General features: G+C 33.6%; 53 protein-coding genes and 1 tRNA gene (1 of these 54 running past the window's edge). 29 read left to right on the top strand and 25 right to left on the bottom strand.

Going from position 1 to position 57,671, the window contains the following annotated elements; translation table 11 throughout:
* The 4 genes in view from lptC to D9R05_RS09190 are tightly spaced (at most 20 nt apart) and all read right to left on the bottom strand, a layout consistent with a single transcriptional unit that may run on beyond the window.
* Window positions 1–483, bottom strand: partial view of an LPS export ABC transporter periplasmic protein LptC gene (gene lptC, locus D9R05_RS09205; protein WP_121666937.1) — the 5' portion only. The gene continues 84 nt to the left of window position 1, outside the view; 483 of the gene's 567 nt are visible here — the first part of the coding sequence; its start codon is at window positions 481–483; its stop codon lies beyond the left edge, outside the window.
* A gap of 3 nt (window positions 484–486) precedes the next feature.
* Window positions 487–1,878 (bottom strand): tetratricopeptide repeat protein, encoded by a 1,392-nt coding sequence (locus D9R05_RS09200; RefSeq protein ID WP_121666936.1) that lies wholly within the window; start codon window positions 1,876–1,878, stop codon window positions 487–489.
* 20 nt (window positions 1,879–1,898) lie between these two features.
* The gene (locus D9R05_RS09195; RefSeq protein WP_121666935.1) at window positions 1,899–3,140 is read right to left on the bottom strand and encodes a hypothetical protein; all 1,242 of its coding nucleotides are present in this window, start codon (window positions 3,138–3,140) and stop codon (window positions 1,899–1,901) included.
* A complete protein-coding gene (locus tag D9R05_RS09190; RefSeq protein ID WP_121666934.1) occupies window positions 3,140–3,871 on the bottom strand; it encodes a type III pantothenate kinase in 732 nt (243 codons plus the stop codon). Before D9R05_RS09190 ends, D9R05_RS09195 begins: the two co-directional genes overlap by 1 nt.
* 101 nt (window positions 3,872–3,972) lie before the next feature.
* Between D9R05_RS09190 and D9R05_RS09185 the strand changes: the two genes are divergently transcribed.
* Window positions 3,973–4,045: transfer RNA gene (locus D9R05_RS09185), tRNA-Phe, on the top strand.
* A 142-nt stretch (window positions 4,046–4,187) separates the two neighbouring features.
* Here D9R05_RS09185 and D9R05_RS09180 read toward each other — a convergent pair.
* Window positions 4,188–7,514 (bottom strand): LamG-like jellyroll fold domain-containing protein, encoded by a 3,327-nt coding sequence (locus D9R05_RS09180; RefSeq protein WP_121666933.1) that lies wholly within the window; start codon window positions 7,512–7,514, stop codon window positions 4,188–4,190.
* A gap of 302 nt (window positions 7,515–7,816) precedes the next feature.
* Window positions 7,817–9,814 carry a cytochrome-c peroxidase gene (locus D9R05_RS09175; RefSeq protein WP_121666932.1) on the bottom strand — a complete coding sequence of 666 codons (1,998 nt, stop codon included), beginning with the start codon at window positions 9,812–9,814 and terminating at the stop codon, window positions 7,817–7,819.
* Between the two features lie 114 nt (window positions 9,815–9,928).
* On the opposite strand from D9R05_RS09175, the gene D9R05_RS09170 reads away from it, so the two are divergent.
* The 4 genes from D9R05_RS09170 (at window position 9,929) to hemN (ending at window position 14,639) form a co-directional block, all read left to right on the top strand.
* Window positions 9,929–11,161, top strand: coding sequence for a PAS domain-containing sensor histidine kinase (locus tag D9R05_RS09170; protein WP_121666931.1), 1,233 nt, complete (start codon window positions 9,929–9,931; stop codon window positions 11,159–11,161).
* Window positions 11,162–11,164: 3 nt separating this feature from the next.
* Entirely contained in the window at window positions 11,165–12,217 is a 1,053-nt protein-coding gene (locus D9R05_RS09165) for a response regulator (RefSeq protein WP_121666930.1), read from the top strand.
* A 231-nt stretch (window positions 12,218–12,448) separates the two neighbouring features.
* On the top strand, window positions 12,449–13,270 hold the full coding sequence (locus D9R05_RS09160) for a universal stress protein (RefSeq protein ID WP_121666929.1): 822 nt from the start codon (window positions 12,449–12,451) through the stop codon (window positions 13,268–13,270).
* A 7-nt stretch (window positions 13,271–13,277) separates the two neighbouring features.
* A complete protein-coding gene (gene hemN, locus D9R05_RS09155) occupies window positions 13,278–14,639 on the top strand; it encodes an oxygen-independent coproporphyrinogen III oxidase (protein ID WP_121666928.1) in 1,362 nt (453 codons plus the stop codon).
* A 65-nt stretch (window positions 14,640–14,704) separates the two neighbouring features.
* Here the strand turns inward: hemN and D9R05_RS09150 are convergent, their stop codons facing one another.
* On the bottom strand, window positions 14,705–15,088 hold the full coding sequence (locus D9R05_RS09150) for a group III truncated hemoglobin (RefSeq protein ID WP_121666927.1): 384 nt from the start codon (window positions 15,086–15,088) through the stop codon (window positions 14,705–14,707).
* Between the two features lie 7 nt (window positions 15,089–15,095).
* The gene (locus D9R05_RS09145) at window positions 15,096–15,386 is read right to left on the bottom strand and encodes a hypothetical protein (protein WP_121666926.1); all 291 of its coding nucleotides are present in this window, start codon (window positions 15,384–15,386) and stop codon (window positions 15,096–15,098) included.
* Window positions 15,387–15,611: 225 nt separating this feature from the next.
* Between D9R05_RS09145 and D9R05_RS09140 the strand changes: the two genes are divergently transcribed.
* The gene (locus D9R05_RS09140; protein WP_121666925.1) at window positions 15,612–16,337 is read left to right on the top strand and encodes a Bax inhibitor-1/YccA family protein; all 726 of its coding nucleotides are present in this window, start codon (window positions 15,612–15,614) and stop codon (window positions 16,335–16,337) included.
* 193 nt (window positions 16,338–16,530) lie between these two features.
* Here the strand turns inward: D9R05_RS09140 and D9R05_RS09135 are convergent, their stop codons facing one another.
* The 9 genes from D9R05_RS09135 to D9R05_RS09095 form a co-directional block, all read right to left on the bottom strand.
* Window positions 16,531–17,799, bottom strand: coding sequence for an acetyl-CoA hydrolase/transferase family protein (locus D9R05_RS09135; RefSeq protein ID WP_121666924.1), 1,269 nt, complete (start codon window positions 17,797–17,799; stop codon window positions 16,531–16,533).
* A gap of 197 nt (window positions 17,800–17,996) precedes the next feature.
* Complete coding sequence (locus D9R05_RS09130; protein WP_121666923.1) at window positions 17,997–18,719, bottom strand: sulfite exporter TauE/SafE family protein; 723 nt, start codon at window positions 18,717–18,719, stop codon at window positions 17,997–17,999.
* A gap of 2 nt (window positions 18,720–18,721) precedes the next feature.
* Window positions 18,722–19,165: a FixH family protein gene (locus D9R05_RS09125; RefSeq protein ID WP_121666922.1), complete on the bottom strand. Its 444-nt coding sequence runs from the start codon at window positions 19,163–19,165 to the stop codon at window positions 18,722–18,724.
* A 125-nt stretch (window positions 19,166–19,290) separates the two neighbouring features.
* Complete coding sequence (ccoG, locus tag D9R05_RS09120; protein WP_121666921.1) at window positions 19,291–20,712, bottom strand: cytochrome c oxidase accessory protein CcoG; 1,422 nt, start codon at window positions 20,710–20,712, stop codon at window positions 19,291–19,293.
* A 203-nt stretch (window positions 20,713–20,915) separates the two neighbouring features.
* Window positions 20,916–21,875 (bottom strand): cbb3-type cytochrome c oxidase N-terminal domain-containing protein, encoded by a 960-nt coding sequence (locus D9R05_RS09115; RefSeq protein WP_121666920.1) that lies wholly within the window; start codon window positions 21,873–21,875, stop codon window positions 20,916–20,918.
* Entirely contained in the window at window positions 21,872–22,057 is a 186-nt protein-coding gene (locus tag D9R05_RS09110; RefSeq protein ID WP_121666919.1) for a CcoQ/FixQ family Cbb3-type cytochrome c oxidase assembly chaperone, read from the bottom strand. Before D9R05_RS09110 ends, D9R05_RS09115 begins: the two co-directional genes overlap by 4 nt.
* Window positions 22,058–22,065: 8 nt before the next feature.
* Entirely contained in the window at window positions 22,066–24,264 is a 2,199-nt protein-coding gene (ccoN, locus tag D9R05_RS09105) for a cytochrome-c oxidase, cbb3-type subunit I (protein WP_121666918.1), read from the bottom strand.
* A 2-nt stretch (window positions 24,265–24,266) separates the two neighbouring features.
* Window positions 24,267–24,470 carry a cbb3-type cytochrome oxidase assembly protein CcoS gene (gene ccoS / locus D9R05_RS09100; protein ID WP_121666917.1) on the bottom strand — a complete coding sequence of 68 codons (204 nt, stop codon included), beginning with the start codon at window positions 24,468–24,470 and terminating at the stop codon, window positions 24,267–24,269.
* 102 nt (window positions 24,471–24,572) lie between these two features.
* On the bottom strand, window positions 24,573–26,978 hold the full coding sequence (locus D9R05_RS09095; RefSeq protein WP_121666916.1) for a heavy metal translocating P-type ATPase: 2,406 nt from the start codon (window positions 26,976–26,978) through the stop codon (window positions 24,573–24,575).
* A gap of 80 nt (window positions 26,979–27,058) precedes the next feature.
* Between D9R05_RS09095 and D9R05_RS09090 the strand changes: the two genes are divergently transcribed.
* Window positions 27,059–27,688: a DUF6134 family protein gene (locus tag D9R05_RS09090; RefSeq protein WP_121666915.1), complete on the top strand. Its 630-nt coding sequence runs from the start codon at window positions 27,059–27,061 to the stop codon at window positions 27,686–27,688.
* Window positions 27,689–27,703: 15 nt separating this feature from the next.
* Here D9R05_RS09090 and trxA read toward each other — a convergent pair whose 3' ends face one another.
* A complete protein-coding gene (trxA, locus tag D9R05_RS09085) occupies window positions 27,704–28,003 on the bottom strand; it encodes a thioredoxin (RefSeq protein WP_121666914.1) in 300 nt (99 codons plus the stop codon).
* 328 nt (window positions 28,004–28,331) lie between these two features.
* Here trxA and D9R05_RS09080 point away from each other — a divergent pair, with 328 nt between their 5' ends.
* A complete protein-coding gene (locus tag D9R05_RS09080) occupies window positions 28,332–29,747 on the top strand; it encodes an MBL fold metallo-hydrolase (RefSeq protein WP_121666913.1) in 1,416 nt (471 codons plus the stop codon).
* A gap of 110 nt (window positions 29,748–29,857) precedes the next feature.
* Window positions 29,858–30,703 carry a universal stress protein gene (locus tag D9R05_RS09075; protein WP_121666912.1) on the top strand — a complete coding sequence of 282 codons (846 nt, stop codon included), beginning with the start codon at window positions 29,858–29,860 and terminating at the stop codon, window positions 30,701–30,703.
* A 53-nt stretch (window positions 30,704–30,756) separates the two neighbouring features.
* Here D9R05_RS09075 and D9R05_RS09070 read toward each other — a convergent pair whose 3' ends face one another.
* The gene (locus D9R05_RS09070; protein WP_121666911.1) at window positions 30,757–31,107 is read right to left on the bottom strand and encodes a toxin-antitoxin system YwqK family antitoxin; all 351 of its coding nucleotides are present in this window, start codon (window positions 31,105–31,107) and stop codon (window positions 30,757–30,759) included.
* Between the two features lie 215 nt (window positions 31,108–31,322).
* On the opposite strand from D9R05_RS09070, the gene aspS reads away from it, so the two are divergent.
* The 9 genes from aspS to D9R05_RS09025 all read left to right on the top strand — a co-directional run bounded on the left by aspS (window position 31,323) and on the right by D9R05_RS09025 (window position 41,013).
* Window positions 31,323–33,071, top strand: a complete 1,749-nt coding sequence (gene aspS / locus D9R05_RS09065; protein ID WP_121666910.1) for an aspartate--tRNA ligase — start codon at window positions 31,323–31,325, stop codon at window positions 33,069–33,071.
* Between the two features lie 43 nt (window positions 33,072–33,114).
* On the top strand, window positions 33,115–34,887 hold the full coding sequence (locus D9R05_RS09060) for a chloride channel protein (RefSeq protein ID WP_121666909.1): 1,773 nt from the start codon (window positions 33,115–33,117) through the stop codon (window positions 34,885–34,887).
* Between the two features lie 4 nt (window positions 34,888–34,891).
* Window positions 34,892–35,146 (top strand): hypothetical protein, encoded by a 255-nt coding sequence (locus D9R05_RS09055; RefSeq protein ID WP_121666908.1) that lies wholly within the window; start codon window positions 34,892–34,894, stop codon window positions 35,144–35,146.
* Window positions 35,147–35,251: 105 nt separating this feature from the next.
* The gene (locus D9R05_RS09050) at window positions 35,252–35,446 is read left to right on the top strand and encodes a cold-shock protein (protein WP_121666907.1); all 195 of its coding nucleotides are present in this window, start codon (window positions 35,252–35,254) and stop codon (window positions 35,444–35,446) included.
* 108 nt (window positions 35,447–35,554) lie between these two features.
* The gene (locus tag D9R05_RS09045; RefSeq protein ID WP_121666906.1) at window positions 35,555–35,905 is read left to right on the top strand and encodes a hypothetical protein; all 351 of its coding nucleotides are present in this window, start codon (window positions 35,555–35,557) and stop codon (window positions 35,903–35,905) included.
* 10 nt (window positions 35,906–35,915) lie between these two features.
* Window positions 35,916–38,243, top strand: a complete 2,328-nt coding sequence (locus D9R05_RS09040) for a M20/M25/M40 family metallo-hydrolase (protein ID WP_121666905.1) — start codon at window positions 35,916–35,918, stop codon at window positions 38,241–38,243.
* A complete protein-coding gene (locus D9R05_RS09035; RefSeq protein WP_121666904.1) occupies window positions 38,240–39,046 on the top strand; it encodes an NAD(P)H-binding protein in 807 nt (268 codons plus the stop codon). Before D9R05_RS09040 ends, D9R05_RS09035 begins: the two co-directional genes overlap by 4 nt.
* A gap of 193 nt (window positions 39,047–39,239) precedes the next feature.
* Window positions 39,240–40,121 carry a T9SS type A sorting domain-containing protein gene (locus D9R05_RS09030; protein ID WP_121666903.1) on the top strand — a complete coding sequence of 294 codons (882 nt, stop codon included), beginning with the start codon at window positions 39,240–39,242 and terminating at the stop codon, window positions 40,119–40,121.
* A gap of 10 nt (window positions 40,122–40,131) precedes the next feature.
* A complete protein-coding gene (locus tag D9R05_RS09025) occupies window positions 40,132–41,013 on the top strand; it encodes a T9SS type A sorting domain-containing protein (protein ID WP_121666902.1) in 882 nt (293 codons plus the stop codon).
* Window positions 41,014–41,124: 111 nt separating this feature from the next.
* Here the strand turns inward: D9R05_RS09025 and D9R05_RS09020 are convergent, their stop codons facing one another.
* The 3 genes from D9R05_RS09020 to D9R05_RS09010 are packed head-to-tail and all read right to left on the bottom strand — an operon-like array spanning window position 41,125 to window position 44,353.
* Window positions 41,125–43,191, bottom strand: coding sequence for a M13 family metallopeptidase (locus tag D9R05_RS09020; protein WP_121666901.1), 2,067 nt, complete (start codon window positions 43,189–43,191; stop codon window positions 41,125–41,127).
* Window positions 43,192–43,248: 57 nt separating this feature from the next.
* Entirely contained in the window at window positions 43,249–43,740 is a 492-nt protein-coding gene (locus D9R05_RS09015; protein ID WP_121666900.1) for a nuclear transport factor 2 family protein, read from the bottom strand.
* A gap of 1 nt (window position 43,741) precedes the next feature.
* Entirely contained in the window at window positions 43,742–44,353 is a 612-nt protein-coding gene (locus tag D9R05_RS09010; protein WP_121666899.1) for a hypothetical protein, read from the bottom strand.
* Window positions 44,354–44,455: 102 nt separating this feature from the next.
* Here D9R05_RS09010 and D9R05_RS09005 point away from each other — a divergent pair, with 102 nt between their 5' ends.
* Entirely contained in the window at window positions 44,456–45,403 is a 948-nt protein-coding gene (locus tag D9R05_RS09005) for an NAD-dependent epimerase/dehydratase family protein (RefSeq protein WP_121666898.1), read from the top strand.
* A 4-nt stretch (window positions 45,404–45,407) separates the two neighbouring features.
* Here D9R05_RS09005 and D9R05_RS09000 read toward each other — a convergent pair whose 3' ends face one another.
* Both D9R05_RS09000 and D9R05_RS08995 read right to left on the bottom strand, forming a co-directional pair.
* The gene (locus D9R05_RS09000; protein WP_121666897.1) at window positions 45,408–45,776 is read right to left on the bottom strand and encodes a response regulator; all 369 of its coding nucleotides are present in this window, start codon (window positions 45,774–45,776) and stop codon (window positions 45,408–45,410) included.
* A gap of 6 nt (window positions 45,777–45,782) precedes the next feature.
* The gene (locus D9R05_RS08995; RefSeq protein ID WP_121666896.1) at window positions 45,783–48,095 is read right to left on the bottom strand and encodes a PAS domain S-box protein; all 2,313 of its coding nucleotides are present in this window, start codon (window positions 48,093–48,095) and stop codon (window positions 45,783–45,785) included.
* Between the two features lie 123 nt (window positions 48,096–48,218).
* Here D9R05_RS08995 and D9R05_RS08990 point away from each other — a divergent pair, with 123 nt between their 5' ends.
* The 6 genes from D9R05_RS08990 to arsM all read left to right on the top strand — a co-directional run bounded on the left by D9R05_RS08990 (window position 48,219) and on the right by arsM (window position 52,625).
* Window positions 48,219–48,554 carry an arsenosugar biosynthesis-associated peroxidase-like protein gene (locus tag D9R05_RS08990; RefSeq protein ID WP_121666895.1) on the top strand — a complete coding sequence of 112 codons (336 nt, stop codon included), beginning with the start codon at window positions 48,219–48,221 and terminating at the stop codon, window positions 48,552–48,554.
* An 89-nt stretch (window positions 48,555–48,643) separates the two neighbouring features.
* Window positions 48,644–49,699: an arsenosugar biosynthesis radical SAM (seleno)protein ArsS gene (gene arsS / locus D9R05_RS08985; RefSeq protein WP_121667041.1), complete on the top strand. Its 1,056-nt coding sequence runs from the start codon at window positions 48,644–48,646 to the stop codon at window positions 49,697–49,699.
* Between the two features lie 17 nt (window positions 49,700–49,716).
* Window positions 49,717–50,196, top strand: coding sequence for a rhodanese-like domain-containing protein (locus D9R05_RS08980; RefSeq protein ID WP_240463011.1), 480 nt, complete (start codon window positions 49,717–49,719; stop codon window positions 50,194–50,196).
* 23 nt (window positions 50,197–50,219) lie between these two features.
* The gene (locus tag D9R05_RS08975; protein WP_121666893.1) at window positions 50,220–50,837 is read left to right on the top strand and encodes a TIGR04282 family arsenosugar biosynthesis glycosyltransferase; all 618 of its coding nucleotides are present in this window, start codon (window positions 50,220–50,222) and stop codon (window positions 50,835–50,837) included.
* Window positions 50,838–50,841: 4 nt separating this feature from the next.
* Window positions 50,842–51,660, top strand: a complete 819-nt coding sequence (locus D9R05_RS08970; RefSeq protein ID WP_121666892.1) for a purine-nucleoside phosphorylase — start codon at window positions 50,842–50,844, stop codon at window positions 51,658–51,660.
* Window positions 51,657–52,625, top strand: coding sequence for an arsenosugar biosynthesis arsenite methyltransferase ArsM (arsM, locus tag D9R05_RS08965; protein WP_121666891.1), 969 nt, complete (start codon window positions 51,657–51,659; stop codon window positions 52,623–52,625). The genes D9R05_RS08970 and arsM overlap by 4 nt, the downstream gene beginning before the upstream one ends.
* Before the next feature lie 224 nt (window positions 52,626–52,849).
* Here arsM and greA read toward each other — a convergent pair whose 3' ends face one another.
* Window positions 52,850–53,326 (bottom strand): transcription elongation factor GreA, encoded by a 477-nt coding sequence (gene greA, locus D9R05_RS08960; RefSeq protein ID WP_121667040.1) that lies wholly within the window; start codon window positions 53,324–53,326, stop codon window positions 52,850–52,852.
* A 117-nt stretch (window positions 53,327–53,443) separates the two neighbouring features.
* Here greA and D9R05_RS15495 point away from each other — a divergent pair, with 117 nt between their 5' ends.
* The 4 genes from D9R05_RS15495 (at window position 53,444) to D9R05_RS08940 (ending at window position 57,531) form a co-directional block, all read left to right on the top strand.
* A complete protein-coding gene (locus tag D9R05_RS15495) occupies window positions 53,444–53,878 on the top strand; it encodes a hypothetical protein (RefSeq protein ID WP_162984934.1) in 435 nt (144 codons plus the stop codon).
* A 473-nt stretch (window positions 53,879–54,351) separates the two neighbouring features.
* Window positions 54,352–55,542 carry a site-specific tyrosine recombinase/integron integrase gene (gene xerA / locus D9R05_RS08950; RefSeq protein WP_121666890.1) on the top strand — a complete coding sequence of 397 codons (1,191 nt, stop codon included), beginning with the start codon at window positions 54,352–54,354 and terminating at the stop codon, window positions 55,540–55,542.
* 611 nt (window positions 55,543–56,153) lie between these two features.
* Window positions 56,154–56,657: a hypothetical protein gene (locus tag D9R05_RS08945; RefSeq protein WP_121666889.1), complete on the top strand. Its 504-nt coding sequence runs from the start codon at window positions 56,154–56,156 to the stop codon at window positions 56,655–56,657.
* Window positions 56,658–56,823: 166 nt separating this feature from the next.
* Window positions 56,824–57,531: a hypothetical protein gene (locus tag D9R05_RS08940; RefSeq protein ID WP_121666888.1), complete on the top strand. Its 708-nt coding sequence runs from the start codon at window positions 56,824–56,826 to the stop codon at window positions 57,529–57,531.
* Window positions 57,532–57,671: the final 140 nt, after the last annotated feature.

The following is a 57,671-nucleotide window of genomic DNA, read 5'->3' as shown; positions in this document are numbered from 1 at the left end:
CTCGCCTTTATTTATAGCGCCATTATTCAAGTTAATCGTATAATTAATATCAGAAAATACCCAATTTCGTTCTTGATCCCAGTAAAGCTGATCGGCTTTAAGCACTGTACTATCGCTAGTAGTAATTTTAACATTTCCACGCAAATCGACTAAACCGGTTGAATTATAAATAATTCCATAATCGGCTATAATGGTACTCTTTTCTTGTTGCTGATTAAAAAAATCAACTTCTAAGCCGTTAGGAAATTCTCTATAGGGAAACCTTTTTTGAGTATAATCTAAGAGTTTAGGACTTCTTAAGTTTGCTTTTACCGCGCCACTATCTGTATAAAAAAGATTAATTCCTTTTCCGCTAGTTTGCGGTTTATTAAAGTCTTGCTCCCATTTTCTAACAGTATTTAAGCGGTCTTGGCATGAAAAAAGCATTGTTGCGAAAATTATCGCAACAATGCTTTTAAAAATATGTTGATATGTTTTATTCATAAATTACAGCGAAGGTACGCGAAGACTTTCACCTATCCAACAACCAATGTTAATTGTTGAACCTTCGTCTATATCTGGCTCCTGAAAAATATCTGGTTTCTGCGGCGCTCTTCCCATATAACTACTTACTGCTGCATCTGCAGAAGATTTTATAGAAGGATCTACCCTACCGGCTCTTCTTGCATAATCTGCAGCTAACCAATATACTGCTCTTTTGTAGAAAATATTATTTCCACAATCATTAGCACTCTTTGCATACATATCTGCAATTTGCAAATAAGCACTTCCTAAAGATGGCTGCTGATTTAAAGCTTTTTTGTAGAAAGAACGTGCCGTAGAATAACTACCCTTACGCTTATAGTTGTTTGCAATTTTATTGTAAACACGTGCTTTATCAATTGGGTTCTCTTCTAACTCTGCAGACTGATTATAATATTCTAAAGCTTTAGAATATTTTCCATCTTTTTCTGCTAACTGACCTAAATACAAAGCAGACTTTGCTGAAGGTTCTTTTTGGTGTAACGCTTCTACTAACTTAAAGAAAAGCGGATCTTTTGTACATTCCTTAGCAGACAATCTTCCAGCAGCGTTTCTTAACCATGTAACATTTTCTTTATTCTGCTCAAAGTCTTTACTGTATAATGGAATTAAATTATCACAATCTGCTAAATCACCTAAAAGCGTATTAATTGAAGATTTAATAGCACTATAATTTCTTAAATATATTTCAGAATTTTTTAGTGTACGCTCTTCACCAGAACTCAGCTTTTCTCCAGCTTCTTGCTTTTTGATTAATGGTTCTGCTTCTTCTGCTCTGTGAATTTCTTCTTGCTCAACTTTTTTAATTAATTCATCATATTTAGAAAAAACCTCTTGTAAATCCTTTTCGCCTTTCCCCTGAAGATCAATTAATACATTAAAATAAGAATATAATGCTTTAGGACTATTGAAAGATTCTTTATCCATCTTCCAAGCCTTTTCAAACGCATCATATTGCGAAGCTTTTGAGCCTAGGTTATTATCAAATTTCACCTGTGCAATATCTGCATACGTTTCTCCTTTTGCAGTTTTATCAGGAAAGTTAGCTAAACGCAATTTATAATTTTCGATAAGCGCCTCGGCATACTTTTTTTGATCTGCCGTGTTTTTATTTTTTTCAGCTTCTTTAATAAAAGCCTTAAACATACGCTCTCCGTATTGGTAAGTAGCCAAGCGAAAATCCACACAACCTTCTATAAGCTCGTTATAATAAGGCTCTGCCGATTTGTAGTCTTTTATTTTAGCACTCTGAGAAAATAATGAAAGTGTTCTAGCACATTCAGCATCTTGGGCGCTTGAAAATTTAGGACTAAACAAGGCCGTGACAAGTACGATTAATAAAAAATTAGTTTTCATAGTTGATTTATATAAAATAATTAGTTAAACTTTCTTTCTTGAAACCATTTATCGTTAAACGACAAACTCATAAAAATACTTAGGAAATTTTCTTCTACAAGTGATGAAGATTTAGTACCTCTACTACCGTACTCTACACCAATATTTACATTACTAAACAAATTTCCTACAGGTAATCCAGCTCCAAAAGATATGCCAAACTCATTTATCTCTTCATTATTCAGTGTAATTCCTGTTTCCTGATAACGGAATCCGGCCCTAAAAACAATACGATTAAAATAACTGGTAATATCATTATAATCAGGAATGTAAAACCCGCCTAAACGATAAGTTGCTGCGTCTTCAAAATTAACATTATCAATGGCAAAAGATCGGTTAGAATATTCACTAGATTTAAGTTGTTGATATTCTATACCGGCAAACCAATGGCGTTTTTCTCCGATTCCAGCCCCAACTCTTAATTGAGCCGGTAACTTTAAATCTGTATCGCCTACATTGACATCTTGAACAACAACATCGATTACATTATTATTATTTCCTGATATAACAGAAGAAAGTGTTCTGTTATTTTCGGAAACAATTGTTGAAGACGGTCTATAACCAACAGAACCGGTTAATTGAAGTTTTTCTGAAATTTCTTGCTCGTATTGCGCTCCAAACTTAACGGTAAATCCACTTAAATCTGAACGGTTTTCTTCTTTAGTCCCATACTGAATTCCGGATTGAAACAAGATGTTTTCATTTTGGATATTTCCGAAGTTATAACTTCCTTCAACCCCAACTCTAAAGTTTTCAGTAATGCGATAACCGGCCGCCAAATAAAGTTTATTTAATCCACCTTGACCGGAATATTGACTATTAGACTCTGCGGTATCTTCCATTAAATCATATCCAACCGAAGTATAAGGGACAATTCCCAAACCAAAACCTAATTTACCCGCAGGAATACCAATTGCTAAATAATCTAAGGAAGTTGTGTTAATTTTATCACTTGCTTGATCGGTTTCAACAGTTTTACGATTATGTGTAACTCCTAAGGAATAGGTTGTTAATTTTAAAGCCCCGTAACCTGCAGGGTTTTGAAGGTTTACGTGAATACTATCTGATAAGATACTTAATCCCCCCATCATTCTATTTTCTGCCGTACCTTTAAATTTTGGCAAACCAATGCCAAAGTAAGAATACGGAGAGGAAATTATTTCTTGTGCGTTCCCAATTACTGAACATAAAAGAACAGCTATTACTATTAGTTTTTTAATCATCAATGTTTATTAAATTCTAAAATGCTATTCAATCCTCTTAACAGAAAATTTTCGGGGGCAAATATGCCATTTTTTAAACTCCTAGACAACAATTCACTATCTCCACCAGACAAAATTACTGTTAAATCTTTATATTGACTTTTATAAGTATCAATAAAACCGTCTATTTCTAACTGAATTCCTTTTAAAACTCCAATAATCATATTTTCTTCAGTTGTTTTTCCTGTTAGTTTTAAAGGTATATTTTTTACTTGTGTAATTAACGGAAGTTTAGCGGTAAAATTATGCATTGCTTTAAATCGCATTTGCATACCTGGAGAAATTGCTCCACCCTCATAATTATTCCCTTGTAAAAAATCGTATGTAATGCAACTTCCCGCATCGATAACCAACACATTTTTGTTAGGAAATAACACCTTTGCTCCTGCTACCAAGGCTAAACGATCTTTACCAAGTGTTTTTGGACTGGCATAATTATTCTTAAAAGGTAGCAACGTATCATCTGACAAAACTACTAATTTGCCTTTTACTTGTAATAATTTAAACCAATTTTCAGGAATTTCAACAACGCTAGAAAGTATAATATGATCTATTTCAGGATACTTTTCAATTTTTTTTAAAATTTCTTTCGAAAAAAATTCAATTAAAAATCGTTCAAGCTCAACAATTTTATCCTGCTGAAAAACAGCAAGTTTAACCAGAGTATTACCTACATCAATAACTAAATTCATTCCCGTAATTTTAAAAATACGACTACAAAGAACGCATTTTTTTTGTTTTTGTTTGTGCAATTGTAAAAATGAATATATATTTGCAACCGCTTTATAGCACTGGTGCCTTAGCTCAGTTGGTAGAGCAAAGGACTGAAAATCCTTGTGTCCCTGGTTCGATTCCTGGAGGCACCACCGCAAAACCTCGATCTCACGATCGGGGTTTTTTGTTTTGTATTAATGACTTTATATTTTTTCAATTGTTGCAGTTTTATAAAAGAAGTATAAAAAAAAGCAGGAAAAAATTTCCTGCTTTTTTTATGCATAGAGTTTTGTCTTAGTTTGAACGAATTACTTTAAATATTTTCACTCGGTCGTTTTGTTTTACTTTTAGAATTAACAAGCTGTTATTAGCTAACGCACCGGATAAATCTAGCATTACCTGCTTATTATTTGCCATAATAGTTTGCACATTATATTTTCTACCTAATAAATCATATACTTCTAAAGAAATATTTTTTGATGCATCAAGTCCTTGAATTGTAACCCTTCCTGCTGTTGGATTAGGGAAAAGTTTTACAGAATTCAAGCTTTTTATGTTTGTAGAAAGAGAAGCATCTCCCCAAGCCAAGTAATAAAATGCTTCTTCAATATCCATATCATCAAAAGTAATTTCATTACCATTTAAGACAGCTTGCGCAGCAATTTCAAATTCGCCACTTAAACTATCTTTTTTAATTAGGTAAAAATCTTGATAATTAGCAAGTATCGCCGCATGATTACTTAATGCATCTTCTAAATTTATCTTGAATGATGCGTAAGGTAAGTTAAGTGGACTTATTTGCCAACCGCCTTTTAAATAATTAAAATCGGTATAATTGCCAGGAACAGCTTCTACATTTGGATCGTTATTTTTTCCGATAACCAGGTTGTTTATATAACTTGAAATAACATCGATTGATTCAAGTCCATGACTTTCAATTGTATTATTTCTACTCCATTGCCCAACCGCTTTATCTTTAAAATTATCTTCCAGCTCACAAACCGGTGAAGTTGCTGCAATTAAGCTTCCGCCATCTAATGTAATATCGTAGGTTTCGGTTCCTTTACTAAATAACATGGACGTATCTACGGTTGAAATTTCAAAATCATAATAAAGTGACAAGTCTGCTTCTGTTCCTGAAAGTGGGTAATGCATGCTTTCTACTATTTCTGTAGGAGTTAATGCTCGTTTCCAAATTCGTAATTCATCTATTTCGCCATTTACATCACTTCCATAAGCAGGACTATCTCCAATTCCTAATCCCCAAGAATTAGGCACATATTGCTCGAACGAATTTTCTGCCACAAATTCTCCGTTTAAATAATATTTTATGAATCCATTTTTAGTTGCGGTTACCGTAACGTGATTCCATTCCCCTATATTCCATGAATCCCCTTGATTAGATATGGCGTTCCATCCGGAACCATTTGTTCCGGCCACAATGTTTAATTGATTACTATCCGGAAACTCAAAAGATAAACCGGTAGTGTTGTTATTAATTCGACCATTACTTGCTAAAATTTTATAATTATTTCCCGGATCTGCATTTAATTTTGCCCAAAACTGAATACTAAAATCTTCATTTAAAATTGGGTTTAACATCGTTCCTTCGATAGCCATATTTTGACTTCCCGGTATTTTTAAAACTTCTCCTCTTGAAGAAACAATCTCAGCTTCTTGTAAAATTTCTTCATCAGAAATTAATCGCGCATATAAATTTACTTCATCCAAAAGTCCGTCAAGGTTCTCACCAATTTTTATAGCACCTAAAGATTCTTCTGAAGAAGCTATATCATTCCAACTTTCAATTAAAAACCCGTTATAATAAAGAGATAAAACACGTTTTACATTATCATATTTCCAAACGATAAAAGACCATTTATTTGGTGAAAATTGAAATTCACTTACTTTAAATTCTTGCGTACTATGGTTTAAGTAATAAAAATAACCTAAGTCAGAAACTCCTAATGATAATCCTTTATTATTTTCTTCATTAGAGAAAAAAGTAATATTTTGATTAAGACTTTCCGGTTTTACCCAATAGGTTAACGAAAAAGATTTATCATGTAATTTTAAACGCTGAGCTGAAGGAATTTCTAAATTTGTATTGCTAGAAAAACGAATAGCTGAATTTGCCTCTCCGTTTCGATCTTCATCTAATGTATAATTACTGGCGTTTACCGTATGGTTATAAGAAGACGTGTCCTCAACAGAATTATCTATCGGTAAAGCCAAGTTATGAGCATCAGAATTTTGACTGGTTAACATATCTTGATGGATAATTTCTTCAAAATAAGGGTTTCCGTCTAAGCCAACATATTCAACTTTCATTCTGCGGTCGTCTGCATCTCCATAAACATTTACACGAAGATAGGTTTGTTTTACACCGGTAAGAATATGGCTTGTTCCGTAATTAATATTATAATTTCCATTACCGACATCTGAATTTAAATTTCCGGAAAGCACATCGATTAACGGGTAATTCACATCACCGTCTCTTACCATAAATTTTTGTTCGTGAATATCTGCACTAAAAGAAATCACGCCATTAATATTATTCTGCTTAATGTAGTCTATCAATTCGTCACCTTGCGCTGTATTACAGAAATTTCTTCCGCCACAATTATTTTCAAAAGAAGGGGTTCCGTTAATTAGAACTTTAAAGCTTGCCGTAGAATTTGACAACTCAGTTTTTAACCACGCTAATTGATCTGGACCTAAATGTTGCTGTGTTCCGTCTCTATAACTACGGTTATCTAATAAGAAAAACTCTACATCCTTATATTCATAAGAAGAATATAAACCTTGACCTTCTGGCGTACTTTTATATTCAGGATTTGGCCACCAATCCATAAAAATATCACGCATCTCATCAATGGTAGGCATATTTTTATCAAATTCATTCGGACCTAAATCGTGATTATCCGTAATTGCTAATTGAGGCATAGCTACTGTAAGACTATCATGAAAATCTCTCTGAAATCTATAACGATCAAATGCATTATCTTTATTTGCCCAATCGTCTTCTCCGTTTGGACATTGCCCCATTGCGTGTTGAAGACCTAATAAATAAGTAGCATCTCCTAACCAAATCATCATATCGCTTCCCTCTTCTGCCATTTTATTAAACATGGTTGGGCTTCCGTTAAAATGAAACGTAGATTCCGGTTGATCTATACATCTGCTCAAATCGTAAATTCTTCCGCAGCCACCCGATAAAAATTCAAAATCATCTAGTGTGTTTTGTGCGTTTTTTATAGAAGTTACGCGATCAGTTACAGCCACATTATCAGCAAGTAATTTTGCAGTATAGGTATCGCCTTGGGTTAAACCGGTAAATTCATACGATCTTAGATTATACCCTAAACGTGTATCGCTGTTGTACACCGTACCGCTAATTTCTGTTGACGAAGAGTTGTCGTTTGTAAAAGAAAGTTCTAGCGAGTTGTTGGTATTTGTATTGCTTTTTGTAAGTACCCAAACGCGTACAGAATTATTGTAAACGGGGCTAAACATCGGCCCGTAGACTATAGAATCTCCGGGAATGGTGGTTTGTGAGTACAATGACAGACTTCCGCAAAGCGAAATCATTATACCTAAGAAAAATAACTTTGTTTTCATACGTGCAATTATTAGTGGTTTTTGAAATATTTTTTGCAAAAATAATTGCGATATACGGTAGAATAGAATTTAGCTATTTAAGCTTTAATTACGAAAAGGTTACATAGTTTACCCTATGCTTAAATTAATGTTAGCTCTTATTTTGAAGCGATTTTTTAGAATAACAAAAAACTATTTAAAGCTTATTTTCCCTGAAAATATTGACGATAAATTTCAAAAAATAAACAAAAATAAAGCGAATTAAATATTTTGATGAGAATTATGCAATTAACAATTCACTAACAATCAAAAAATAGAAAAGGTTATTTTTTTCTCATATTATCGGTAAGTGAATTCATAAACGCGATTAGCGCTTCTTTTTCTGCTTCGGTTAAATTTAAAGCTGAAGGCGATAATGTTTGCTGCGGAAGCTCGTAAGAAAGACCAATTCCTGCAGCGCCGCCTTTATCATAAAAATCGATGACCTGTTCTAAATTTTCATATGCACCATTATGAAAATATGGAGCCGTTAACGCTACATTTCTAACACTTGGTGTTTTAAAAGATCGCTTATAAATTTCTTGCGCTTCTGGATAAATTCCGTTATTGAATCTTCCTAAATCATCGTCAATTTTATAAGTGTTTGGCTTTTCTAGAACACCTAAAACTTCGCTTTCATTTTCTTGATAAAGTGGCGGGACTAATCCGCTAAATGTGGGCGGAAAATGACAAGTTGCGCAATTGGCTTTTCCCATAAAAAGATTGAAACCTTTTTTTACTTCAGTATCTATTTCGGTAATTTCATCCCGCATATATTTATCGAAATCGCTATTAAAAGAGCGTAAGGATAAAACATAAGAAGATAAAGCTTTTGCAAAGGAATATCGGGTGATTTTTTCTTGTTGAAAAGCATTTTTAAAAGCGTTTTCATATTCTTTTTTATTATTTAATTTTTCGATTATTTCAGAAAAACTGGTATCGAATTCCAAGTGACTTTCAATTACATGTTCTGCTTGTTCTTCTAAATCTCGTGCTCGTAAATCATAAAAATAACGGTCGGCAAAAACTGCATTAATCAAACTGGGAGAGTTTCTTAGCACGGTTTTTCCTTTTACGCTGGCTAAAGATTTTGCTTTTGCGTCGGAAAAAGCTAATTCCGGTTGATGGCAACTAGCGCAACTTATTTTACCAGAACTACTTAAAATTTTATCGAAAAATAGTTTTTCACCAAGGTTTTGTAAATCTTCCGAATTTTCGTTTTTTTTTAACAAACTATAATAATAGGGATTCAAAAGATTTTCAGAAAAGATGGAAATACTAGAAGAATTCCACGAGGGTTTTTTACCATAAACTTCAGCGGTAGAACGCAAATTTAATTCGGTTTGAATTGACCGAAATTCTTGATATAGTGGATCGATATAGTTTTTAATAAACGTTAATCTGTCGAATGTAGAAAATTCATAATTATGCTCTAAAAACTGAATGCTTTTTTCTAATTTCTCACGAATACTTTCTGATTTTTTTGAGGATAATTTTTCTAAAAAAGGATGTAGATAAAATTGAATTCCGTTAAGCGCAAATTTGCTTTCTTTAACTCCGGATAATGAACCCGGCGTGTCAAAACCGGTAATTCCCATAGTCGAAATTCTTATTAATTCTAAGCGTAAAGCTTCAAAAATTTCGAAATCATAAAAATAAGTTCTATCTGAAATTGCCTTTTTTATCGGTTGAAAATATTCTTGCAAATTTTGAGCTAACTCCAAAATTTCTTCTTCATTGGAAGTCACTTCATCAGAAAAAACAAGTTCATCTAACATCTGAAGTCCCTTAGGATGTATAACTTTTGGCTTGCCTTTATAATGCTCTGTATCTAATAAATCTAGCGGAAGACTTTTTTTATAATCGGTGGCGTTCATCACATAATAGCCTTTTTCTTTATATTTTTCATCTATCGGAAAAGGATCCAGATGCTTTAAAGGAGCACCGTTTAAGTAAGCCTTTACGTGTTCGGGATAATAAAATGTAAGAATAGCTTCTATTTTTTTATAGGCTATTCTGGTTTTATGAAGTTGATTTTTTAGAGCCTGCAGCGAAGCGGAAGCGTCCTTATATTTTTCTGAAATTAAAACGAGTTCATCAATTTCTGTAGAAAATGTATCAACTTTTTTTTCAATTAAGGCCTTAAAGGACTCATTTTCTTCAACTGAAATTACTTTATAAGAATCCGCTTCTTCTTTAGTTTCCCGAAAAGCAAGAAAAATGATTATAACACCGAATAAAATAATTACAAAAGAAAATCTACTTACAAATTTGGCCGCCATATATAAAATTAAGCGGCAAAATTAGTTTGCAAACCTTAAGTGAATATAAGCTGAAGTTTAAGAAATGATGAAATAAAAAAATTCTTATAAAATAATATCTCTTATTTTTGAACTATGGAAAAATTTGAGGAAATTAACAATCATTCTTTTGGATTATTATTTGAATCTGTTTCAGAAGGAATTATCGTGGTAAACAAGCAACAAATTGTGGTAGCCAGCAATTCTTCTGCAAATAAAATGTTTGGTTATGATGAAGGCGAGTTAAAAGGTCAACATTTAGACACCCTAATTCCTCAGAAATATCATCATCAACATCAACACCACGTGGAGCAATTTATGCAAAGCTCTGAGCAGCGACAAATGGGACACGGACGTGATTTATATGGTTTACACAAAGATGGCTCACAATTTCCGGTAGAAGCAGGTCTAAATCCTTTTGAGCAAGAAGGCCATCATTACGTGATGGCAATGGTTATAGATATTACCATTCGAAAAAAACATGAACAACAAATTCTTGAACTCAATAATCAATTAGAACATAAAATTGAAAAAAGAACTAAACAATTACGAAAAACGGTTCTGGAACTAGAAGATGAAATTGTAAAACGAAAAGAAGCCGAGAATAAAATAAAAGAATCACTTAGAAAAGAACGCGAACTCAACGAGCTTAAAACCAAATTTCTCTCCTTAGTTTCGCACGAATTTAAAACACCGCTGAGCGGAATTTTAACATCCACAACGCTTATTGGTAAATACACCCAAAGAGAGCAACAAGAGAAAAGAGAAAAGCATTTAAAAACCATAAAAAGTAAAGTAAAATACCTCAATAATATTTTAGATGATTTTCTTTCTGTAGAGCGTTTGGAAACCGGAAAAGTCAGTTATAAATTCAGTAATTTTCCGTTAAGCAAAGTTATTAACGAAGTGATTTACGACGCTAATATGCTTTTAAAAGACGGGCAAAAAATAAAGTATCCTGAAAATATAGACGATATTAATTTACATTTTGATGAAAAAATTCTAGAACTAATTTTTACCAACCTAATTAATAACGCTATAAAATATTCCCCCGAAAATTCCCTTATCGATATTCAAGCATTTTCAGAAAAAGATTGGCTAAAAATTCAAATTAAAGATGAAGGAATCGGGATTCCGGAAAAGGAACAAAAATATATTTTTAAACGTTATTTTAGAGCAGAAAACGCTCTCTTAAATCAAGGAACGGGAATCGGTCTAAATATCATAAAAAGTCACTTGGAAAACCTTGGTGGAAATATTAATTTTATCAGTAAAGAAAATGAAGGAAGCACATTCACTGTGAAGCTTCCACTAACCCAAAATGCTTAATTTATGAATACTATTCTTCTTATTGAAGATGACGCGGTTTTACGAGAAAATACTGCAGAAATTTTAGAACTTTCAAATTACGATGTACTCACTGCACCGAACGGAAGAATAGGAATAAACAAAGCCTTAAAAGAAAATCCAAACATTATTGTCTGCGATATTATGATGCCCGAAGTTGACGGCTACGGAGTTTTAGAAGCCTTAGCAAAGAATAAAAAAACACAACATATTCCATTTGTATTTCTTTCTGCCAAAACCGAGCATAAAGAAATTAGAAAAGGAATGAATATGGGCGCAGACGATTACTTGACCAAGCCTTTTGACGAAGAAGAATTAATTAGTGCCGTAGAAAGTCGGCTGGCAAAAGCTAAAATTTTAAGCGAAAATATTCAGGATTCTTTTCCTAAAAAAATAGAGAAAAATGATGATGTTAGAAATCTAAATGAACTTAAAAACCTTTTTGATGATGAAGGCGAAATAAGCACGTACAAAAAAGGAGAAACTATTTATAAAGAAGGAGATCACTCTAATTACATCTATTTAATTTTAAAAGGCGTAGTGAAAACTCACCAAATGGATGAAAATGGAAAAGAATTAATCACTACACTTTTTAAAGCAGACGATTTTTTAGGCTTCACTTCTTTTGATGAAAACATTCCGTATCAAGAATCGGCAACCGCGGTAGAAACCACAGAACTTGCCGGTATTTCTAAACAAACTTTAAAAGGAATTCTAGAAGAAAATAAAAAAGTTTCCTTGGAATTAATGAATGTGCTCACCGATAATTTATCAGAAATAAAACAACAACTTTTGCAAATGGCGTACAGTTCTGTTAAACGAAAAACCGCGCAAACCATTCTTCAGTTTGTAAAAGTATTAGATAAAAAACCTTCAGAAAATATTAAAATTTCACGTACTGATTTAGCAAGCGTTGCCGGTATCGCCACAGAAAGTCTTATCAGAACTTTATCGAGTTTTAAAAAAGAAGGTTTGTTAGAAATTGAAGGTAGAAATATTAAAATTCTAGATATTGAAGGTTTAGAACTAATGGAGTAAACCAGTGTCTGAAAGAAAACCTTCGTCAACCTGAACTTGATTATCTCCGTTGAATCTTCGATTTCAGATTCTCCTATCTATATGTTAATTAAAATGATGAGATTCTGAAATAAATTCAGAATGACGTTTTTTTCAATTTTTATATAACTTCATAAAAAAAATAGAAAGCTGATTTTTATCATTTTTCAGTACTAACTCATCTTCTACTTTTGCTTTATAATATTGAAGAAGATGAATATTTTATTGCCTACCGATTTCTCACAAAACTCCTGGAATGCTATAGCTTACGCGGTTGATTTTTTTAAAAATATCCACGCCAATTTTTATATCATTCATATAAATGATCAAGAACCGGAAGAGGTTATTTCTGATGGAAGTGTAATCGAAAAGAAAAAATCGAATACTGTAATTCAATCTTTTCAACTTTTATTACAAAAATTACAGCAACAGAAAACCAATACCAAACATCATTTTTATACTTCAATAGAAGATGGCAATTTTATAGAATCAATTCGTTTGCACGTTGCTGAAAAACACATCAATTTTATTGTGATGGGAACGCAAGGAAACAGCAATTTTAAAGAAGCAACGGTTGGTAGCCATACCACCGATGTAATTACAAAAGTAAAATGTCCCATTCTTGTAATTCCTGAAAATGCCCGTTTTAGATCAGTTTCAGAAATTGCTTTTCCAACTGATTTTAATACACGCTATAAAACTAAAATTCTTAGCACCTTAAAAAGAGTTTCTCATTTCAACAATTCAGCTTTAAGCGTTTTATATGTTTCAAAAAAAAGTGAAGAATTAAGTGAAATTCAGCAAAACAATAAACTTTTTTTACAAGGGCAATTGCAAGATATTCCGCATAGTTTTCATTATAAAGTAGATTCAACTTTAGAAGAAGCAGTACAATCTTTTGTAGTTCAACACGAAGTCCGAATGATTGCTATGATGGCGAAAAACCTCAATTTTTTTCAACATATTTTATTTCATCCTATTGCAAAAAAAATCAGTTACCATAAAGAAATACCATTTTTAGTTTTACACGAATAAAATAATTATGTGCCAATCGCTTATTCAAAAATATAATATTCCAGGACCTCGATATACAAGTTATCCAACCGTTCCGTATTGGGATAATTCAACTTTCTCATTAAAAAACTGGAAACAATCGGTCATTAAATCTTTCAAAGAAAGTAATACTCCTGAGGGAATTAGTCTCTACATTCATTTGCCTTTTTGCGAAAGTATGTGTACGTTTTGCGGGTGTAACAAACGCATTACCCAACGTCACGATGTTGAATTACCATATCTTAAAGCGCTTTTAAAAGAATGGCAATTATATTTAGCTATTTTTCCAGAAAAACCTCGCGTAAAAGAAATTCATCTTGGTGGTGGAACGCCAACTTTCTTTTCACCGGAAAACCTGAAATTTTTAATGAAAGAACTTTTAAGAAAAGTTGAAGTAGTTAAAAATCATCAGTTTAGTTTTGAAGGGCATCCTAACAACACCACAAAAGCGCATTTAGAAGCACTGTATGAAGTTGGCTTTACGAGAGTAAGTTATGGTGTTCAAGATTATGATAAAGAAGTGCAAAAAGCCATTCATAGAATTCAGCCTTTTGAAAAAGTAAAAACTGCTACTGAAGAAACTCGAGCAATTGGCTTTACATCTGTTGGACATGATATTATTTTCGGATTGCCTTTTCAAACCATAGAAGCGGTTGAAAAAACTATTTTGAAAACAAAAGAGTTGTTACCAGACCGAATTGCCTTTTATAGTTACGCACATGTTCCGTGGATAAAAGGAAACGGACAACGCGGTTATAACGAAAATGATTTGCCTTCAGCGGAAGAAAAACGAAAACAATATGAATTAGGTAAAAAGTTGTTAGAAGAAATTGGTTACCTAGAAATCGGGATGGATCATTTTGCATTACCAACAGATGAATTAGCAAAATCGGTAAAAGAAAATAAACTACACCGAAATTTTATGGGGTATAACGCTTCTAAAACACAACTTATGGTTGGGCTCGGTGTTTCTTCAATTAGTGATAGTTGGTATGGTTTCTCCCAAAATGTAAAAGGTGTAGAAGAATATCAGCATTTGGTAAATGAAAATATTTTACCGGTTTTTAAGGGTCATATATTAACTAAAGAAGACTTAACTATTCGGCAGCATATTTTAAATTTAATGTGTCATTTAAAAACACAATGGATTGATAACAAGGAATTAATGGGGCTACCGGGAATTTTAGAACGTTTAACTGAAATGGAGAACGACGGACTTCTAAAAAGAAAAGAAAATACACTGGAAATCACAGAAAAGGGGAGACCTTTTGTTCGAAATATATGTATGGCATTTGATTTGCGGTTACAAGAAAACAAACCTGAAACGCGTCTTTTTTCTATGACAGTTTAGTTTTTTTAGGTTAAGTTAATTAGTTTTGAGTAAGGAAACACGTCATTTTTTTTGACGTGTTTTTTTTACTTTGGTCGAGCCATAAAGATTTTCATCTGAAAATTAGTAGCCATTTTTCTAGCATTAAATTTTGCTCTTTCCGCTAATTCACCTTCAAAATATTCATCTAGGGTATTCACCCAGAGATTGAGCCAAACTCCAAAATGTTTTGCTTCTATTTGGTGGTTAAAGTTATAATCTACCATAATATGTGTTCTTCCCGGGCGACCTCTATATTTTCCGGCAAAAAACAAGTTGCTTTCCCAAAAGTCGGTTAACTTTTCTAAATGGTGGTCCCAATTGCTTATGGTTTCATTAAAAAAAGAGCCAATCTCAGGATTGGCTCTCACTTTATCATAAAACCGATGTACTAATAATTGTACATCTTCTCTATTTTCTATCTCTTTCATAAAATTATTATAACAGCGATAAACCGTGAAACAAAATAAACAATAAATTTACAGATATGCTTGCTATTAACGAATTAAAAACTTGTTTTGCAGGTAGATTAGAAAGAACTGCTGTATTGAAACCCATACAAATCATTACTACAGCAAATAACTGAGCCATTTGCCAAAATCCGTGACCGGTCATTAAAATAAACATGGCTGCAACGGCTCCTAGACAACTAGAAGCAATGATGCCTATTGCGGCATTCCCGAAATACATTTCTTTAAACTCTCCGTAATACTTTTGATAAACTGACATCTTCTTATGTTTTTAAATTATAGTATAAAAGTATTGGTAAAGAGAGGTTTAAAAAATGACATTGGTCATACTTACAGAAAAATAGTGCAACCCATAGCGAAAGTATTTTACAATTGCTTCTGAAAAAATCACTCTAGTAGAATTAGACTCAAAACTGATTGAAATTGTAAAAAAAATTTATTCCATTTTAAATAAAACTCATATTTTTACCCAAAACCGTAAAATATGAATTCTAACTTATCTGAAGCTTCTAATTATGAAGCTCACTCGCTAACTCAAGATGAAATTAAAAAAGCGCAGGCCGGCTTTTTTACAAAAGTGTATAGTTGGATGACATTAGCACTTTTGATTACCGGATTGGTAGCGATTATAACCGCTTCAACACCTTCGCTTCTTAATGCCGTTTTAGGAAATAAAATTATTTTCTTCGGTCTCATTATTGGGGAGTTTGCCTTGGTAGCTTACTTAAGCTCAGCCATTAAAAATATGTCGGCAAGTACCGCAATTGCTTTATTTATTGCTTATGCTTCATTTAACGGATTAACCTTATCATTCATCTTTTTGGCTTATACAGCAGGTTCCATTGCTTCTACTTTTTTTGTCACCGCAGGAACTTTTGGAGCGATGAGTGCATATGGCTATTACACCAAAAAGGATTTAACCAAAATCGGAAATCTATGTTTTATGGCATTAATTGGTTTAGTGATCGCTTCGATCGTGAATTTATTCTTTCAAAATGAAATGTTATACTGGATCGTAACCTATGCCGGAGTTCTAATTTTTGTAGGATTAACCGCTTGGGATACTCAAAAATTAAAAAGGATTGCTATTGAAGGCAACGAAAATTCTGAAACAGGACAAAAACTTTCTATAATTGGAGCCTTAACATTATACCTAGATTTTATTAACCTCTTTTTATTTTTACTTCGGATTCTAGGAAATAGAAAATAGATATATTCTATAAATTTCTTAGAATCAAAACTTGATTCACGTTTACATTAAAATCATACAACTCATTGAGATGAAATTCTAAAACAATTTCAGAATGAAGGAAATTAAAAAATCCCTAGCTTTTACTAGGGATTTTTTTTTATAATTTTAAATTTCAAGAGCGCTCGACTATGCTCAAACTAACATTTTTGTTTTATTTAAAACGCTCGTACATCGCTTTTTCTAAAGACTCTCGATGATCTCTGTGGGCTATAGAAATTAAGGCTTTAGCACGCTGCTTTAAACTTTTACCATAAAGATTTACAACACCATTTTCGGTCACGATGTAGTGTACGTGTGCTCGAGTTGTTGTTACACCCGCGCCTTCCTTTAAATACGGAACAATTTTGGTAATTCCTTTGGCTGTAACAGAAGGCATAGCGATGATTGCTTTTCCGCCCTCGGAGAGGGAAGCTCCGCGTATAAAATCCATTTGACCACCTACGCCGGAATATTGCATTTTCCCGATAGTATCGGCACAAACCTGACCGGTTAAATCAATTTCAATAGCACTATTTATGGCGGTAACTTTTGGGTTTTTTCGAATGATAGAAGTGTCGTTAGTATAAGCTGCCTCCTTAAAGTGTACTAATGGATTATCATCTAAAAACTCATAGAGCTTAGGGGAACCGATTGCAAAACAAGTAACGATTTTTCCGTTTTTCACGACTTTATTTTCACCGGTAATTATTCCTTTTTCAATTAATGGTAATACACCATCAGAAAACATTTCGGTATGAATTCCCAAATTTTTGTGATTGTATAAATTGTTTAAAACTACATTTGGAATTCCGCCAATGCCCATCTGTAATGTAGCGCCATCTTCAACTAATTGTGCCACGTGATAACCGATTTGTTTTTCAACCTCAGAAGGTTCAACCGGAAATACTTCATGAATAGGTTCCTTTACTTCAACAGCAGCGTCAATTTTATTGATATGAATTATTCCGTCACCGTGCGTTCTGGGTACTTGCGGGTTTACTTGCGCAATTACTTTTTTAGCGTAATGAATAGCGGTTAACGTCACATCTATAGAAGTTCCCAACGAACAATAACCGTGTTTGTCGGGAGGTGAGACTTGAATAAAAGCCACATCTAAGGCTAAAATACCACGCTTAAAAAGCAAGTGCATTTCACTTAAAAAAATCGGAATATAATCGCCGTGTGCAGAGTTTACATTTTGTCTTACATTTCCGCCAACAAAGCAACTATTTACATGAAAACTTTTATTGTAGGGAGCTTGCGCATAAAGGGCATTGCCTTCGGTATGCATCTGTACAATTTCAATACTTTCAAGCTCTTCATAACGTTTGCATAAAGCATTGATGATTACTTTTGGTGTCATTGCCGCTCCTTGAAAAAATATGCGATTTCCTGAGTTTACGTTTTTTACTGCTTCTTCAGCTGAAATAAATGGTAACATAGTATTTGTGTTTATTTTCAGCAGCAAAACTAGCGTCCTACAACATTTTAAAATATGATATTTCGCATATTTTAGTAAAAAGAAATTTTTGTGGAAAATTTTCTGGATAAACCAAAGGAACTGGCTATTTGTACTCTTTTATATTGTCGCCTTGAACGCAGTCGAAAGAAATGGTCAAGTAAAAATGGTTGTGACTGCTATCCCTTGTATGGCGCGTGACAATTTATTTGAGAAGAAATCTTTTCGGTGGTATGGATAGTTTTTGGAGAAACATACGGGATACCCAAACCTAAACCGCGAAGAATAAATAACATTCCAATTAGTACGACAAAAATAGGAATCGCTTTTTGAATTTTTTGTCGCCAGGATCCGTTTATGGTGTTTCCGGCAAATACCACCACAGTCATTAACGGAATAGTTCCTAATCCAAAAAGAAACATATAGAGCAAACTCATCGCCACACTTTCAAACGCAAAAGAGCCGAAAATAGCCATATAAAGTAAACCACAAGGTAAAAAACCATTTAAAAAACCGATGGTAAAAAAAGTATCGGGTGTTTTTTTCTGAAGCTCTTTTCCTAATGCTGATTTTACTTTTGTGATGATCTTAAAAACAGGCTTTGAAAAATTATATTTACTGAAAGTTTTATGCGGAATAATAATCACTAAAATCATTATTAAACCAATAATAATAGAAATTTTTTGTTGAATGCCGAAAAGATATAAGCTCTTCCCAACCAACCCAAACAAGAGTCCAATAAAGCTATACGTAAATAATCTACCTAGATGGTATAAGCTTAACTGGAAAGTTTTTTTCAACTTACTTTTTCGATCTAAAGGAAGCATAAACGCAATAGGACCGCACATTCCTACGCAGTGAAAACTTCCCAATAAACCTAATATGAAAGCTGAATAAAGCACGCTTAAATTTTTAGATTTTTCTTAAATAGGTAGGAAGTTCCGTCAGAATCCCAATGAATGGACAGCTCATATTTTCCTTCGACTAATTTTTCAGTAGGAATAAGCATTTCTTTCTGTGCAGAGTCAATAGGAAATTCTAGATCCAATTTTTTATTGGAAGGACGATAGAGCAAAATTGTACCGCTTATATTTTTCTTTTTATTGGGAAAAAGAATTGTAATTCCTTCAGCTGTATTTTTAACCTGAATATTTTCGATTAATTCAGCAGAATTTTGTCGTGCATCAATTTCTGATTGATAGGCCAATTCTTGTTTATAATATTCTTCTGTTACCAAATCGTGTTCGTATTTTTTGTCGGTACTCATTTTAATCACAAAAAACATGATAAAACTGATAAAACATACAATTGCTATAACGATACTGTAACCCCAATTTAATTTTTTCATTTTCTTACATTTAAATAATTATTCTATATCTATCGTCACCCTGAACTTGATTCAGGGTCTCATCCTCAAATTTCTTTTTTTAAAATTTAGAATGAGATTCCGTGTCAAGCACGGAATGACGCATTCTACCTAAAGCTGCGCGGTCCTAAAAAGGCGGCTTTAGTGGTTTCAATTAATTTTTCTCCGCTGTAAACACCAATTTTTAAACGTTCTTTATCAGTTTTTAAAGCAGCTTGATTTATATCGATAAACAAAGTACCTTCCGATAATCCTTGTTTAGGGACTTCAAAATTTTCGTGACGAACCGCTTCAATTTTTCCTATATGCGAAATAAGTTCGAAGTGTACATCTTCTATAGATTCTGTGGTTTTATTCACTAATTTAAAAGTGTATACATTTCTAATAATGTTATTTTCCTTTTTCTCATACAGTTGTCCGGGTAAACGAAGAATAGATGCCTCTACATCATTACGTAAAAACAACATGCCGGTAAGCACACCGATAAGAATGATTAATACTGCCGTGTAACCTTTTAAGCGGGAATTGAATTTAAATTTTTTCTTCTCAGCTATATTTTCTTCACTTGCATAACGAATGAGTCCTTTGGGTAGATTTACATTTTCCATCATGGCATCGCAAGCATCTATACAAGCGGTACAATTTACACATTCTAGTTGCGTACCGTTTCTGATATCGATTCCGGTAGGGCAAACTTGCACACATTGAAAACAATCGATACAATCGCCTTTTCCGCTAGCAGCGCGATCTTCCTTCTTCTTGAATTTAGCTCTACCTTTTTTCTTTTCCCCACGCTTGTAATCATACGCAACAACAATCGATTTTTTATCGAGCAAAACACCTTGTAGTCTTCCGTAGGGACAAGCGATAATACAAACTTGCTCTCTAAACCAAGCAAAAATGAAATAAAAAACAGCCGTAAAAATGAGTAAAGAAATTAACGTACTGATATGCGAAAATGGACCTTCGGTAATATATCTAATCAGTTGATCGCTACCTATTAAATAAGCTAGAAAAATGTTGGCAATTAAAAAACTGATGATAAAAAAGAGTATCCATTTTATGACACGCTTTCTTATTTTTTCGGCATTCCAAGCTTGTTTTGCTAAACGAATTTGTTTACCACGATCTCCTTCAATTAAATATTCAATTCTTCTAAAAACCATTTCCATAAAAATGGTTTGCGGACAAATCCACCCACAAAAAATACGACCAAACGCGACAGTGAATAAAATGACAAAAACAACCCCAATGATCATCGAAATCACAAACAAATGAAAATCTTGAGGCCAAAAAGGGAAGCCAAAAATATTAAACCGACGCTCTAAAACATTGAATAATAAAAATTGATTGCCATTAATTTTGATAAAAGGAGCTGAAAAAAGAAACAATAACAATCCATAACTTACCCAGGTTCTATATTTATAAAATTTACCAACCGGCTTTTTTGGAAAAATCCAAGAGCGTTTTCCTTCTTGATTGATGGTTCCTATAGAATCTCTAAATTTTTCGTTGTTTGGCGTTTCCATGTTTAAATTTTTATAAAATCGCCTGAAACCTTTTAAGCTTAAACAAAACTTATTTATTCTGGTTCTAATGAAAAACTGCTAATTCTAGTTTCAGACGATTTATTGGCACTGCCAAAGGGTTTAATATACCAAGGCTTGCCTCTAAATTATAAAGGGTTTTCCGTAGAACACCTCGTGAGCTTGACCTCCGAGGTAGTTGCTTTTTAGATATTATCGGTTACATTTAAAGTATCTACGGAAGTATTATTTTCTGCACGTTCAACCTCATCGGCTTTAGGAGCATCGCCTTCTTCTACCCAAATTTCTCCCTCAGGATCTTTGGGTTCTGTGGGCGTGGTTCCTTGCAATGACAATACGTAACTTGCTACCTGAGCACGTTCTACCGGTTTTAAGGTTTGCTCCCAAGCCACCATTCCTTTACCGGAGCGACCTCCTTCAGAAATAGTTCTAAACACATTTTTTATTCCGCCTCCTAAAATCCAGTATTTATCAGTTAAGTTCGGACCAATTCCTCCACCGCCATCTGCTTTATGACAAGCTACACAGTTGATTTGAAAAACCTTCTCTCCGGCAGCAAGATCTGCTTCATCAGTCAATAATTCTACGGTATTTACATCCACTAAATTTTTGGCGGTTTTTTTGTATTCTTCAATAGCGAGTTTTGCTTCAATTACTTCAGCTTCATATTCTTCGATTTGATTCTTATCTTGAAAAATATGATATCTTGCCATGTAAACTACTCCGAAAATAATGCTAGCATAAAAACCGTATAACCACCAAGGCGGAAGGTTGTTGTCTAATTCTTTTATACCGTCGTAATTATGATCAAGAATAATTTCTTCTTCTTTCTCAATTGGTTTTCTGTCAACTAATTTGTTGTAAAGTTTTTTCAACCAAGCAGTTCGTTTTTCATTCCGTGCTATTTCAGCATTTATATATCGCTGTTTTGCTTCTTCGTCTAGCGATCTGAATAAAATAGTCCGTAATGCTTCTACACAAAGTTCTATAGCGACAGCAAATAAACCTGCGATTCCTAATACCACCCAAGCAAGTGGATAGGTACTAAAAACAGAACCATCTTGGACTTCAACGGTATATTCAATTAATAAATACCCGATGATTAAGAATAAAAATACGCGAATGTAAGAGGGTAGACTTTTCATAATACAGAATCTTTATCGGTTTCTAGGGGAAGTTTACTTACTTCTTTGATATAATCTTTCTTTGCTGTAAAAACCCACCAAATTAAACCTGCAAAGAAGAAGAAAAATATAAGTAAAGAAATCATTGGGTAGACTTCTACGCCATCGATGGTTTCTAAATTTCCTTTTATAAATTTGAGCATGGCTTCAGTTATTTTGAACTTATTTCGTTAGTATTTTCTTTTATTTTAATATCGGTACCTAAGCGCTGTATGTAAGCAATGAGTGCGATAACTTCTCGGTCTTTCATTTCTATAAAATCCATTCCGTTTTCTTGGGCAAACTTTTTATCGGCTTCATAGCTTTCAGCAAAATCAGGATCGCTGTAAAGGCTTTTTTGAATTTCGGTTGCTTGTTCGTCCATCCATTGTTGTGCACGAGCGATTTCTTCTTCGGTATAAGGAACACCTAACTGAACCATTACTCGCATTTTGTCTTCAGTCTGTGAACGATCATGTTCATTTTTAATCAGCCATTTGTAACTTGGCATTATGGAACCGGAAGAAGTAGTCTGTGGATCGTAGAAATGATTGAAATGCCAATTGTCTGAATATTTTCCACCAACTCTAAATAAATCAGGTCCGGTACGTTTACTTCCCCATAAGAATGGATGATCGTATACATATTCTCCTGCTTTAGAATATTCTCCATAACGTTCCACTTCACTTCTAAAAGGGCGAATCATTTGCGAATGGCAAGAGACACAACTTTCTCGTATGTAGATATCTCTACCTTCTAATTCTAAAGGCGTATATGGTTTTACGCTAGAAATGGTGGGTATATTAGAATCTACCATTAAAGTTGGTATAATTTGTACCGCTCCACCAATTAAAATTGCGATGGTTGCAAAAATAGTTAGTTTAACTGGTCTGCGCTCTAACCACGTATGATAGCCTTCACCGCTAACACGTCTTTTGGTAACTTTCTTAAGTGGAGCTGCTTCAGCTAATTCATCGGTTACGTTACTTCCTGCTTTAATGGTTTTTACAATATTGAATAGCATTACAAATGCACCAACTATATATAAGCTTCCGCCGATGGCACGCATCCAATACATTGGGATAATTTCTTGTAAGGTTTCTAAAAAGTTACCGTAAACAAGTGTTCCGTCCGGGTTAAATTGTTTCCACATCGAAGCTTGTACAAAACCGGCTACATACATTGGGAGCGCATACATAATGATTCCTAAAGTACCAATCCAAAAATGTACGTTTGCTAGTTTAACCGACCACAAATCTCTTTTTACCAAACGAGGAACAAGCCAATAGACCATTCCGAAGGTTAAGAAACCATTCCAAGCTAAAGCCCCCACGTGTACATGCGCGATTACCCAATCACTAAAATGCGCAATGGCATTTATATTTTTAAGTGAAAGCATGGGTCCTTCGAAAGTTGCCATTCCGTAACCCGTGATTGCCACCACCATAAATTTTAAAACCGGATCTGTTCTTACTTTATCCCAAGCTCCACGTAAAGTCAATAAACCATTAATCATCCCTCCCCAAGATGGAGCAATAAGCATAATTGAAAAAGCAACTCCTAAATTCTGCGCCCAATCAGGTAAAGAGGAATACAGCAAATGATGAGGTCCCGCCCAGATGTAAATAAAAATTAATGACCAGAAGTGAACAATGGATAATCGGTAAGAATAAACAGGACGATTAGCTGCTTTAGGAACAAAGTAATACATTAATCCCAAAAACGGTGTGGTTAAGAAAAATGCTACCGCATTATGTCCGTACCACCATTGTACCAAAGCATCTTGCACTCCCGCATAAACCGAATAACTTTTCAAAGCACTTACCGGTAATTCAATACTGTTAAAAATATGCAATACTGCTACGGTAACAAACGTGGCTAGATAAAACCAAATAGCTACATACAAATGACGCTGTCTTCTTTTGAAAATAGTTGCGATCATGTTCCAACCGAAAACAACCCAAATTACCGCTATAGCAATATCGATAGGCCATTCTAATTCTGCATATTCTTTAGAGGAAGTAAATCCTAAGGGCAAGGTGATGGCTGCTGCAACAATAATTAATTGCCATCCCCAAAAGTTTACATTACTTAAAAAATCACTGTACATCCTTGCTTTTAACAAGCGTTGTAACGAATAATAAACGCCGGCAAAAATGGCGTTTCCTACAAAGGCAAAAATTACAGCATTGGTATGCAATGGCCGTAAGCGACCAAAACTTAGCCACGATATACCATCGGTTAGGTTTGGGAATAAAAACATAAATGCTAAGAGAAGTCCGACGGACATTCCTACAATTCCCCAAAAAATTGTAGCGTACAAGAATCTTTTTACGATCTTATTGTCGTAATAAAACTGATCCATTTCCATTTTTATGATTGTTTCTGTTTAGTTAATACTCGTGATTTAGATTTTTCTTTTGGTGATTTCTCCACTAGTTCATCATCAAAAAGCATGCGTACCGAAGGCGTATACACATCGTCGTATTGACCTTTTCTTACCGATAAAATAAACACGATAAAAAAGACGATGGCTACCGTAATACTAATTCCTAATAAAATGTAGATTGCACTCATTCTTTATGATTATGGCTCAAAATTAGAGGTGAAGGCTTTCTTAAAAAATGACATTAGTCAGGTTTGGAAACTTAAAAACATAATTGACTACCTGTCAATTACTTAACCTTTATAAGCTTTTAATTTAGGTTTGAAAAATAATTTCCGAGCCCTATAATTAGTTAAAAGAGTTACATACACTAACACGGAGATAGAGCTTAAAGGCATTAAGATAGCGGCGATAATTGGTGAAAGTTGACCAGTAACGGCAAAATATAAGCCGACCACATTATAAAGAAACGACAACACAAAACTTGACTTTATAATGTTGATGGTTTGGTGAGATGCCTTAAAAAAACTACCGATTTTAGAAAAATTGGAAGCCTCTAAAATAGCATCGCAAGCTGGCGAAAATACATTTACATTTTCAGCTATAGAAATACCGACATCACTTTGCGCTAAAGCTCCAGCATCGTTCAATCCATCCCCAATCATAGCAATTTTATTTCCTTTTTGTTGAAGCGCTTTGATATAATTGAGTTTATCTTCCGGTTTTTGATTAAAAAGTAATTGTGTGTTTTTGGGTAACAATTTTTGCAGCCTTTTTTTTTCACCTTCATTATCGCCCGATAGAATAATAATGTGATATTGTTTTTTTAGCTCTTTAAAAAGACGCTCCACGTCATTCCGGTACTGATTATGAAAAACGTATTTTCCTTTGTAAGTTTGATTGGTTTGGATGTGAACAGCGGTATCTTGTGTATTTATTTCCGCAGTATTTCCTACAAATTTGGCAGATCCTAAGCGGATAGAATTTTCTGCTTTGGTAGCATAAATCCCATTACCGGTAACTTCTTCAAAATCATCTAAGGTTTGAATATTCTGTTCGGCTAAAAAGTTATATAAAGCTCTACTTAACGGATGATTAGAAGAGCGAAGTGTGTTTTTCAGCAAGGCTTCTTCAGCTTCATTTAAACGAATTCCTTCATATTCAATTTCCCGTTGATTATTAGTGGTAATGGTTCCGGTTTTATCAAAAATTATAGTGTCAACTTGGGCTAACTTTTCAATAATTGTCGCATTTTTTAAATATAATTTTTGCCGACCAAAAATCCGCAACATATTTCCTAGAGCAAACGGCGTAGACAAAGCTAATGCGCAAGGACAAGCGATAATTAAAACGGCTGTAAATACATTTATTGCAAGCGAAGAATCTATAAAAAGCCAAAAAGCAGTAGCGGTAAAAGCAATTGCCAACACTACATAGGTAAAATATTTACTGATGTGATTGGTTAAATTTACAAAGGTTTCTTCTTTATTTTTATTGAAAATATCGTTACTCCATAATTGCGTGAGGTAACTTTGTTCGACAGATTTTAAAGCTTCAACTTCTATAGCTCCGGATAGTTGCTTACCGCCTGCAAAAAGTTTATCACCCGAGTTTTTATGAACCATTTCACTTTCGCCGGTAACAAAACTATAATCGATTTCTGCTTTTCCGTTGATTAAAATACAATCTACGGGTAGTAATTCGCTATTTCTAATAAGCAATCTGTCGCCTTGCTGAATATCATAAACTTGTATATTTTCTTCTTTACTTTTCTGAAAATTTAAGCGTGTAACCGCAATAGGGAAATAAGATTTATAATCACGCTCAAACGATAAAAAAGAATAGGTTTTTTGCTGAAAGAATTTACCGAGTAATAAAAAGAAAACCAAGCCGGTAAGACTATCAAAAAAACCGCTTCCCCAATCCATGAAAATTTCTATAAAACTTCTTACAAAAAGTACTAGAATCCCTAAAGAAATGGGAACATCGATATTTAAAATTTTAGAACGTAAACCTTTATATGCCGAAATAAAATATTCTTGAGCGGCATAAAAAACCACCGGAATAGAAAAACCAAACATTAACCAGCGAAAAAGATGTTTGTATTGTTCTAACCAAAATTCTGAAACCTCAAAATATTCAGGAAAAGAGAGGAACATTACATTTCCGAAGGCAAACCCCGCAACGCCCAATTTATAAATTAAACTTCGATCAATTTGTTGTTTTCCCTTGCTATAATCGTTTAAACTGATGTAAGGTTCGTACCCAATAGAATTGAGTAATTTTACGATTTCCTTCAAATTATATTGCTCAAGATTGTAATTGATTCTAATCGTTTTCTTGGGAAAATCGACTTGCGAATTTTTTATTGCCGGTTGAAGTTTGTGTAAATTTTCAAGAATCCAAATACACGAACTACAATGAATATGAGGAATATATAGATTTACAATTTGTAGTTTTCCGTCATCAAACTCGACTAATTTTTCAATAATAGCAGGATTATCGAGATAATCGTATTTTCCTTCAATCTCTTTTGGAATGGCACCAGGAGCTGACTGCAAATCATAATAGCAGGATAAATTATTACTAGAAAAAATTTCATAAACAGTTTTGCAGCCGTTACAGCAAAAGTTTTTTTTATCATAAAAAACCGAATTTTTTTCGCAATTGTTACCGCAATGAAAACAAGTTTGTTGCATCTTTATTTATCTAAAGCCGCAAAGTTGAAGAAGAAAGCTTAGTCAAAAAATGACGAATATCAGCTATAGAAAGATTTTTTATGTTCATTTTTGAACTCAATCTTTATTTTATTATTCCTATGAATAAACTTTTACTTATTAGCTTTTTAGCATTTTTTTCGATTGCAACTTTATTCGGTCAAGAAGAAAAATACTGCTTCAATATTTTACATAGAGAAAAAGTTATTGGTGAATTGGTAGCCAAAAAAGAAGTGGTGGAAGACAAAATAATTTATAGCAATCGCACCGAAATAAGCACACGTATTCTCGCTAAAATTGAAGTAGATTATACCTATAAAGTAGTTTACAGAAATAAAACTTTAGCGCACGCATTTGCCTTGATTCTGTTTAATGATCGTGAAAAAACAAATTCGTATACCGAAAAAACCAAAACCGGCTATATTTTTTATGAAGATAATGAAGCGGAATATAAAATTGAAGAGTCAATAATGTATAGCACTGTCAATTTAATATTTGAAGAACCTTTAAATATTTCTAAAGTTTATGCGGAAGAACACGGCGAATTTCATCAACTTAAAAAAGTAGCAAACCATATTTACGAAAAAACTAGCAGCAAAGGAAAAACTAGTCTTTATAAATATAAAAATGGTAAATTGGTAGAAGCTGAAATCGATGTGGGAATAATCAGCTTTAAAATTGTGGCAGAATAAAATTGGTTGGTAATACTACAGGTAGCTTTTTATACTGTTAACTAATTCTGTTTTTTGTACGACTCCGCTTTGTCGCCAAACTTGTTTTCCTTGGCTAAAGATTAAAAAAGTCGGTACGCCTCGTACTTGATATTGTGAGGCAATAGATTGATTTTTATCTATATCTATTTTAATAATTTTCACCTTATCTCCCATTTCTTCTTTTACTTGTTTTAGAATGGGAGCCATCGCTTTACATGGCCCGCACCAATCAGCATAAAAATCGATAAGCACAGGTGTATCTGACTGAATAATATTATTAAAACTTCCTTTCATAATATAGGTCTTTAAAATTAGACAGTTGTAAAATAAGCTATCAAAAGCTTAACAAATAATAGTCAAAAATTAACTAAAATAATCTTATTAATATTTTATAGCCAATACAATTTATCAACTTGGCAACAATGATAATTTACCAATATTTTTTCATAGTTAACAACTCTTCTCAGCAAAAAAAAATCGCCAAATAAAAGCTATCCTTATTCAGGTAAAATTGATTTATATCATTTTTTACAACAAAAAAAAGAAACACTTTTGTAACAAAAGTCACCTAAAATACTGAATATCAGATTTAAATTTATATCATAATTTAAAATATTAAACTATGAAAGTAGAACAAATATATACTGGATGTTTGGCACACGCAGCTTATTATATTGAAAATAATGGCGAAGCCGCTTTATTTGATCCCCTGAGAGAAGTGCAACCTTATCTGGATAGAGCAAAAAAAGACAACGCAAAAATTAAATATATTTTTGAAACTCATTTCCATGCAGATTTTGTGAGTGGTCATTTAGATCTTCAGAAAAAAGCCAATGCACAAATTGTGTTTGGTCCCGGTGCAAAACCGAATTATGAAGCGATAACTGCTAAAGATCAGCAAATTTTTAAAGTGGGAAACTATCAAGTAAAAGCAATTCATACCCCCGGCCATACGATGGAAAGCACAACGTATCTTTTAATCGATGAAAATGAAAAAGAACACGGAATTATTACGGGAGATACTTTATTTATTGGCGATGTAGGTAGACCCGATTTAGCACAACATGTGGTTTCAGATTTAACGGAAGAAAAACTCGCAGGTCATTTGTATGATTCGCTAAGAAACAAAATAATACCCTTAGCCGATCATCTAATTGTTTATCCTAATCACGGTGCCGGTTCTGCTTGTGGAAAGAAAATGAGCAAAGAAACCACAGATACGTTGGGAAATCAAAAGAAAACCAATTATGCCTTACGAGCAGATATGACCAAAGAAGAGTTTATAAAAGAACTTTTGGAAGGACTAACAAATCCGCCGGGGTATTTTCCTAAAAATGTGTTGATGAACATTAAAGGATATGAAAGCTTTGATGAGGTGATGAAAAAAGCAGAAAATCCCTTAACTCCTGATGAATTTGAAACTTTGGCAAATGCTTCACAAGCCCTGATTTTAGACACGCGTTCTGCAGAAGATTTTTCTAAAGGTTTTATTCCTGACAGTATAAATATTGGTTTAGATGGGAATTTTGCCCCTTGGGTAGGCGAAATGATTCCTGACATTAAACAAGAAATTCTTTTAATTACTGAAGAAGGAAAAGAAGAAGAAGCAATTACTCGACTTTCTAGAGTGGGATACGATCATACCATTGGCTATTTAAAAGATGGATTTGAAAGCTGGCTGACTTCAGGAAAAGATATTGAAAAAACTGAACGAATAACCGCAGAAGAGTTTGAAAAAATTTATGCTGAGAACAACATAAAATTAATCGATGTTCGTAAAAAAAGTGAATTTGATGCCGAACATGTTGTAGGAAGTGTAAATATTCCTTTAAACAACTTGAATACGCATTTAGCTGAAATTCCAAAAGATGCGCCATTCATTACTTTTTGTGCAGGCGGCTATAGAAGTATGATAGCCAGTTCAATTTTAAAGTCTCGCGGATGGAGTAATTTTAAAGATGTAATTGGTGGCTTTAAAACTATTAAAGATACTAATGTGAAAACATCAGAATATGTTTGTCCAAGCACCTTATTATAAAAAACGATTTACTTTATTTTTGAGTTAAGAAAACTAGTTTTACATAAAATTTTATACAACTAAATTTTAAAAGATGTATTTTTAATAGTAAATAATAATCTGTATTCGTGATGAAAAAAATTTTACTTCCCACCGATTTTTCTGACAATGCATTTAATGCCATAGAATATGCACTTCAACTTTTTGAAAAAGAAGTTTGTACGTTTTATCTTTTAAATATCTACACGCCAATTGTTTATGATACAGAATACGTAGGGTATTCTTCTATAAACCCGGGATTAGATGAAATTTACAAGAAAAATTCCATTACAGGATTGCATAAAACGGAAAAGAAAATAAGGGAATCTTTTGATAATAAGCTTCACCAATTCAAAGAAATTTCTTCCTTCAATATTTTAACCGATGAGATTAACGATTTGGTAGAAAAGGAAGCAATAGATCTAATTGTTATGGGTACACAAGGAGCAACCGGAGCTAAAGAAGTTTTGTTTGGTTCAACTACGGTTCGCGTTATTCATCGTACAAAAATTCCGGTAATTGCAATCCCTTCAGCTTATGCTTTTAACGGACTTGAAAATCTTTTATTTCCTACCGATTACGACATTGATTACCACGAAAGTCAGTTACATTGGATAAATTATCTTGCTAAAAATAATCAATCAAAATTACATATTATACATATTTCTGAAGATGATTTTTTGACGGCAGAACAAAAAAAGAAGAAAGTAAAGTTAACGGAAAAAATACAAACCGAAAATTACAAGTTCAATTTAGTAGAAGGAAAACATATAGCCAAAACGATTTACAGATATGAGAAAGAAAATAACATCGATCTTTTAGCGATGATAAGTAATAAACATTCATTTTTCGAAAATTTATTCTTTAAGCAAATCATAGATGAAATAGGCTTCCATACTAATGTTCCATTTCTTGTTATTCCGGCCAACAAAAAATAAAAAAAGCACCGATAAAAATCGGTGCTTTTTTATTTAACTATAAATTAAACAGATTAATCATTGCTTACAATAACGTTAGAATTATTCCAAGTAGTAACTTCAGCAATACTATTGTTAGAATAGTCAACTTCTGTTAACTGATCTTCTTTCCAGAAAAACCATTTTCCGATTTTTTCACCTTTATCGTATTTTCCTAAGGCAACTTTTTTGCCTTCCTGGTTATACATAACCCATTGCCCGTCAAGTTTTCCGTCTTTATACGTTCCTTCCTGCATTACAACTCCGTTCTCATGAAAGAAAGTTCCTTTCACTACATCTCCGTTCTGTTCAAATTTCGGCTCCATTTCTTGCGCAAAAAGTGCACCTGTGCACAAAATTGCTGCTATCATCAATATCTTTTTCATAATTGCTTTTTAATGTTTACATAACAAATATACAAAATATTTTACATTAAATAAATATTTACGTAACATTAACTTAACATTGGGATGCTAAAAAACTTGTTCCAAGGTATTTAGAGCTAAAAAAAAATTAAAAAACATTACTATTTTCTTCCTTTAAAAATAGTCCAAAATATGATAACTTCTTACTTTTGCATTCAAATTTCAACAAAATAAGCATGTATAGAAGTCACACTAACGGAGAGTTAAGAATTAAAAATTGCGAACAGGAAGTTACCTTATCGGGTTGGGTACAAAAAATTCGTGATAAAGGATTTATGATTTGGGTAGATTTACGAGATCGCTACGGAATCACACAACTTATCTTTGACGAAGAGCGTACTCCCGCTACTGTGATGAACCAAGCAAAAAATTTAAGTCGAGAATTTGTTATTCAAATAAAAGGAAAAGTAATTGAACGCGAATCTAAAAACACCAATATTCCAACTGGAGAAATTGAAATTTTAGTAACCGATTTAAGCGTTTTAAACGAAGCTAAAACTCCTCCTTTTACGATTGAGGATAAAACTGACGGCGGTGAAGATTTGCGTATGAAATATCGCTATTTAGATATTAGAAGAAACCCGATTAAAGATAAATTGGTTTTTCGCCATAAAGTGAGTATTGCCGTTAGAAACTACCTTTCTAATCAAGATTTTGTTGAAGTTGAAACACCTTACCTAATTAAGTCTACACCCGAAGGAGCCAGAGATTTTGTGGTACCTAGTAGAATGAACGAAGGGCAATTTTACGCGCTTCCGCAATCGCCACAAACTTTTAAGCAATTGTTGATGGTAGGCGGAATGGATAAATATTTTCAAATCGTAAAATGCTTTCGCGATGAAGACTTACGTGCCGACAGACAGCCGGAGTTTACACAAATAGACTGCGAAATGGCCTTTGTAGAACAAGAAGACGTTCTGCAAACTTTTGAAGGCCTGACACGCCATTTATTAAAAGAAATAAAAGATATTGAAGTCGAAGATTTCCCTCGAATGACCTATGATGATGCTATGCGTTTATACGGAAATGACAAACCCGACATTCGTTTCGGAATGGAGTTCGGCGAATTAAACGATTGTACACAACACCGCGATTTTAAAGTTTTTAATGAAGCCGAATTAGTAGTAGGGATTGCTGTTCCGGGCGGAGCAAGCTATAGCCGAAAAGAAATTGACAAATTAATTGCTTGGGTAAAACGTCCGCAAGTTGGCGCATTAGGAATGGTTTACGCAAAATATAATGAAGACGGCTCTTTTAAATCTTCTGTAGATAAATTTTATGAAGAAGAAGATTTAAAAAAATGGGCAGAAAAAACCGGCGCAAAACCGGGGGACTTAATTTGTATCTTAAGCGGAGAAACACAAAAAGTACGTGCGCAATTAAGCGCGTTTAGAATGGAAATGGGCGAGCAATTAGGTTTACGTAAAGCTGATGAATTTGCCCCACTTTGGGTAATCGATTTTCCATTATTAGAATGGGATGAGGATACCGAACGTTACCACGCAATGCACCATCCGTTTACATCGCCTAAAAAAGAACAAATTCCGTTATTGGCGACCAATCCTAAAGACGTAAAAGCAAATGCGTACGATTTGGTTTTAAACGGAAATGAAATTGGTGGCGGTTCTATTAGAATTCACGATAAAGAAACACAAGCCAAAATGTTTGACTATTTAGGTTTTTCTAAAGAAGAAGCTGAAGCTCAATTCGGCTTTTTAATGGATGCTTTTCAATATGGCGCACCTCCTCACGGCGGACTAGCTTTTGGATTAGACCGATTAGTAGCAATTTTAGGCGGACAAGAAAGTATTCGTGATTTTATTGCTTTTCCTAAAAATAATGCTGGACGCGACGTAATGATCGATGCGCCTGCACCAATAGACGATGAACAATTAAAAGAGCTTCATTTAAATATAACTTTATAAAAAAAATCCTGTGTAAAAGCAGGATTTTTTTAGCTACAATAGCATGTTAAAGAGAAAAACACCTTTTACGCGCTTTCTTATTTGGAGATATAAGCATATTTCTAATAAGAATTTTGTTTTTATTTTAAGTGTTTTTGTGGGACTTTTAGCTGGACTCGCTTCAGTTATTTTAAAAAATATCACTCATTTTATAACTAAAGCTTTCGAGAGTGGAAGCATACATTCTTACCATATTTACCTTTATTTTATTTTTCCCTTTATTGGCCTATTACTGGTTTTACTGGTTAAAAAATTTATTTTACGAAACGAAGTAGGCCACGGAATTCCAATGGCCTTATTTTCTATTTCTAAAAAAGAAGGCAAAATGGCGCGAAGAAATATGATTTCCTCCTTACTTACCGCTCCACTTACAGTCGGTTTCGGAGGTTCTGTGGGATTAGAAGGCCCTTCGGTAGCAACGGGGGCTTCCTTTGGTGCTAATATTGGGCAATTATTTCATATGAAAGCGCAAACTCGAAAATTATTGTTGGTTTGCGCAGCGGCAGGTTCGCTTTCCGCAATTTTTAAAGCGCCCATCGCGGCAATCCTTTTTGCTATTGAAGTGTTTAGTTTAGACTTAACCTTTGCATCACTTTTACCCTTATTGCTAGCATCAATTTCAGCAGTAGTAACGCGAATGCTATTTATTGGAGAACAATATATTGTGGATTTTCACGGCATCCAACGTTTTGATATTCATAACATTCTATTTTATTCGGCCTTAGGAATTATAACTGCTATTGTTTCACTTTACTTTTCAAAGATTTATTTTACAACAGAACATTACTTTAAAAAAATAAAAAACGATTACTTAAAAATTACTATTGCCGGGGTGATTATTGGCCTACTCACATTTTTAGTTCCGCCACTTTATGGTGAAGGTTTTACATTTATGAATAATTTGATTTCTCAAAATTATACCACCGCTTTTGATGCTTTTTTATTTAAAGAATGGATTGGAAATCCGTGGATAATCATCGGTTTAATTGTTGGACTAATTTTATTAAAGCCTATTGCTACTTCTGTAACTTTAAGTGGTGGGGGCGTTGGTGGTGTTTTTGCTCCTGTTCTTTTTTTAGGCGCTGTTAGCGGGAGTTTTTTTGTCAACATTTGCAGACAATTAGGTTTTGAACTTTCTAATAGTAATTTTACGTTGGTAGGAATGGCAGGCTTAATGGCAGGAGTATTACAAGCGCCCTTAACCGCTATTTTCTTAATTGCGGAAATTACTGGAGGCTACGAGCTTTTTATTCCGCTGATGATAACTGTTGCTATTTCATTTTTAATTACAAAAGCCAGGGTTGATTATAATATTTACACAAAAGAATTAAAAGAAAACAACGAACTAATTACACATGATAAAGATAAAGCGGTATTAACCTTACTGAAATTAGACCGTATTATCGAGCAAAATTTTATTCCGCTTCGACCTAAAATGACCTTGAAAGAAATGTTGCACAATGCGGTAACCAAATCTAAACGGAATCTTTTCCCCGTTTTAAATGATGATGAAGAACTAGTAGGTGTTATTACCCTAGATGATATTCGTGAAATCATGTTCGATACAAGTTTACACGATTCGGTTTTGGTAGAATTTTTGATGCATGATGCACCAGATTATATTCATTATGGCAAAGATAATATGCAGCAAGTAATGGCTAAATTTCAAAATACCGGGGCTTGGAATTTACCGGTCATTAAAAATGGGAAGTACATCGGCTTTGTTTCCAAATCGAAAATGCTTACTGCATATCGCAGAAAATTGATAACTTATTAAAGAAATGAAAAAAATAGTCAACAAAATATTAATTAGCCTACTTATCGCTATTGTTCTTGCTGTGGGCATCGGGTTTTATTTCAGATTAATAAAAGATGATGTAGTTACAGGCGACAAAATTATTGGCGTTGCAGTATTAGTAAGCTGTTTTGTTCTAATGCCCATTTTTCTATACCATAGATGGAAAGGCAAAAAATTGAAAGATTACACTTTAAGTAAAGAAAATATTGATAAAATGAAAGAAAAAGGAATTGATTAAATTTTTATTTTCAATAAATTGATCAAAAATTTACATTTTTTTTACTTGCAATACATTTTTATATTGTAAGTTTGTGCTTTATTAATATTATTATTTATTATCACAATGGAAGGTACAGTTAAATTTTTCAATGAGTCTAAAGGTTATGGATTCATTACTAACGACGAAACAGGTCAAGACATTTTCGTTCACGTTACAGGATTAAACGGAGAACAAATCAACGAAGGTGACCAAGTTGAGTACGTTGAATCAGAAGGAAGAAAAGGAATGACTGCGACAGAAGTTCGCTTAGTTCAATAATATAAAGTATTATTAGAATTTTCTGAGCACCACTTTTTGTGGTGCTTTTTTAGTTTATAAGGTTTTTTAAGAATTAGTGTTTCCGCAATTTTTTAGTACCTTTAAGTTATGCAAAAAGCTTGTCTGGAGTGTAACGAGAAAATTATTGGCAGAATTGATAAAAAGTTCTGTAGCGATTATTGTAGAAATGCGTATAATAATCGCTTAAATAAAGACCGAAGAAATATTATTAGAAATACCAATAATCGCCTTCGAAAAAATTATCGGATTTTAGAGGATCTTAACCCAAAAGATAAATCCAAAACCACCAAAGACAAACTACTTAGCAAAGGCTTTAATTTTGATTTAATCACCAGTTTTTATACTACAAAAAAGGGAATCACTTATTTTTTTGTGTACGATCAAGGCTATTTGCCGCTAGAAAACAATAATTTTGCCTTGGTAAAAAAAACCATCTAACCCTTGGCTTATGCGAAACCTCATCATTAAAAGCGGAATTTTAGTTGCCATAGCTTTTCTGACTTACATCAGCTTTAACAGCATCATGCCGCAAGTCAATAATTACCAAGAAATTTTACCCTCCGGTTTTTCCATGCAAAATGCTTTTTTGCACGTGCAACATATTGGTAAAAAACCGCATTCCATAGGTACGCAAAACCACAGCGAAGTCCGCAATTACATAGTTAAAGAACTACAAGAACTCGGTTTACAAGTTCAAACTCAGAAAGACTATCAACTGAGTAAAGAGGGAACTTTTACCGCTCCTGAAAATATCATTACCCGCTTAGAAGGAAGTAATCCTAAACCAAAAAGCGACTTATTAATCTTAACGCATTATGACAGCGCGGTACACTCTTCACCCGGTGCTAGCGATGCGGGCTCTGGTGTTGCTACAATTTTGGAAAGCTTACGCGTTTTTTTAAAGGATCAAATTCAACATAAAAACAACATCATCATTTGTTTTACCGATGCTGAAGAAATCGGTTTAAATGGCGCCGCTCTCTTTGCTGAACAACATCCTTGGGCAGAAAATATTGGCTTGGTTTTAAATTTTGAAGCGCGTGGAAGCGGCGGACCTTCAAACACAATTTTAGAAACCAATTCTGGTAATTCTGCCTTAATTAAAGCGTTTGACGAAGCCAATCCACGTTTTCCTAACGCTACTTCATTAATGTACAGCGTTTATAAAAAATTACCGAACGATACTGATGCCACGGTTTTCCGAGAGGAAAAAGATATTCCTAGTTTCTTTTTTGCTTTTATCGATGACCATTTTGATTACCATACCGCAAACGATACCCCACAAAATTTAGATGCCAATTCACTGGCGCATCAAGCTACCTATCTTTCTGCGTTATTGCCCTATTTTGGTAATAAAGATTTAAGCAAATTGAATTCTACCCAAGAAAGTGTATACTTTAATTTTCCTTTTATCAAATTTGTACATTACCCCTACAACTGGATTTTTCCTACTGTATTACTAGCTTGGGGAATTTTTATTGGTCTTATTATTTACGGATTCAGAAAAAAACGCTTGACGGTAAAAAATGTGTTCAAAAGTTTTATTCCGTTGTTTATTTCACTTTTCGTAAGTGGAATAATAGGTTTTTTTACCTGGCCATTGCTAAATCAATTGTATGTAAACTATCAAGAAAACTTAAATGGCTTTCCTGCCAATGGACATTTTTATATTGGTTTTATTGTGTTTTTAACGCTCTCCATTTGTTTTTTTCTATACCATAATAAATCAATTGATCAAGAAAAACGTCCTAACATTTTTGTGGCGCCTCTTTTTATATGGCTAGTTTTAAATACTTTTCTTGCTTTTGCATTAAAGGGAGCCGCTTATTTTATAATCCCTATGTTTTTTAGCTTCATCGGTTTTTTTATACTCATAAAAAAAGCAAATGCATGGCTTGGGATTCAACTATTATTAGCCACTCCTGCCGTCTTTATTTTTGCTCCATTAATTCAGTTTTTTCCGGTAGGCCTGGGATTAAAAATGTTGGTCATTAGCGCCATTTTCACCGTATTACTATTTGGTTTATTGCTTCCTGTTTTTTCATTTTATCAGCGTAAAAAGGTGATCGGTTTTTTCTGTTTAATGATAAGTTTGCTCTTTTTCATTTTAGGTCATTCGCAAGCAAAATTTTCCGAAAAAAATCAAAAGCCTAATAGCTTAGTGTACTTATTAGATGTAACACAGCAAAAAGCCAGTTGGAACACCTATGACCATAAGCTAGATGATTACACAAAAAACTATTTAGCAGAAGAACATAAAATAAACGATTCTAGTATTTTTCACAGTAAATACAATAACCGATTTACCTACGCTGCACCGGCTCCGGTAAAGGCTATTCCTTCGGCTGATTTTTTTGTCGATTTAGATAGTACTATTCAGCAACAACATAAATTCACGGTAAAAATTGTTCCGACAAGAGACCTCAATCGTCTCGAAATTTTTGCGGACACAAGCTATGTATTTTCTGATCTTTCTGTAAATGGAAAGACGCCTTTAAAACTGAAAAATGAAGAAAAAGATTATTTCTACCAAAACCGAAAAACAAATAAATTACTAACCTATTATGCGATAGACCGCGATACCTTGCGTTTATCATTTACTGTTGAAAAAGATGTCTTTCCTGAATTAAGTATTTACGGAGCCAGTAACGATTTGTTAAAAAACGACTGGTTAAGCGTACCTAAACGAACAAAAAAAATGATGCCTAAGCCTTTTGTGCTGAACGATGCGATTATTACAAAACAAAAAATCGACACCAAAAAAGAATTAAAATGAAAACTATTGGCATTTTAGGATGCGGTTGGTTAGGGTTTCCCTTAGCCAAAAAATTGATCGGCGAAAGTTATAACGTACACGGAAGCACAACTTCTGCAGAAAAAGTTACCGATTTAGCTGAAGAAAAAATCAATCCTTTTTTAATTGAATTAACCGAAGAAAAAGTTGAAGGAAAAATTGAAGAATTTCTTGAAGATGTAAAAATTTTAATCATCGATATTCCGCCGGGATTACGAAAAGACCCATCCAGCAATTTCACTAAAAAAATAAATTTGCTTATCCATTTTGTGGAAAAAAGTACTGTCAAAAAAGTAATTTTTGTAAGCTCCACTTCTGTCTTTAAAGATGAATTTCCCTTTCCCACCTATTCTGAAAAAAGCAAAGCAAACGGAACATCCAATTCAGCAAGGCAACTCATCGCAGTTGAACAAGAACTATTACAGCATACAGCCTTTTCTACAACGATTATCCGTTTTGGCGGCTTAATAGGAGAAAAAAGACATCCCGTAAAATTTTTAGCAGGACGAGAAAAACTCTCCAATGGCAAAGCACCTATCAATTTAATTCATCAACAAGATTCTATTGATTTAATTGTAGCCTGTATAAACAAAGTTACGAACGCAAAAATTTTACACGGCGTTTTTCCTTATCACCCCTCAAAAGAAGAATACTACACACAAAAAGCAAAAAAGCTTAATTTAATTCCGCCTCATTTTTCGAGATCAAAAAAAGCAACCGGAAAAATTATTTCTGCCGAAGAAAGCTTACATACTTTGAATATTAAGTTTGAGTATCAACCTTAAATCATCATAGCTTGTTTTTAAGAGCAGTTTTAACTATCTTTATACAAGACTGTTATAAATCAAGCTATGAAACTCAAAACAGCTTTATCTATAGACCTGTCAAGCTACACCACAGGAACCTATGTGGTAACTCTAGTGGTTGATGGTAAAATAATAGAACATAAAAATTTAGTAATTCAATAACACAATCATTATGAAAACGATATTAAAATTTACCATAATCCTTATGAGCCTTACAGGCTTTACCCAAACTACTTCGATATATGATCCTAATTTTGAGCAGACTTTAATCGATTTAGGAATTGATAGTGATGGCGTGATAAACCAACAAGTTTTAACTTCAGATATAAACCAAGTTACGCATTTAGATTTAAGCACCTCAAATCACCTGCCAATAGAGGATATTGAAGGCATAGAGAATTTTACGGCTTTAAAAGTTTTAAATATTAGTGGGATTGGCTTTGAAAATATATTTGAATCAGATATAGCACCTTACTTAGACCTATCAACTTTAACAGCACTGGAAGAATTGTATTTTACTAGTGAAGGAGATGCCCACGAAAATGCATTATTTCACCTATTTTTGACAAACAATCCTAATTTAACCACCTTAGAATCCCTAGATGTGGGTTGGTTAGAAGTTATAGATTTAGAAGGAAGCGACGTCAACCTAAATAATTTAACTATGAATTTTACAGGAGACTGGCAAGACATCTGTATAAATGTAACAGATCCTGTTGCAGCTCAAAATGCGCAAGGCGTTTATGCAAGCTGGAACGTTACCTACAACTCACAAACCGGCGTTCTTTCCTATTCCGATGATTGTGAAATTTTACATACGGCTTCAAAAGAAAAAATAAATTTTAGCCTATACCCCAACCCGGCAAGCCATCAATTTCATATTAAATCAACTGAAAATTTAGATCAAATAAAACTTTACAATATACAAGGTAAACTGATAAAAACATTTCATCAGCAAGAAATCTACGATGTTTCGGATGTAGCTAGCGGAGTTTATTTTGTGAAGCTAAGAAGTGATCTGCAAGAATTAACTCAGAAGTTAATCGTTCAATAAAATAATCATTATGAAAACGATATTAAAATTTACCATAATCCTTATGGGTCTTACAGGCTTTGGCCAAACCACTCAAATTATTGATAATAATTTTGAACAAACTTTGATTGACCTAGGGATTGATAGTGACAATACAATTAATCAACAAGTGCTTACTGCAGACATTGTGCAAGTTACACACTTAGATTTGAGTATTTCTAACAATTTACCTATTAAGGCCTTAATAGGTATACAAGATTTTACGGCTTTAAAAGTTTTAAATATTAGTGGGGTTGGTTTTGTGAATGCTGGTGAATCAGATATAGCGCCTTACTTAGACTTATCAACTTTAACAGCACTGGAAGAATTGTATTTTACAAGCCAGGGAGCTACTTACGGCAATGAGTTGAATCATTTATTTTTAACCAACAATCCTAATTTAACCACCTTAGAATCTCTAGATGTGGGGTATCTAGACGTTATAGATTTAGAAGGAAGCGACGTCAACCTAACTAATTTATCTATGAATTTTACAGGAGACTGGCAAGACATTTGTATAAATGTAACAGATCCTGTTGCGGCTCAAAATGCACAAGGCGTTTATGCAAGCTGGAACGTTACCTACAACTCACAGACCGGCGTTCTTTCCTATTCAGATGATTGTGAAATTTTACATACGGCTTCAAAAGAAAAAATAAATTTTAGCCTATACCCCAACCCGGCAAATCACCAATTTCATATTACATCAACAAAAAAATTAGATCGAATAGAGCTTTACAATATACAAGGTAAACTGATAAAAACATTTCATCAACAAGAAACCTACGATGTTTCGGATGTAGCTAGCGGAGTTTATTTTGTGAAATTAAGAAGTGGTCAGCAAGTTTATACTCAAAAGCTGATTAAGAATTAAAAACAAACCATAAAAAAACTGTCTCAAAAGTAGTGAAACTTGTCATTCTGAACTTGATTCAGGTTGACGGAATCATCTTTTGAGACAGTCTATAATTTCATTCAAAATCGATTACCAAATAGAAACGCGATCTTTTGGGGCAATGTACATAGAATCGCCTTCTTTAATATCAAAAGCTTCGTAAAACGCATCTACATTCTGCAATGGAACATAAGCTCTGTATTGTCCCGGAGAATGCGGATCTGTCTTTATTTTAGAACGTAAAGCTTCATCACGCATTTTGGTTCTCCATACCGTTGCCCAGGATAAGAAGAAACGCTGTTCTGGCGTAAAGCCGTCAATTTTCCCCGGTCTTCCATGCTCTTTGTAATATTTCTGTAAACCATCATAGGCACCTAAAACCCCGCCTAAATCACCAATATTTTCTCCAAGTGTAAATTTACCGTTAATGTAAACACTGTCTAAAACTTCAATAGCACTGTATTGTTCTGCTAATTTGTTTCCGCGCTTAGTGAACTTTTCAAGATCTTCTTCGGTCCACCAATTGTTTAAGTTACCATCAGCATCAAAACGCGCTCCACTATCATCAAACGCATGAGAAATTTCATGACCAATTACCGCTCCTATTCCGCCATAATTTACAGCTGCATCTGCTTTATAATTGTAAAAAGGAGGTTGAAGAATTGCCGCAGGAAATACGATTTCATTATTAAACGGATTAAAATACGCATTTACGGTTTGCGGAGACATGCCCCACTCTGTTTTATCTACCGGTTCATTAATTTTAGATAAGTTATCTCTAAAATTCCATGCTGAAACCGCTACACTGTTCTGATAGAAATTATTTTCTGCATTAACGTCAAGCTTCGAATAATCTTCCCACTTATCAGGATAACCGATTTTCACCGTGAATTTATCTAATTTTTCAATTGCCTTTTTCTTGGTCTCATCACTCATCCAATCTAAACGCTCAATTCGTTCTTGGTAAGCTGCAATTACATTAGCGATCATTTCTTCAGCTTTAGCTTTTGCTTCCGGTGGAAACTTTGCATCAACATATAACTGACCTAAAGCTTCGCCTACACTTGCATTTACTGTAGAAAGTGCACGCTCATCTGCCGGACGTTGTTTTTTAGCTCCGTTTAAGGTTTTACTGTAAAAATCCCAATTCGCTTTTTCAATTTCGGTAGAAAGTTTACTTGCAGAATTGTTTAATGTAGCCCAACGCATAACCGTTTTTAACTCCTCTATATTTCCTTCAGCAAAAACAGTTTGTAGCTCATTCATATATTCAGGCTGCATAACCAGCACAGTATCTAATTCTTTTTCAACACCAAGATCACTAATATACTGTTTCCAATCTACTGCCGGTACCATTTTTTGTACTTGATCTAACGAACGTGGATTGTTGAAATTTCTAAAATCACGACTCGCTACCTTATCTAAACGTGGTTCTGCCAAGCGTGTTTCTAAAGCTAAAATAGTTTCGGCTTGTTGGCGCGCTTCTTCTTTAGAATCTCCTAAAAACTGAAGCATACGGGTGATATGATCTACGTATTGTGTTCTAATTTTTTTAGATTCGCTATCCTTTTTGGTATAGTAATCACGATCTGGCAAACCTAATCCGCCGGGCGTAATGTAAGCAGAGTTTATATCGCTATTACTCGGATTTGAAAAGGCTGCTAAACCAAAAAACGGATCAGCAATAATTGCCGAATTTTTTGCCACAACTTTTTGCAAATCAGTTACAGAGTTGATACTCGATATTCTTTCCAAGGCAGGAAGCAATGGCTGAATGCCTGCTTCATTTCTTGCCATCGTATCTAATTGCGATTCATAAAGGAATATTGCTTTTGCTTGATCTGTATTGGCTCCGTATTTTCCACTCTCTTTTGCCTTCGCAATGATTTCTAATACATCTTCATCGGTGCTTTTACGCAAAACTTGAAAACCTCCCCAAGAAGTACGCTCTTCAGGGATTTCGGTTTCTTTCATCCAGTTTCCGTTGACGTAATTATAAAAATCATTTTTAGGGCTCACCGTAGTATCCATGTATTCTATATCGATACCGGGCGTGCGCTCTTCGGCTTTTGCCACCTCTTTTTTATCGTCTTTACAAGCTACCAAGGTTAATGAGGCAGCTGCTAAAACTAAACTTTGTTTAAAATTAATTTTCATGATTTAATTGTATTGATCTATATATTAGTGATTAATAATTGAAAATTGTTACAGACTTTAGTCTGTTTTTTTTGCTTTGATAAAATTTTCTTCAAATGACTTTTTTAGTTGAACGACTTCACTAACATCCTCATTTGGAATGCTTATGGAAAGTACATAATGCTTAATTTTCCACTGACCGTTTCTTTTTTCTAAAACTCCGGAACCTCTGCACAAACCCATTTGAGTAGTTAAAAGTTCATCAAACCAAGCAATATTCTCATCTTTTTGATGATAAATAAAGCGCTCTAAAGTTGAAAAATCCCAGGCTTTTCCTTTATCAAAATAAGGTTTAGCATAAGCCATAAATTCTTTTTTAGTCCAATGTTCTGTCGGGTCGGTGCCTATAAAAATAGCCTGCGGTGCCAAGGCAGAAAAATAATCATCATAATTTGCTTCTGCAGCGGCTTTATGCCAATTGGTTAAGGTTCTAGCAATAACTTTTTCTTGTGCATAACCATGCAAGCAAAGAAAACTGAACACCGCTAAAAATAAATATCGTAAACGCATATTAGTTAGTTTTTATAGAATCTACAGCCTTATTTTCTGTTGTTTCTTGTAAAGTATCTGGCTGAATGGCATCATCAAATTCTGACTCCAGATCTTCCAGAGTTTTCAAATAAACTTCATTCAACTGAATTTTTAAATCGCCAAAGCTTTTATAAATCTCATTAACTAGCGTATCAATTCGCGCCGGTTCTACTCTTGGATTTTCTACATCTTGATGCAAAACCTGGGCTTGTGTAATCAATACTTTTATACGTGCATAAACGGGCGTTACTTTAAAGTCTTCAGGAAGTGTAGTTTTTACGGCAACTAAAGATTCAACTAAATTATTACTACCATTAATCACTTCTTGATATGTACTGTTTTCAAAACTTTCAATTTCATTTTTCAAAGTTAAATATGCACTCCAATTAGCTGTGGTTTCTTTGGCTTCCGTAATTAATTCAATCGTTCGGTTTGAAGAGAGTTTAACTTCTTTAGAAAGTGCTTCTGCTGTTTCTTGCTGAAAAGTTTTCTGTTTTTCTTCTTCCACCGCTTCTTCTTTACAGGCTATCAAAAAAAACGAACCGCAAATCGCTAAGTTTTTTAAGGTCCAAAAAAAATTCTTTCGTATCATTTTAAAAAATCTTGAAATATTTGATTTTGTAATAACCCATAAAAATTGTTCTTTTGAACTTTCGTTTTATAAGGCATTACAAATTTAGAAAATAAAAAGACTATGGCATTAAAAACCTTAATAATTGGCGCTTGCGGACAAATAGGAACCGAACTTACCTTAAGTTTACGCGAAAAATATGGAAAAGACAATGTAATTGCCGTTGACATTAGAGAAGGAAACGAAGAGTTAATGCAATCTGGTCCTTTTGAAACTGCCGATGCAACCGATTATAAAGCCATTGAAGATTTAGTAATGCATTATGAAATTGATGAAATTTATTTAATGGCGGCTATGCTTAGTGCCACAGCAGAAAAATTCCCGATGCGCGGCTGGCATCTAAATATGGATTCGCTTTTTAATGTTTTAAATCTTGCTAAAGATAAAAAAGTAAGTAAGGTTTTTTGGCCATCGAGTATTGCTGTTTTTGGTCCTTCTACGCCACAAGACCAAACGCCGCAAACTACCATTATGGAACCGACAACCGTTTACGGAATTAGCAAACAATCCGGAGAACGTTGGTGCGAATATTACCACAAGAAATATGGCGTTGATGTTAGAAGTATTCGTTATCCTGGTTTAATTAGTTACAAAACTGCACCGGGCGGCGGAACCACAGATTATGCTATAGAAATTTTCCACGAAGCTTTAGCTTCAAAAAAATACACGTCGTTCTTAAGCGAAGAAACTGCTTTACCAATGATGTTTATGGATGATGCCATAAAAGCAACTATGCAATTAATGGATGCTCCCGCTGAAAATTTAAGCATTAGATCTTCTTACAATTTAGGAGGAATTAGTTTTACCCCAAAACAATTAGCGGAAGAAATTAAAAAAGAAATAGCTGATTTTAGCATTGATTATGCTCCTGATTTTAGACAAGATATTGCCGAAACTTGGCCATCTAGTATAGACGACACTTTTGCCCAAAAAGATTGGAAATGGAAACATGATTTTGATCTACAAAAGATGACAAAAGCAATGCTGAGAGGCTTAAAAAAGCAAGCCTAATGAGTTAGACTAAAATTTCTAAGAGTTTATTTTTAGTAATCGGTTTAGTTAAATAGCCATCAATTTCTTTAAATTGTTTGGCTTTTTCTTTATCTAGTGAAGAAATGGAAGAGGTGGCTATGTAAATTTTATGCTTCTCGCCACAGGTTTTTTCTAGCTTTTTATATTCTTGAATAAATTGCCATCCGTCCATATTGGGCATATTTAAATCCAGTAGTATTATACTGCAGCAAACACCGTCTTTTTTAAATCTACTGATAGCATCTAAGCCATCATGAAAGAGCTTTACCTCAACATCATTACTTATGCTCTCTATGGTTTTTTTCATTAAAAACTGATAAATCTTATCGTCATCTATTATACAAAATTCCATAGTTTTTTATTTAAAGAGTAGACTAAATGTTGTTCCCTTATTTACTTTACTTTTCACCATTACTTTCGCATCTAAGGCTTCCAATTGACTTTTACTGATAAACAACCCCATTCCTTTGGCATCAGGATGATTAGTAAAGGTTTTGTACATACCAAATAGCTTCTCTTTGTTTTTAGCAAGGTCTATCCCTATTCCGTTATCCTTTATAGTAATAACTTTTAAGTCTCCGTGATCTTCAAACTTAATTTCTACTTCTGGAGTACGCTCTGGATGACTATACCTAATGGCATTGGAGATAAAGTTAAGTAAAATACTTTCAAAATAAGCGGCATTAAAATTTATATTATCGTTTTCTTTAACAATTGTCGAGATTTTAGCGCTTTTTGCTTTAATCTCTCCTCCTAAAGTTTTTAACACCCGATCTACGTATTTCTTAACCGACAAAGGCTCTACTACAATGTTTGTCTTTTTCTGAATATCTACGATATCATTAAGATCAAACAAAGTTTCATCTAAAGAATCTGATACGGATTGTAACATTTCCATCAATTGTTCTTGCTCTTTATCTTTTGATGAAGGCAACAACAAACTTAATAACGACTTAATATTAGCTGCGTGAGAACGTAAATTATGAGAAATAATATAAGAGAAGTTCAACAAACGCTGATTTTGCTGCAGGACCAAATCATAAGAATCGTTTAGTTTTTTTTCGGCTTGTTTTTCTTTGCTTACGTCTAATAAACTACCTTTTAATTTACAAACATTTCCATCTTCATCTTCTTCCGTTTCTACATGAATTAATATATGAGCAACTTTTCCGGGAGCTGGTTCTATTCTTACTTCATAAGGCTCTATACTTTTCCCGATTAAAAGCTGCTTATTAAAATACTTGTACTTTTCTACATCTGATTTATGAAAATAATCTAAAACTTCAGAAGAGTTTAGCGGCTTCCCTTCTGGTATATTAAAAATTTCGTACATACGTTTAGACCACGTAATTCTATCGGTCGCTATATCCCACTCCCAATAGGCTAACTTAGAAACACGTATGGCCATTTCCATACGTGTTTTTAATTCTTTTAAATGCTTTCGAGTTTTTTTCTTTTCAGTAATATCTTCAACAATAGTAATATAGCTTAAGCCTTGTTTGCTTTTAAAAGGAGAATTAGTTAGCCTAGCAAAAATAGGCATGCCGTCATTTCTAAGTAGTTTTACTTCTGCTTTCGAATTCTCTAAAAGGGTTTTTTTTTGAAACGAATCTTCTTCAATAAGTTCGTAAAAATTCTTGTGCTTTAATTCTTCTAAGCTTAACATCACTTTGTCGCAAAAACGCTTATTAGCTTCAATAAAAGCACCATTTTCAGCATTTACATGAACAATACCTACTCCGGCTTGATCAAAGATTGCCTTAAATTTCAATTCTGAATTTAGCAATTTAACTGTTTGTATTTTTACAATTTTTTGTAGCTCAGCGGGTCTTTTAAAAACGATAATGGTAAAAATTGAACAAATACCCGCCAATAAAAATCCGAATAATAAATAAGGAAGTGCTGCATAAAAAGGCTTATTAGGTTTTGTGGAAGCCACATAAATTGTCCAATCGCCTTCTTCTATCGTTAATTTTTCGGCATTTTTAAGGCTTATGTTTTTATCTTCTTCTAAGAAAAATTCTTCCTGTTTACTTAGCGGATTTACTTTTGAAAACTGAAAATATAATCCATTTTGTGATAATTGGTTTACCCCTGATTTATCGATTAAACGATCTAACTTTATAATAACAGCTGAAAATCCCCAGAATTTATTTTTAATAAAAATAGGAAGTCTACCCACCATGCCCATTCCGCCTTGTTTCAATTTTAATGGACCGGCAAAATACAATTGCTTAGTCTCTATAGCTTTTAGCGCTTCATCTTTTGTGGTTGGTGTATTTAATATATCTAAACCCAACGCTTCTTTATTGGCTTCAAAAGGATAAACATATTGTATAACTCCGTCAGGAACCAATTGGAGCGCATCTATACTGGTACTATTAGCTAATATCTTTTTTGATACCTCCGCAAAGTTTTTCGGCTTTCCTTCATCATCAATCGTTAAGGCCAAGGTAAACGTAGAGATATAACTATTTTTTAATGACTGATCTATATTTTGTTCAACTAATGCAAGTGCACTGTTTTTCTCCTTTCGCACATTTTCTTTTACCAAAGAATATTCTTGATAAGCAATTATGGTACTCAATAAAAAAACAAGGCAAAACACAAAGAAACCAGACAAATAAGGTCTAGTTAAAAACCAAGATAAATATTTTCTTTCTTCTTGCATTGGTATATCTATATTGTGAATTTAATAAAAAAACCCTAGCTATTTTACATTTTAAAAAACATTACAAGCTTTCTGTTAGCTAAAAACAAATTATTACCTTTAACTTCACTTAAAAAAAATGATATGGCAAAATCTTATTATGACCCCGCAGATTTAAGAAAATTTGGAGAAATTACAGAATGGAGTGAAGAGCTCGGTAAAAAATTTTTCGATTACTACGGAAAAGTATTTGAGGAAGGTGCACTTTCTGCACGCGAAAAATCACTGATTGCTTTAGCAGTCTCACATGTCGTAAAATGCCCGTATTGCATAGATGCATATACGCAAGATGGTTTACAACGCGGTATAACAAAAGAAGAAATGATGGAAGCCGTTCATGCAGGTGCAGCTATAGAAGGTGGCGCAAGCTTGGTACACGGTGTGCAGATGATGAATAAATATAAAAAATTATCGATGTAATTTTTTAACATCCAATTCTTTCTCATTTTCGTTAATATTATTGGCAAGTAAAGTACTTGCCAATTTCTATAATCGCTGAATTTGCTTTTATGACACAAAAATCTTTACACGCAAGAAAAGACGATCTATCAAACCCTGTAAAACAATTAGAGTTTTTAAGCAATGGTTTATTTGCTGAAGGCGAATTACCTACATTCAAACAAAAAGTTTCACAAACAGAAAACACGCCGCTAAAACCTAAAAAACTAGAGATTTTACAGATAAATTTGGGCTATATGTGCAATCAAACTTGTTCGCATTGTCACGTAGATGCCGGTCCTGACCGTAAAGAAATTATGACGGTAGAAACCATGAAAGATTGCTTAAAAGCAATTAAACAGACCGGCGCTCACACCTTAGATTTAACCGGCGGTGCCCCAGAGATGAATCCTAATTTTAGATGGTTTGTAAAAGAAGCTTCAAAAGTCGGTATCAAAGACATTATTGTTCGCTCTAATCTTACCATTATTGTGGCCAATAAAAAGTATCATGATTTACCACAGTTTTTTAAAGAACATAACGTACACGTAGTTTCTTCTCTTCCTTTTTATAAACGTGAAAAAACAGACAAGCAACGCGGAAAAGGTGTTTTTGACAGCTCCATAAGAGCATTAAAAATGCTAAATGAAGTTGGCTACGGTAAAGAAAACAGCGATTTAAAATTAGATCTTGTATATAATCCTTCAGGCGCTTTTCTTCCTACCGATCAAGAAGCGATGGAGAGAGATTTTAAAGAAGCGTTAAAAGAAGATTTTAATATCGAATTTAATAATCTTTTTGCAATCACTAATTTACCGATTAGCCGTTTTCTTGAGTTTTTAATTGCTTCAGAAAATTATGAAGATTATATGCATGCCTTAGTTGATGCTTATAATCCTGCAGCCGTAAAAAATGTAATGTGTAGAAATACACTTTCCATTAGTTGGGATGGCTATTTATATGATTGTGATTTTAATCAGATGTTAGAACTAAAGGTTGCCAGTAAGGTGCAACACATTAGCGACTATAATGAAAACGAATTACAAAATAGAAATATTATAATTTCGCAACATTGCTACGGTTGTACAGCTGGTGCTGGTAGCAGTTGCCAAGGAAGCGTAGCCTAATGAAAAAATTGATTTTTATGCTTTTATTTCTTCCTTTTATAAGTTGGGGACAAACAGATTTAGCCGAATTGCTTGCTAAAAAAAATACGGGTAATATTCCTTATATTTCGGTTGAACAATTAAAAATGGAAGTAAACCAAACCGGTTCTTTGCTAATTTTTGATGCCCGTGAAGCAGAAGAATATCAAGTAAGTCATCTAAAAAATGCGAAAGCTGTGGGATTTAAAGAGTTTTCAATCAAAAAAATTGAAGAAAACTACCCTAAAAAAAACCAAGAAATTGTCGTGTATTGTTCCCTCGGAATTCGTTCAGAAAAAATAGCGCAAAAATTAAAAAATGCCGGCTATACCGAGGTGAAAAATTTATACGGCGGCATTTTTGAATGGAAAAACAATAATTTTCCTGTAGTTGATTCTACCCAAAATGAAACCAATCGTATTCACGCCTATTCTAAAAAATGGGGAAAATGGCTGAAAAAAGGAGAAAAAGTGTATTAAAAATTCTTCTGAAAATTTAATTTATGCATCAAAAAACTCCAAGTTCAGCCAAATTATTATTGGTTTTTGTACGCCACCCGGAATTGGGAAAATGCAAAACACGCTTAGCAAAATCTATTGGTAACGAAGCCGCTTTAGAAATCTATAAAACATTATTGTCACATACCGCTTCAATAATTAAAAACATAGATGCCGACAAACAAATTTGGTACACCGAAGATGTAGTAGAAAACGATTTATGGCAACGGGATTATTTCAGCAAAAAACAACAACATGGAAATGATTTAGGAGAACGCATGCAATTTGCTTTTCAAGAAGGTTTTCAGGCAGGCTACCGACAAATTGTTATTGTTGGAAGTGATATTTATGACCTCTCAGAAAAAATTATAAGCGATGCTTTTTCAGCTTTAGATCAGGATGATTATGTAATTGGCCCCGCAAAAGATGGCGGTTATTATTTATTGGGTATGAATCAGTTAAACTCCGCAGTATTTCAAAATAAAAAATGGAGTACAGCTAGCGTTTTTAAAGACACCTTAAAAAGCATGAGCAATAAAAAAGTAACTTTGCTACCCGAACTTAATGATATTGATGTGGTAGACGATATTCGCCCCATAAAAGCATTTCAAAAATATTTATAAGCAGATGAAATATATTGAACAAACCGTAAAATATTTACAAAATAAAGGATTCGAAAACCCGGAAATCGGTATCATTTTAGGTACCGGTTTAGGTAAATTACTAGACGAGGTAAAAATTATAGCCGATGTTAGTTACAACCATATTCCTAACTTCCCAACCGCCACAGTAGAATTTCATAAAGGGCATTTAATCTTCGGAGAATTAGAAGGAAAAAAAGTGGTTATTATGCAAGGCCGCTTTCATCTATATGAAGGTTACGGATTTCAAGATGTTACCTTTCCGGTAAGAATTATGCATCGCTTAGGTATTAAAAAATTATTGGTTTCTAATGCTTCGGGAGCGATTAACCCAAACTTTAAAAAAGGAGAATTAATGCTTATTGACGATCATATTAATTTGCAAGGTGGCTCTCCCTTAGCCTTTAAAGGGGTTTCTCAATATGGAGAGCGTTTTGTAGATATGAGTTACCCGTATGATCAAAACATCAATAAAAATATTGAAGCTATTGCCAAAGAAAAAAACATTCAGCTGCATAAAGGTGTTTATGCTTCGGTAGTTGGTCCTCAATTAGAAACGCGTGCAGAATACCGCTATTTAAATATTATTGGTGCCGATGCTGTAGGAATGAGTACCGTGCCCGAAGTCATTGTAGCCAATCATTTAAAACTTCCTGTTGCCGCTGTATCTGTCTTAACAGACGAATGTAATCCGGACGATTTACAACCGGTAGATGTAAAGGATATTATTGCGATGGCAGCCTTGGCAGAACCAAAAATGATTCAGCTTTTTAAAGAACTTATTAAAAACATAGAAACAGAATGAGCTACTTAGAAACCACAAAAAATGTCTATAAAGATGCAGCCCTAACGCCAGATGTTGGCTTGTGTTGTACAACCAATCCGGTGGGGGAATTACCGGGATTAAAGATTCCTAAAATCATGCAAGAAATGAATTATGGTTGCGGAAGCACCGTTCATGCACGTGATTTAGTAGATAATCCCAAAACACTTTATGTTGGTGTAGGTGGCGGAATGGAGTTATTGCAATTCGCTTATTTTTCGCGTCAAGAAAACGGCGTGATCGGAATTGATGTGGTAGATGAAATGCTAGCAGCCTCTAGAAAAAATTTCAAAGAAGCTGAAGAAGTAAACCCGTGGTTCAACAGTAATTTTGTTGATTTAAGAAAAGGAGATGCGCTTCACCTTCCGGTAGAAGATAACTCAATTGATGTAGCGGCGCAAAACTGTTTATTCAATATTTTTAAAACTGAAGAACTAAAAAAAGCTATTGCCGAAATGTATCGCGTACTTAAACCTCACGGAAGGTTAGTAATGAGCGATCCTATTTGTGAGCAAGAAATGAATGAAAGCTTACGCAACGATGAACGTTTACGCGCCCTTTGTTTAAGCGGAAGTTTACCATTACAGGAATATGTAAAAATGCTTACCGATGCCGGTTTTGGAACTATTGAAATTAGAGCAAAAAAACCCTATCGAATTTTAGATCCCAAAAATTATCCGACAGAAGAATTAATTTATATTGAAAGTATAGAAGTAGCGGCTATAAAAGACCCTATGCCAGAAGATGGACCCTGTATTTTTACTGGAAAGGCGGCTATATATTTTGGTGAAGATGATTTTTTTGATGATCAAAAAGGACATGTGCTTCTTAAAAATCAACCGCTTGCCGTTTGCGACAAAACCGCAAAAGCTTTACAAGGTTTAAACAGAGAAGATATTTTTATCAGCGAATCGACTTTTCACTATGATGGTGGTGGATGCTGTTAATAAAAAGAGGGATTGTTTTATGTAACAATCCCTCTTTTTATTCATCTAAAATTCTGGCATACTTCCTAATTTCTTTCAAATTCGTCACTCTGAACTCGATTGAGGGTCTCATAAAGCTTTGCTAATCATATGATTAGATCTGTTCCGATAGCTACCGGAATAAATTCAGAATGACAGCTCTAATTACTTTTTAGACATCCCTTTTATTTTCTATAGAATTCTAATTAATCTCTGGTGATTTCTAAAATTTCAAAAGCCATCGTTCCGTTTGGAACTTGAATATCGGCTTTATCTCCAACTTCTTTTCCTAATAAACCTTTACCAATTGGAGAGTCTACAGAAATTTTACCCGATTTTAAATCGGCTTCACTCTGCGCTACTAATTTATATTTTACTTCAGCACCATTGCTCGTATTTTTAATTTTAACGGTACTATGTATTAATACTTTAGAAGTATCTAATTGCGATTCATCTATAATACGTGCATTAGAAACTACTTCTTCCAGTTTAGAAATTTTCATTTCTAATAAACCTTGAGCCTCTTTTGCAGCGTCATATTCAGCATTTTCACTTAAATCTCCTTTATCCCTAGCATCAGCAATGGCTTGTGAAGCTCTTGGACGCTCAACATCTTTTAATTGATTTAATTCGTCTTTTAATTTTTTTAATCCTTCAGCAGTATAATAAGATACTTTACTCATGACTTCTTCGTTTATATATACAAAAAGAATCCCACTTCCATGGGATTCAGCTAAAACAAATATAATAAATTTTACCAAGCTTAACAATCATGTTATCTTGCAACACAAATTTTTATGATGAAAAAAATAATATACGCTTTTTTAGGATTGGTTCTTTTTGCCGCTTGCGATGATGATGACAGCAGACAAGATAATCCCTATCTTTTTGATTTGAATTTTAGCTTTTTGGTAGATCTAAGTTTGCCACAATATAATGGGTTGAACTTTCCTTCAAATCCGGTTTATATCAATAATTATGGACATGGCGGAATTATTTTAATGAATACCGGCGGAAATTCCTATGTAGCGTTTGATGCTGCAGATCCTAATCACGTGCCAAAGGGATGTTCTGTTTTAGAAATTGATGGACTGGAAGGAACCTGCCAGTGCGAAGATCATAACCGTTACAACCTGATTACGGGACAGTTTATTGAAGGTGAGAATTTAAAATACACCCTATATCCTTACCGCGTAACAGACAATGGTAATGGAACCCTGACAGTGAGCAATTAACCTTCTTAATATAATTTATAATCCATCTTTTAATGGTGGTAGGGTTAATTCCGTAGAGTTTTTCAATGGTAAATTCTTCTAAAATTTTCAATTTAAACGATTCGCTGTAACGCCTGATTACTTTATCATTTTTATACATAATTATTAAAATTATGTAGCCTTATTTTCGGACGAGTGAAATAGATAAGACAAACAATCTTTATTAGCTATAAGTTTCCTCTAGAGCATCAATTTGTATAATGAATAACCTCTATAGCATTCTTCTATGTTTTTATTTATATGATAAATTCTTTTAAGATTTGGGTATATATTTAAGTATAACTTATCTTATAAAGTAGTGCTCATCAAATTACTTCCTTAAGTTGTCTTCTTTCTTATTTTGTTTTGCTATATTAATAGCAGTTATAGTTCAGAATACTGAAGTGGTCTATAGTTTTTAGTCTTTTTTTAATTCAATAAAAATATTTCAGCATATGATAAAAGTGAAGCTTTCTTGCTTTAATCATCGTGGAAAACTACAATTGGGAATTCATTTTGATTATGATGACACTTTAATTTCAGTCACTAAGAAATTAAAAGACGTGCGTTGGTCTAAGACGAAGGCTTGCTTTTATGTACCTTTTAGTACCGAATGTAAGCAACAAGTTTATTTACACTATAGGAAACAGGGATATTTTGTAGATTATGAAGCGATTAAGCATGTTAAGATTCCTGTACCCAAAAAGAAGTTAGTCAATAAGAAACCAAAGCTTCAAAAGGAATTAGATAAAATAGACAAAAAAACCTTGTGGGAATATGTACGCTACTTACGAGGAAAGCGATATAGCGAGCAAACAGTGCGCACCTATTATTCGTTTATTTTGAGATTCTTACGGTTTAAAAGTAAAGAAAATGGTAACCTATCTAAGCGCGATTATGAGCTTTTTCTAGAGTATATTACTCGTCAAAATTATTCTATAAGTTCTCATAGGCAATGTGTGAGCGCCTTAAAGCATTTTTCTAGTCTTTATAAACCGAAAGATACCATTGATTTTACTCACTTACGCCCCAAGAAATCTAAACAACTACCTATTGTTTTATCTCGTAGGGAAATTATAAGCATTTTACAGCACACCAGAAACATTAAACATCGATTAATATTAGGCTTACTTTATTCTTCCGGTTTACGAATTGGGGAATTGTTGAGTTTGCGCACCAGGGATATTGACGTAGATAGAAAGCAAATTTTTGTATACCGTGGGAAGGGCAGAAAAGATAGGTTTGCTATTTTATCTGACGGAATACTTCCGCTACTTTCTAATTATATAGCCACTTATCAGCCGAATTTTTATTTAGTTGAGGGACAAAATGAAAAGCGATATAGTGCCGAAAGTGTACGTGCTTTTTTAAAAACATCATGCAAACGTGCCGGGATAAACAAGAAAGTAACTCCCCATACATTACGCCATAGTTTTGCTACGCATATGCTTGAGGACGGTATAGATATTAGGTATATACAAGAGCTATTAGGACACAGCAGACCAGAGACAACTATGATTTATACGCATATTAGCCGACAAGATTTATTACAAATTAAAAGTCCGTTAGATACGGCATTAGATAATTTATCTACTTCTTATAAAGATAACAAAAAAGTTCTGTTATCCCGTAACAGTTTGATATAAAACCATATATTTGTTGGTATATAACTAGTTACACGCAAGCTAAAAAAAAGAGCTTCTTCCCTATTTTAAGTTTTGAGTTTTAACGAAAAAATTTTTGCGGAAATTAAACTAAATTGAAAATGGAAATTTTAAACTAACTCGAAGAATAAACCTTTAGAATCAAGTCTGGCAAAAGAAATCGTCAGAATTGAAAATCACTCTGGAAATAGGAATTGAGTTTTGATCAGCCAAACGGAATTGTATTCTTAGACTAAAGACAAGCTCGCCAAAATGTTGGAATTTGAAAATCGCAACGGAAAAATTAATCTGAAAATTGGAAAGTCATTTAAGAATTGGAAAATCAGAATAAATCATAAGATGAAAACTCACGATAACGAAAAAAATCGATTCTAAGAGACTTTAGAAATGAAATTCAAAAGCTGAAATTCTTTTTGATTCTATGAATCAAGCCTGCGTGTAACAATGCATATACTTAATGCTCGGGTCAGTGATGAAAAAATAAGTTTGAGTATTTTTATAAAAGTCTGTAAATTGAAAACAAAATAAAAGCTAATTAAGGTCGCACTAAAGTATATGCTAGACCGTTGTAAACAAGCTAAAAAACGAAAACTATGATACATTTAATTTGGTCAATAATAAACGGAATAATTGTTATTTACTTTCTTTATCTGATTGTTGGATTTATTGCAAAAGGAAAGAAAATATTTAAACCACAATTTAAAGTTGTCTCAATTTTCATTATGGTAATCGGAATTGTTCAAATAATTTCAGCTTCCGATTCTGAGAAAAATTCCAATCGAATTTCAATAACTGAAGATTATAATAGAAAAAACAACTCAGCAATAAAACAAGTGAAATTGGAGGACAATTGGACTTTTGATATAAATATGCTTGTAAAATATTCGATAGAAGAAAATCAATATATCCCAATTGAAAGTAACAGTTTTTTGACTGGACTTGTGAGTGGTTATGTGTGGGAATTTAAATCAATTGATACAAAAAATTTGAATTCCAATGGAAAAGCCGAATTTTTTGCTAACGGAATTTTGAAATGGAATCTTTTTGGAATTACGGTATACAGTGAGTCTAAAACTTTTAATGGAACAATTGAATAAAAGCCAGTTTACAACACCGTATAACAACAATTGCGGCTTTGTGTCCTGCGGACACAACCGCGCAAGCATAAAAGTCGGTAATTTTAGCTATTTTAGTTTCAAACCGATCCGCAACTGATTGTTATACAAGACCGTTGTAACCAATGCGAGAAAAACGAAATAAACGATGAACCGAATTTTAATAATTCTATTTCTACTTATAAACTTGACTGCTTGTGCTCAAATTCAAGTTGATATTCCAAAAAACTTTCACGAAACTGAAATACCAGAAGTCAGTTCTGACAAATGGTTTGAATTGAATCACTCTCGAAATGAATTTGGTGTAAAAATCATAGATAATAAACTGAATATAGAAAAAGTAAAAGAAAGAAATACAGCGGAATTAAAAATAGATGGAGGAAAATTAATCGGAATTAATCGTGGAGAATGGGGCGGAAAATTATCATTTGTTCCGAACGATAAAGACAAAAAAGAAATAGAAATAAAAGAAGGAAATATCAAGTTCGTTTTTGAATTTAATGACAAAATCTATTTTATAGAAGGACTTGCCCATTTATCGTATAGCGGAGGAGCAATTTTTGAATTAAAAAATGAAGGAGAGAATTTTACCTACGAAAACATAATGGAATTTGACGATGCACCAGAGGCTTTTACGATTTATGGAAATAAGTTATTAATAGCCACACATCAGAATTTTTATGTAGTTGAAGATTTTAAAAAAGAATTGATTTTTGAAAATACTTTTTGGTCAAGTTTATATCCGAATTCAATTGCGGTAGTTGATAACGAAAATGTTTATATGGGAATTAGAAGCGGATTAGTAAAATTAGATTTGACTAATAAAAATATTACATTTTATAAATATATTGAATAAAGCACTGGTTACAACAATGGTAGCCGTTGCACAAGCCCTAAATTTTAAAAACACTTCATCAATATAAGCCGCTTTTAGCGGTTTTTATTTTTAAATTCCATAGCGTTGGGTGAAAAATTAAGTTCCTTGAAAGTGAGCTA

Source organism: Mesonia aquimarina, assembly GCF_003667275.1.
Taxonomy (GTDB): domain Bacteria; phylum Bacteroidota; class Bacteroidia; order Flavobacteriales; family Flavobacteriaceae; genus Mesonia; species Mesonia aquimarina.
Note: the sequence above shows the minus strand (reverse complement) of the source record. Positions and strands in the feature narration are given on the sequence as shown.

Coding starts and splice junctions, on each gene's coding strand:
- D9R05_RS09015 (WP_121666900.1), bottom strand. CDS start 43,740: ATGCGTTTACGATATTTATTTTTAGCGGTGTTCAGTTTTCTTTGCTTG.
- xerA (WP_121666890.1), top strand. CDS start 54,352: ATGATAAAAGTGAAGCTTTCTTGCTTTAATCATCGTGGAAAACTACAA.
- D9R05_RS09195 (WP_121666935.1), bottom strand. CDS start 3,140: ATGATTAAAAAACTAATAGTAATAGCTGTTCTTTTATGTTCAGTAATT.
- D9R05_RS09145 (WP_121666926.1), bottom strand. CDS start 15,386: ATGTCAGTTTATCAAAAGTATTACGGAGAGTTTAAAGAAATGTATTTC.
- D9R05_RS09190 (WP_121666934.1), bottom strand. CDS start 3,871: ATGAATTTAGTTATTGATGTAGGTAATACTCTGGTTAAACTTGCTGTT.
- D9R05_RS09050 (WP_121666907.1), top strand. CDS start 35,252: ATGGAAGGTACAGTTAAATTTTTCAATGAGTCTAAAGGTTATGGATTC.
- D9R05_RS09095 (WP_121666916.1), bottom strand. CDS start 26,978: ATGCAACAAACTTGTTTTCATTGCGGTAACAATTGCGAAAAAAATTCG.
- D9R05_RS09045 (WP_121666906.1), top strand. CDS start 35,555: ATGCAAAAAGCTTGTCTGGAGTGTAACGAGAAAATTATTGGCAGAATT.
- D9R05_RS09070 (WP_121666911.1), bottom strand. CDS start 31,107: ATGAAAAAGATATTGATGATAGCAGCAATTTTGTGCACAGGTGCACTT.
- ccoS (WP_121666917.1), bottom strand. CDS start 24,470: ATGAGTGCAATCTACATTTTATTAGGAATTAGTATTACGGTAGCCATC.
- ccoG (WP_121666921.1), bottom strand. CDS start 20,712: ATGGAAACGCCAAACAACGAAAAATTTAGAGATTCTATAGGAACCATC.
- D9R05_RS09040 (WP_121666905.1), top strand. CDS start 35,916: ATGCGAAACCTCATCATTAAAAGCGGAATTTTAGTTGCCATAGCTTTT.
- D9R05_RS09170 (WP_121666931.1), top strand. CDS start 9,929: ATGGAAAAATTTGAGGAAATTAACAATCATTCTTTTGGATTATTATTT.
- D9R05_RS09000 (WP_121666897.1), bottom strand. CDS start 45,776: ATGGAATTTTGTATAATAGATGACGATAAGATTTATCAGTTTTTAATG.
- trxA (WP_121666914.1), bottom strand. CDS start 28,003: ATGAAAGGAAGTTTTAATAATATTATTCAGTCAGATACACCTGTGCTT.
- D9R05_RS09135 (WP_121666924.1), bottom strand. CDS start 17,799: ATGTTACCATTTATTTCAGCTGAAGAAGCAGTAAAAAACGTAAACTCA.
- D9R05_RS08940 (WP_121666888.1), top strand. CDS start 56,824: ATGAACCGAATTTTAATAATTCTATTTCTACTTATAAACTTGACTGCT.
- D9R05_RS09110 (WP_121666919.1), bottom strand. CDS start 22,057: ATGCTCAAATTTATAAAAGGAAATTTAGAAACCATCGATGGCGTAGAA.
- D9R05_RS08995 (WP_121666896.1), bottom strand. CDS start 48,095: ATGCAAGAAGAAAGAAAATATTTATCTTGGTTTTTAACTAGACCTTAT.
- D9R05_RS15495 (WP_162984934.1), top strand. CDS start 53,444: ATGAAAAAAATAATATACGCTTTTTTAGGATTGGTTCTTTTTGCCGCT.
- D9R05_RS09010 (WP_121666899.1), bottom strand. CDS start 44,353: ATGATACGAAAGAATTTTTTTTGGACCTTAAAAAACTTAGCGATTTGC.
- D9R05_RS09160 (WP_121666929.1), top strand. CDS start 12,449: ATGAATATTTTATTGCCTACCGATTTCTCACAAAACTCCTGGAATGCT.
- D9R05_RS09055 (WP_121666908.1), top strand. CDS start 34,892: ATGAAAAAAATAGTCAACAAAATATTAATTAGCCTACTTATCGCTATT.
- D9R05_RS08980 (WP_240463011.1), top strand. CDS start 49,717: ATGCTTTTATTTCTTCCTTTTATAAGTTGGGGACAAACAGATTTAGCC.
- D9R05_RS09115 (WP_121666920.1), bottom strand. CDS start 21,875: ATGAAAAGTCTACCCTCTTACATTCGCGTATTTTTATTCTTAATCATC.
- aspS (WP_121666910.1), top strand. CDS start 31,323: ATGTATAGAAGTCACACTAACGGAGAGTTAAGAATTAAAAATTGCGAA.
- D9R05_RS08970 (WP_121666892.1), top strand. CDS start 50,842: ATGAAATATATTGAACAAACCGTAAAATATTTACAAAATAAAGGATTC.
- D9R05_RS09140 (WP_121666925.1), top strand. CDS start 15,612: ATGAATTCTAACTTATCTGAAGCTTCTAATTATGAAGCTCACTCGCTA.
- D9R05_RS08990 (WP_121666895.1), top strand. CDS start 48,219: ATGGCAAAATCTTATTATGACCCCGCAGATTTAAGAAAATTTGGAGAA.
- arsM (WP_121666891.1), top strand. CDS start 51,657: ATGAGCTACTTAGAAACCACAAAAAATGTCTATAAAGATGCAGCCCTA.
- ccoN (WP_121666918.1), bottom strand. CDS start 24,264: ATGGAAATGGATCAGTTTTATTACGACAATAAGATCGTAAAAAGATTC.
- D9R05_RS09165 (WP_121666930.1), top strand. CDS start 11,165: ATGAATACTATTCTTCTTATTGAAGATGACGCGGTTTTACGAGAAAAT.
- hemN (WP_121666928.1), top strand. CDS start 13,278: ATGTGCCAATCGCTTATTCAAAAATATAATATTCCAGGACCTCGATAT.
- arsS (WP_121667041.1), top strand. CDS start 48,644: ATGACACAAAAATCTTTACACGCAAGAAAAGACGATCTATCAAACCCT.
- D9R05_RS09200 (WP_121666936.1), bottom strand. CDS start 1,878: ATGAAAACTAATTTTTTATTAATCGTACTTGTCACGGCCTTGTTTAGT.
- D9R05_RS09175 (WP_121666932.1), bottom strand. CDS start 9,814: ATGGCGGCCAAATTTGTAAGTAGATTTTCTTTTGTAATTATTTTATTC.
- D9R05_RS09020 (WP_121666901.1), bottom strand. CDS start 43,191: ATGAAAATTAATTTTAAACAAAGTTTAGTTTTAGCAGCTGCCTCATTA.
- D9R05_RS09080 (WP_121666913.1), top strand. CDS start 28,332: ATGAAAGTAGAACAAATATATACTGGATGTTTGGCACACGCAGCTTAT.
- D9R05_RS09060 (WP_121666909.1), top strand. CDS start 33,115: ATGTTAAAGAGAAAAACACCTTTTACGCGCTTTCTTATTTGGAGATAT.
- D9R05_RS09075 (WP_121666912.1), top strand. CDS start 29,858: ATGAAAAAAATTTTACTTCCCACCGATTTTTCTGACAATGCATTTAAT.
- D9R05_RS09035 (WP_121666904.1), top strand. CDS start 38,240: ATGAAAACTATTGGCATTTTAGGATGCGGTTGGTTAGGGTTTCCCTTA.
- D9R05_RS09025 (WP_121666902.1), top strand. CDS start 40,132: ATGAAAACGATATTAAAATTTACCATAATCCTTATGGGTCTTACAGGC.
- D9R05_RS08945 (WP_121666889.1), top strand. CDS start 56,154: ATGATACATTTAATTTGGTCAATAATAAACGGAATAATTGTTATTTAC.
- greA (WP_121667040.1), bottom strand. CDS start 53,326: ATGAGTAAAGTATCTTATTATACTGCTGAAGGATTAAAAAAATTAAAA.
- D9R05_RS09090 (WP_121666915.1), top strand. CDS start 27,059: ATGTTCATTTTTGAACTCAATCTTTATTTTATTATTCCTATGAATAAA.
- D9R05_RS09030 (WP_121666903.1), top strand. CDS start 39,240: ATGAAAACGATATTAAAATTTACCATAATCCTTATGAGCCTTACAGGC.
- D9R05_RS09125 (WP_121666922.1), bottom strand. CDS start 19,165: ATGAAAAAATTAAATTGGGGTTACAGTATCGTTATAGCAATTGTATGT.
- D9R05_RS09180 (WP_121666933.1), bottom strand. CDS start 7,514: ATGAAAACAAAGTTATTTTTCTTAGGTATAATGATTTCGCTTTGCGGA.
- D9R05_RS09005 (WP_121666898.1), top strand. CDS start 44,456: ATGGCATTAAAAACCTTAATAATTGGCGCTTGCGGACAAATAGGAACC.
- D9R05_RS09150 (WP_121666927.1), bottom strand. CDS start 15,088: ATGAAAGAGATAGAAAATAGAGAAGATGTACAATTATTAGTACATCGG.
- D9R05_RS08975 (WP_121666893.1), top strand. CDS start 50,220: ATGCATCAAAAAACTCCAAGTTCAGCCAAATTATTATTGGTTTTTGTA.